This is a genomic window from Virgibacillus ainsalahensis, assembly GCF_055380755.1.
In genome coordinates, this window is sequence record NZ_AP043943.1 from 2595211 (window position 1) to 2652881 (window position 57671).

55 protein-coding genes and 2 riboswitches (2 of these 57 only partly in view) are annotated in these 57671 nt (G+C 39.3%); of the genes, 20 read left to right on the plus strand and 35 right to left on the minus strand.

Going from position 1 to position 57671, the window contains the following annotated elements; translation table 11 throughout:
* Positions 1-889: the 5' portion of a 4-aminobutyrate--2-oxoglutarate transaminase gene (gabT, locus tag ACZ427_RS12665; RefSeq protein WP_461178915.1), read on the minus strand. Its footprint begins 464 nt before the window's first position; only the first 889 of its 1353 coding nucleotides appear in the window; its start codon is at positions 887-889; its stop codon lies off the left edge, out of view.
* Positions 890-918: 29 nt separating this feature from the next.
* Positions 919-1575, minus strand: a complete 657-nt coding sequence (locus tag ACZ427_RS12670) for a GntR family transcriptional regulator (protein WP_461178916.1) — start codon at positions 1573-1575, stop codon at positions 919-921.
* Between the two features lie 230 nt (positions 1576-1805).
* Here ACZ427_RS12670 and ACZ427_RS12675 point away from each other — a divergent pair, with 230 nt between their 5' ends.
* Complete coding sequence (locus tag ACZ427_RS12675; protein WP_461178917.1) at positions 1806-2783, plus strand: 2-hydroxyacid dehydrogenase; 978 nt, start codon at positions 1806-1808, stop codon at positions 2781-2783.
* A 506-nt stretch (positions 2784-3289) separates the two neighbouring features.
* Entirely contained in the window at positions 3290-4405 is a 1116-nt protein-coding gene (locus ACZ427_RS12680; protein ID WP_461178918.1) for an IS110 family RNA-guided transposase, read from the plus strand.
* A gap of 987 nt (positions 4406-5392) precedes the next feature.
* Here the strand turns inward: ACZ427_RS12680 and ACZ427_RS12685 are convergent.
* Together ACZ427_RS12685 and larE are read right to left on the minus strand one after the other, a co-directional pair.
* Positions 5393-6580 carry a M24 family metallopeptidase gene (locus tag ACZ427_RS12685; protein ID WP_461178919.1) on the minus strand — a complete coding sequence of 396 codons (1188 nt, stop codon included), beginning with the start codon at positions 6578-6580 and terminating at the stop codon, positions 5393-5395.
* A 394-nt stretch (positions 6581-6974) separates the two neighbouring features.
* The gene (gene larE / locus ACZ427_RS12690) at positions 6975-7811 is read right to left on the minus strand and encodes an ATP-dependent sacrificial sulfur transferase LarE (RefSeq protein WP_461178920.1); all 837 of its coding nucleotides are present in this window, start codon (positions 7809-7811) and stop codon (positions 6975-6977) included.
* 261 nt (positions 7812-8072) lie between these two features.
* A riboswitch (SAM riboswitch) is annotated at positions 8073-8172 on the plus strand.
* Positions 8173-8352: 180 nt separating this feature from the next.
* Here larE and ACZ427_RS12695 point away from each other — a divergent pair.
* Positions 8353-9489 carry a methionine biosynthesis PLP-dependent protein gene (locus ACZ427_RS12695; RefSeq protein ID WP_461178921.1) on the plus strand — a complete coding sequence of 379 codons (1137 nt, stop codon included), beginning with the start codon at positions 8353-8355 and terminating at the stop codon, positions 9487-9489.
* Positions 9470-10666, plus strand: a complete 1197-nt coding sequence (gene metC / locus ACZ427_RS12700; protein WP_461178922.1) for a cystathionine beta-lyase — start codon at positions 9470-9472, stop codon at positions 10664-10666. Before ACZ427_RS12695 ends, metC begins: the two co-directional genes overlap by 20 nt.
* A 169-nt stretch (positions 10667-10835) precedes the next feature.
* Here metC and ACZ427_RS12705 read toward each other — a convergent pair whose 3' ends face one another.
* Together ACZ427_RS12705 and menC are read right to left on the minus strand one after the other, a co-directional pair.
* Positions 10836-11549 carry a CBS domain-containing protein gene (locus tag ACZ427_RS12705; protein ID WP_461178923.1) on the minus strand — a complete coding sequence of 238 codons (714 nt, stop codon included), beginning with the start codon at positions 11547-11549 and terminating at the stop codon, positions 10836-10838.
* A 112-nt stretch (positions 11550-11661) separates the two neighbouring features.
* The gene (gene menC / locus ACZ427_RS12710; protein ID WP_461178924.1) at positions 11662-12777 is read right to left on the minus strand and encodes an o-succinylbenzoate synthase; all 1116 of its coding nucleotides are present in this window, start codon (positions 12775-12777) and stop codon (positions 11662-11664) included.
* 223 nt (positions 12778-13000) lie between these two features.
* Between menC and ACZ427_RS12715 the strand changes: the two genes are divergently transcribed.
* Together ACZ427_RS12715 and ACZ427_RS12720 are read left to right on the plus strand one after the other, a co-directional pair.
* The gene (locus ACZ427_RS12715; RefSeq protein ID WP_461178925.1) at positions 13001-13432 is read left to right on the plus strand and encodes a general stress protein; all 432 of its coding nucleotides are present in this window, start codon (positions 13001-13003) and stop codon (positions 13430-13432) included.
* A 295-nt stretch (positions 13433-13727) separates the two neighbouring features.
* Positions 13728-14492 (plus strand): NRDE family protein, encoded by a 765-nt coding sequence (locus ACZ427_RS12720; protein WP_461178926.1) that lies wholly within the window; start codon positions 13728-13730, stop codon positions 14490-14492.
* 175 nt (positions 14493-14667) lie between these two features.
* Here the strand turns inward: ACZ427_RS12720 and ACZ427_RS12725 are convergent, their stop codons facing one another.
* From ACZ427_RS12725 to ACZ427_RS12735, 3 genes are all read right to left on the minus strand, one after another.
* Positions 14668-15915, minus strand: a complete 1248-nt coding sequence (locus tag ACZ427_RS12725) for a glutamate-5-semialdehyde dehydrogenase (RefSeq protein WP_461178963.1) — start codon at positions 15913-15915, stop codon at positions 14668-14670.
* Between the two features lie 32 nt (positions 15916-15947).
* Positions 15948-17045 (minus strand): glutamate 5-kinase, encoded by a 1098-nt coding sequence (gene proB, locus ACZ427_RS12730; RefSeq protein WP_461178927.1) that lies wholly within the window; start codon positions 17043-17045, stop codon positions 15948-15950.
* A 716-nt stretch (positions 17046-17761) separates the two neighbouring features.
* Positions 17762-19207, minus strand: coding sequence for a carbon starvation CstA family protein (locus ACZ427_RS12735; RefSeq protein WP_461178928.1), 1446 nt, complete (start codon positions 19205-19207; stop codon positions 17762-17764).
* Between the two features lie 456 nt (positions 19208-19663).
* Here ACZ427_RS12735 and serA point away from each other — a divergent pair, with 456 nt between their 5' ends.
* Positions 19664-21250, plus strand: a complete 1587-nt coding sequence (gene serA, locus ACZ427_RS12740) for a phosphoglycerate dehydrogenase (protein WP_461178929.1) — start codon at positions 19664-19666, stop codon at positions 21248-21250.
* Positions 21251-21308: 58 nt separating this feature from the next.
* Here serA and ACZ427_RS12745 read toward each other — a convergent pair whose 3' ends face one another.
* Entirely contained in the window at positions 21309-22097 is a 789-nt protein-coding gene (locus ACZ427_RS12745) for an HAD family hydrolase (RefSeq protein WP_461178930.1), read from the minus strand.
* Positions 22098-22242: 145 nt separating this feature from the next.
* Here ACZ427_RS12745 and ACZ427_RS12750 point away from each other — a divergent pair, with 145 nt between their 5' ends.
* Positions 22243-23337 (plus strand): branched-chain amino acid aminotransferase, encoded by a 1095-nt coding sequence (locus ACZ427_RS12750; RefSeq protein ID WP_461178931.1) that lies wholly within the window; start codon positions 22243-22245, stop codon positions 23335-23337.
* A gap of 75 nt (positions 23338-23412) precedes the next feature.
* On the opposite strand, the gene ACZ427_RS12755 is transcribed toward ACZ427_RS12750, so the two are convergent.
* The gene (locus ACZ427_RS12755) at positions 23413-23802 is read right to left on the minus strand and encodes a hypothetical protein (protein ID WP_464883440.1); all 390 of its coding nucleotides are present in this window, start codon (positions 23800-23802) and stop codon (positions 23413-23415) included.
* A gap of 220 nt (positions 23803-24022) precedes the next feature.
* On the minus strand, positions 24023-25213 hold the full coding sequence (locus ACZ427_RS12760) for a DHH family phosphoesterase (protein ID WP_461178933.1): 1191 nt from the start codon (positions 25211-25213) through the stop codon (positions 24023-24025).
* Positions 25214-25362: 149 nt separating this feature from the next.
* On the opposite strand from ACZ427_RS12760, the gene ACZ427_RS12765 reads away from it, so the two are divergent.
* On the plus strand, positions 25363-25488 hold the full coding sequence (locus ACZ427_RS12765) for a YjcZ family sporulation protein (RefSeq protein WP_461178934.1): 126 nt from the start codon (positions 25363-25365) through the stop codon (positions 25486-25488).
* Between the two features lie 128 nt (positions 25489-25616).
* Here ACZ427_RS12765 and ACZ427_RS12770 read toward each other — a convergent pair whose 3' ends face one another.
* From ACZ427_RS12770 to ACZ427_RS12780, 3 genes are all read right to left on the minus strand, one after another.
* Positions 25617-26282 (minus strand): Dph6-related ATP pyrophosphatase, encoded by a 666-nt coding sequence (locus ACZ427_RS12770; RefSeq protein ID WP_461178935.1) that lies wholly within the window; start codon positions 26280-26282, stop codon positions 25617-25619.
* Between the two features lie 195 nt (positions 26283-26477).
* Complete coding sequence (locus ACZ427_RS12775; protein ID WP_461178936.1) at positions 26478-27461, minus strand: ring-cleaving dioxygenase; 984 nt, start codon at positions 27459-27461, stop codon at positions 26478-26480.
* A 188-nt stretch (positions 27462-27649) separates the two neighbouring features.
* A complete protein-coding gene (locus ACZ427_RS12780; RefSeq protein WP_461178937.1) occupies positions 27650-27817 on the minus strand; it encodes a hypothetical protein in 168 nt (55 codons plus the stop codon).
* A 248-nt stretch (positions 27818-28065) separates the two neighbouring features.
* On the opposite strand from ACZ427_RS12780, the gene ACZ427_RS12785 reads away from it, so the two are divergent.
* Complete coding sequence (locus ACZ427_RS12785; RefSeq protein WP_461178938.1) at positions 28066-28449, plus strand: hypothetical protein; 384 nt, start codon at positions 28066-28068, stop codon at positions 28447-28449.
* Positions 28450-28579: 130 nt separating this feature from the next.
* On the opposite strand, the gene ACZ427_RS12790 is transcribed toward ACZ427_RS12785, so the two are convergent.
* Positions 28580-29101, minus strand: a complete 522-nt coding sequence (locus tag ACZ427_RS12790; RefSeq protein ID WP_461178939.1) for a nitroreductase family protein — start codon at positions 29099-29101, stop codon at positions 28580-28582.
* 240 nt (positions 29102-29341) lie between these two features.
* On the opposite strand from ACZ427_RS12790, the gene ACZ427_RS12795 reads away from it, so the two are divergent.
* Positions 29342-30370: a TDT family transporter gene (locus tag ACZ427_RS12795; RefSeq protein ID WP_461178940.1), complete on the plus strand. Its 1029-nt coding sequence runs from the start codon at positions 29342-29344 to the stop codon at positions 30368-30370.
* 153 nt (positions 30371-30523) lie between these two features.
* Here the strand turns inward: ACZ427_RS12795 and ACZ427_RS12800 are convergent, their stop codons facing one another.
* Positions 30524-32044, minus strand: a complete 1521-nt coding sequence (locus ACZ427_RS12800; protein WP_461178941.1) for a 3D domain-containing protein — start codon at positions 32042-32044, stop codon at positions 30524-30526.
* Between the two features lie 383 nt (positions 32045-32427).
* Between ACZ427_RS12800 and ACZ427_RS12805 the strand changes: the two genes are divergently transcribed.
* The gene (locus ACZ427_RS12805; protein WP_461178942.1) at positions 32428-32595 is read left to right on the plus strand and encodes a hypothetical protein; all 168 of its coding nucleotides are present in this window, start codon (positions 32428-32430) and stop codon (positions 32593-32595) included.
* Positions 32596-32868: 273 nt separating this feature from the next.
* Here the strand turns inward: ACZ427_RS12805 and ACZ427_RS12810 are convergent, their stop codons facing one another.
* The 5 genes from ACZ427_RS12810 to ACZ427_RS12830 form a co-directional block, all read right to left on the minus strand.
* The gene (locus tag ACZ427_RS12810; RefSeq protein ID WP_461178943.1) at positions 32869-33543 is read right to left on the minus strand and encodes a DUF1129 family protein; all 675 of its coding nucleotides are present in this window, start codon (positions 33541-33543) and stop codon (positions 32869-32871) included.
* Between the two features lies 1 nt (position 33544).
* Positions 33545-33868 carry a PadR family transcriptional regulator gene (locus ACZ427_RS12815; RefSeq protein WP_461178964.1) on the minus strand — a complete coding sequence of 108 codons (324 nt, stop codon included), beginning with the start codon at positions 33866-33868 and terminating at the stop codon, positions 33545-33547.
* Between the two features lie 169 nt (positions 33869-34037).
* A complete protein-coding gene (locus tag ACZ427_RS12820; RefSeq protein ID WP_461178944.1) occupies positions 34038-34856 on the minus strand; it encodes a DUF6612 family protein in 819 nt (272 codons plus the stop codon).
* Positions 34857-35104: 248 nt separating this feature from the next.
* On the minus strand, positions 35105-35410 hold the full coding sequence (locus tag ACZ427_RS12825; RefSeq protein WP_461178945.1) for a hypothetical protein: 306 nt from the start codon (positions 35408-35410) through the stop codon (positions 35105-35107).
* Positions 35411-35442: 32 nt separating this feature from the next.
* Positions 35443-36198: an AAA family ATPase gene (locus ACZ427_RS12830; RefSeq protein WP_461178946.1), complete on the minus strand. Its 756-nt coding sequence runs from the start codon at positions 36196-36198 to the stop codon at positions 35443-35445.
* A 253-nt stretch (positions 36199-36451) separates the two neighbouring features.
* Here ACZ427_RS12830 and ACZ427_RS12835 point away from each other — a divergent pair, with 253 nt between their 5' ends.
* Positions 36452-37078, plus strand: coding sequence for a metal-dependent hydrolase (locus tag ACZ427_RS12835; RefSeq protein ID WP_461178947.1), 627 nt, complete (start codon positions 36452-36454; stop codon positions 37076-37078).
* 92 nt (positions 37079-37170) lie between these two features.
* On the opposite strand, the gene ACZ427_RS12840 is transcribed toward ACZ427_RS12835, so the two are convergent.
* From ACZ427_RS12840 to ACZ427_RS12850, 3 genes are all read right to left on the minus strand, one after another.
* Positions 37171-37944: a TatD family hydrolase gene (locus ACZ427_RS12840; protein WP_461178948.1), complete on the minus strand. Its 774-nt coding sequence runs from the start codon at positions 37942-37944 to the stop codon at positions 37171-37173.
* 44 nt (positions 37945-37988) lie between these two features.
* Positions 37989-38588, minus strand: a complete 600-nt coding sequence (locus ACZ427_RS12845; RefSeq protein ID WP_461178949.1) for a uridine kinase family protein — start codon at positions 38586-38588, stop codon at positions 37989-37991.
* A gap of 283 nt (positions 38589-38871) precedes the next feature.
* A complete protein-coding gene (locus ACZ427_RS12850; protein WP_461178950.1) occupies positions 38872-39072 on the minus strand; it encodes a hypothetical protein in 201 nt (66 codons plus the stop codon).
* Between the two features lie 252 nt (positions 39073-39324).
* Between ACZ427_RS12850 and ACZ427_RS12855 the strand changes: the two genes are divergently transcribed.
* A complete protein-coding gene (locus ACZ427_RS12855; protein WP_461178951.1) occupies positions 39325-40311 on the plus strand; it encodes a TIGR00341 family protein in 987 nt (328 codons plus the stop codon).
* A gap of 39 nt (positions 40312-40350) precedes the next feature.
* Here ACZ427_RS12855 and ACZ427_RS12860 read toward each other — a convergent pair whose 3' ends face one another.
* Positions 40351-40719 carry a thiol-disulfide oxidoreductase DCC family protein gene (locus ACZ427_RS12860; RefSeq protein ID WP_461178952.1) on the minus strand — a complete coding sequence of 123 codons (369 nt, stop codon included), beginning with the start codon at positions 40717-40719 and terminating at the stop codon, positions 40351-40353.
* Positions 40720-40737: 18 nt separating this feature from the next.
* Between ACZ427_RS12860 and ACZ427_RS12865 the strand changes: the two genes are divergently transcribed.
* Positions 40738-40914, plus strand: a complete 177-nt coding sequence (locus tag ACZ427_RS12865; RefSeq protein WP_464883441.1) for a hypothetical protein — start codon at positions 40738-40740, stop codon at positions 40912-40914.
* Between the two features lie 23 nt (positions 40915-40937).
* On the opposite strand, the gene ACZ427_RS12870 is transcribed toward ACZ427_RS12865, so the two are convergent.
* Positions 40938-42209, minus strand: a complete 1272-nt coding sequence (locus ACZ427_RS12870) for a D-serine ammonia-lyase (protein ID WP_464883442.1) — start codon at positions 42207-42209, stop codon at positions 40938-40940.
* Positions 42210-42695: 486 nt separating this feature from the next.
* Between ACZ427_RS12870 and ACZ427_RS12875 the strand changes: the two genes are divergently transcribed.
* From ACZ427_RS12875 to ACZ427_RS12885, 3 genes are all read left to right on the plus strand, one after another.
* Entirely contained in the window at positions 42696-43139 is a 444-nt protein-coding gene (locus ACZ427_RS12875; RefSeq protein ID WP_461178954.1) for a YndM family protein, read from the plus strand.
* 380 nt (positions 43140-43519) lie between these two features.
* Positions 43520-44788 (plus strand): alcohol acetyltransferase, encoded by a 1269-nt coding sequence (locus ACZ427_RS12880; RefSeq protein WP_461178955.1) that lies wholly within the window; start codon positions 43520-43522, stop codon positions 44786-44788.
* Between the two features lies 1 nt (position 44789).
* The gene (locus ACZ427_RS12885; RefSeq protein ID WP_461178956.1) at positions 44790-45503 is read left to right on the plus strand and encodes a DUF6320 domain-containing protein; all 714 of its coding nucleotides are present in this window, start codon (positions 44790-44792) and stop codon (positions 45501-45503) included.
* A 1231-nt stretch (positions 45504-46734) separates the two neighbouring features.
* On the opposite strand, the gene ACZ427_RS12890 is transcribed toward ACZ427_RS12885, so the two are convergent.
* The gene (locus tag ACZ427_RS12890; protein ID WP_461178958.1) at positions 46735-47187 is read right to left on the minus strand and encodes a nucleoside deaminase; all 453 of its coding nucleotides are present in this window, start codon (positions 47185-47187) and stop codon (positions 46735-46737) included.
* A 303-nt stretch (positions 47188-47490) separates the two neighbouring features.
* The gene (locus ACZ427_RS12895; RefSeq protein WP_464883430.1) at positions 47491-48606 is read right to left on the minus strand and encodes an IS4 family transposase; all 1116 of its coding nucleotides are present in this window, start codon (positions 48604-48606) and stop codon (positions 47491-47493) included.
* A 198-nt stretch (positions 48607-48804) separates the two neighbouring features.
* Between ACZ427_RS12895 and pdxK the strand changes: the two genes are divergently transcribed.
* Positions 48805-49617, plus strand: coding sequence for a pyridoxine/pyridoxal/pyridoxamine kinase (pdxK, locus tag ACZ427_RS12900; RefSeq protein WP_461179012.1), 813 nt, complete (start codon positions 48805-48807; stop codon positions 49615-49617).
* 274 nt (positions 49618-49891) lie between these two features.
* Here the strand turns inward: pdxK and ACZ427_RS12905 are convergent, their stop codons facing one another.
* The 6 genes from ACZ427_RS12905 to ACZ427_RS12930 all read right to left on the minus strand — a co-directional run bounded on the left by ACZ427_RS12905 (position 49892) and on the right by ACZ427_RS12930 (position 57157).
* Complete coding sequence (locus ACZ427_RS12905) at positions 49892-51184, minus strand: nucleobase:cation symporter-2 family protein (RefSeq protein WP_461179011.1); 1293 nt, start codon at positions 51182-51184, stop codon at positions 49892-49894.
* A complete protein-coding gene (locus ACZ427_RS12910) occupies positions 51181-51768 on the minus strand; it encodes a xanthine phosphoribosyltransferase (protein ID WP_461179010.1) in 588 nt (195 codons plus the stop codon). The genes ACZ427_RS12905 and ACZ427_RS12910 overlap by 4 nt, the downstream gene beginning before the upstream one ends.
* Positions 51769-51914: 146 nt before the next feature.
* A riboswitch (purine riboswitch) is annotated at positions 51915-52016 on the minus strand.
* 152 nt (positions 52017-52168) lie between these two features.
* Positions 52169-53107: an MBL fold metallo-hydrolase gene (locus ACZ427_RS12915; protein WP_461179009.1), complete on the minus strand. Its 939-nt coding sequence runs from the start codon at positions 53105-53107 to the stop codon at positions 52169-52171.
* Positions 53108-53295: 188 nt separating this feature from the next.
* On the minus strand, positions 53296-54714 hold the full coding sequence (locus ACZ427_RS12920; RefSeq protein WP_461179008.1) for a DHA2 family efflux MFS transporter permease subunit: 1419 nt from the start codon (positions 54712-54714) through the stop codon (positions 53296-53298).
* 374 nt (positions 54715-55088) lie between these two features.
* Positions 55089-55991: an ectoine hydroxylase gene (gene thpD / locus ACZ427_RS12925; RefSeq protein ID WP_461179013.1), complete on the minus strand. Its 903-nt coding sequence runs from the start codon at positions 55989-55991 to the stop codon at positions 55089-55091.
* A 407-nt stretch (positions 55992-56398) separates the two neighbouring features.
* Positions 56399-57157 (minus strand): hypothetical protein, encoded by a 759-nt coding sequence (locus ACZ427_RS12930; protein WP_461179007.1) that lies wholly within the window; start codon positions 57155-57157, stop codon positions 56399-56401.
* A 240-nt stretch (positions 57158-57397) separates the two neighbouring features.
* Between ACZ427_RS12930 and ACZ427_RS12935 the strand changes: the two genes are divergently transcribed.
* Positions 57398-57671, plus strand: the 5' portion of a protein-coding gene (locus tag ACZ427_RS12935) for a YusW family protein (protein ID WP_461179006.1). It continues 284 nt past the right edge of the window; 274 of the gene's 558 nt are visible here — the first part of the coding sequence; its start codon is at positions 57398-57400; the stop codon falls past the right edge of the window.

Below are 57671 nucleotides of genomic sequence, written 5' to 3' on the forward strand. Positions count from 1 at the left end.
TGATTGGTAATCCGGCAGCCATAGATTTGGAAATGGTGATGAGATCAGGTTCAATTCCAAAGTGTTCCATTGCAAAATACTTTCCTGTCCGTCCAAACCCTGTCTGTATTTCATCTGCGATAAACAGCATGCCATACTTTTTACATAATGCATGGACTCCCTGCACAAAGGCCTTATCAGGGATAATGAACCCACTTTCACCTTGCACAGGTTCCATTATCACAGCAGCAACCTGATCCGGAGCAACCTCACTGATGAAAAATCTTTCCAGTTCATTTAATAGAAATTCACTATATTCAGCTTCACTCATGGTCTCAGGCCTGCGATAGTGATAAGGGTAGGCCGCATGGTAAACCTCCGGGGCAAATGGACCATATTCATATTTAAACGGTTTCACTTTTCCTGTTAAAGACATCGTCATAAGTGTGCGCCCATGAAAACCTCCGGAAAATGAAACAATCGCCTGACGCTTTGTATGCTTACGGGCCATTTTCACTGCGTTTTCCACTGCTTCGGCGCCACTGTTTAGAAACATCACTTTTTTATCAAATTTGCCTGGTGCCAGTTCCGCAACTTTTTCCGCCAGTTCAATATACGGGTCATACATCATGACATTGAAGCCCGTATGAATATAGCGATCTATCTGATCATGCAAGGCATCTGTTACTGTCTCGTGACTATGCCCGGCGTTTATTGTACCGATTGCGCCAGCGAAATCGATAAAACTGTTCCCGTCAACATCATGAAGCATGGCTCCTTTTGCTGATTTCACAAATGTCGGAATGCCATAGCTGACTGCATCCGGTACAATATTCTTTCTTCTATCAAGCAGTTCCTTTGCCTTTGGTCCAGGTAATTTTGTTTGTACATTTGCAAACTTTTTATTCATTTTACGCGACCTCCCAATTTTCATGATATTTATGCATTCACACCAAGAAATTTCTCCTCCACATAGGCAATATGGTGTGTAACACGTTCTTTCACGGTTTGGGCATCTTTTGTCATTAAAGCATCGAGTAATTGTTTATGCTCCTCGTAAAACGACTGATAGCTGGAATAATATTTGTCCAGATGCACCAGATAGGCTCTAATTTGTACTTGTATAGAATCATAGATTTTGGTGATTCTTGAATTTCCACAACGGCTGACGATATAGCCATGGAATTGCATATCAAGATCGAACAGTGCATTCCAATTTCCCCTGTTCCCATCCTTCTTCATTTGACTGATTATCCCTTCAAGCTCTTCAAAATCTTTTTCCTCCAGTCCGGGCAATGCATCAATAAAGGCATGTGCCTCAATTAATGTTCGCAATTCAATAATTTCGGCCAGATCTTCTTCAGAAAAGTCAACAACATAAGTTCCTCTACGCGCTTTGCTTATCACCAACCCTTCCTGTTCAAGGGTTTTCAATGCTTCCCGGAGTGTGCTCCGACTTACATCAAACATTTCTGCGAGTTCACTTTCAAGTAACCGCTCGCCAAACTGAACCTCCCTATTCCAGATTCGCTGTTTTAATTGTTCCGCAATCAGCTGACTTAATGGCTTCTGCACAATAGTCCTGTCCTCATTCATGTATTAAGCTCCTTTTCCTATAATGAATTCCACTGTTGCAGTGAAAAATTAAAACCCCAATGATCATTGTCGATTGTCGGCAATTATTTAACCCCATCATAAATCACCTAATTATTTCTGTCAATAAGTATTTTAATAATTTAAAATTATATATTTTTAATGTTGACTTCTTTGTAAATTACGGCTACTTTTGGAGTAGTTACGATGATTAGAAAAGGGGATGATGATAGGTGAAGAAAAAAATCATTGCATATGAACGACTGGAAAAGCCTGTACTCGAGGATTTACAGAAAAATTATGATGTAAATTTTTTTAAAAATATAGACCCAACCAGTGACCCGGAGTTCCTGGATTATTTAAGCGAAACAGAGGGGATTATCGGTTTAGGCCTGGACGTGAATAAAGGATTACTCGAGCGGGCTCCACACTTAAAAATTGTAAGTAATGTCTCTGTCGGTTACAACAATATGGATATTGAGCAGCTAAGTAAACGCAACATTATGGCAACCAATACACCGGGAGTGCTAACTGATACGGTTGCTGATGCGATCTTCGGTATTCTTATCTCTACCGCGAGACGAATACCGGAATTGGATCATATGGTAAAAAGCGGGCAATGGATCGAGTCACTGCAACCGGAGCAGTATGGCACGGATGTCCATCACAAGACGCTCGGCATTATTGGCATGGGGACAATCGGTCAGGCGATTGCACAACGCGCTCATTTTGGTTTTGATATGAAAATTTTATATCACACAAGGTCCCGAAAGTACGATGCAGAAAAAAAATATGAGGCAGCATATAGTGACCTTGATGAATTACTTACCAAATCCGACTATGTTTGTCTAATGACACCATTAACTCCAGAAACAGAAGGTCTAATTGGCAAAAGGGAATTCGAGTTAATGAAAAAATCGGCTATTTTTATAAATGGATCCAGAGGAAAAACAGTTGTAGAGCAGGATTTAATTGAAGCACTTAAAAACAAGGAAATCGCAGCAGCTGGCGTGGATGTATTTGAAAAAGAGCCAACTGACACAGATAATCCGCTCCTGAAAATGGATAATGTAGTAACACTCCCGCATATCGGCTCTTCCACACATGAAACCGAACTGAAAATGTCAGCACTTGCCGCAGAAAACATGAAAGCAGGGTTAGATGGTAAACAACCGCCAAATTTAATTAACCCCGATGTTTTTCGGAAATAGAAAATTTGGCTTATCAAGTTTCTAACAGTAAACCATCGTTTTATTTATGTAGCAGAAATTTTTTCATTTTTAAATAAGGCAGCTGTTAAAGGCTGCCTTTTACTTGGCAGTTAAGAAACCACCATGGCGGCGTATAACATGCCACACCATCTATGATGAAAACAGCTAATTTAACCAGAAGGCTGGTCTCTAAACTGCGATTACTCGCCCCATCAAAAGATCTGGGACTGCTTTTGACACAAAAGATATAAAAGACGACGTAACTTGAAATTATGGTTGGTGCTTGTACCCGCTACGGAAAATACACTACGCTTTCCGCGGGCTCGCGCTGAGCCTCCTCGCTCGCAAAGAACGCTCGCTGTGGGGTCTCAGGCGTCTTCGCTTTCCCGCTGGAGTTATCATGAACGAAACTAGCCCCTTGATCGTAATATCGTAGGTTAATTCGGGTATAGTGCAGTAAAGTACAAAACCCAAATCAGAGCTATAATACGAAAGGAGCTAGTATGATGAATTATAACACAAAGTATGTAGGTTTAGATGTATCAAAGGAAAAAATTGCTGTGGCTGTTGCGGAAGAAGGGCGTTCAAAGGCAAGGTATATTGGAATGATCCCTTATACAGTTGAGGCAATCAGGAAATTAATAAAAAAATTAGGGGAACCGGAACAACTTCAATTTTGTTATGAGGCTGGACCAACTGGGTATGGACTTTATCGTCTCCTGAAGAGTATGGATATTGTATGTGAAGTGGTAGCACCGTCGTTAATCCCTCAGAAACCTGGTAATCGTGTTAAGACTGACAAGCGCGATGCCTTGAACCTAGCAACGCTTTATCGTTCGGGAGAGTTAACATCTATCTATATACCAACAGAAGATGATGAGGCTTTGCGCGACTTAGTTCGAGCACGTGAAGATGTAAAGGAAGATGAATTAAGAGCCAAACAAAGACTGACCAAATTTCTTCTTAGAAAAGAGATTAGACCACCTAAAGGTACTAAAAAATGGACGGTAAAGTATTGGGATTGGCTTGATCAAGTAACATTTAAACGATCTGCTTCGATGGTGACCTATCAAGAATATTTACAGCAGTTAAAGGAATGTCAGCAACGATTGAAAGTGTTGGAACAGGAAATTAAAGAACAAGCCAACGAAGGCGTCCATGCCCCAATGATTCAAAAACTCATGACTTTACGAGGCGTGGCAGTCATTACAGCTACTAGTTTGGTTGCGGAAATCATGTCATTTGCACGGTTTCAAACGCCTAACCAATTTATGGCCTACAATGGACTGGTCCCAAGTGAAAGTTCCAGCGGTGACTTACGCAGATTAGGTAATATCACCAAGACAGGGAATCGACATGTACGGAAATTATTAATAGAGGCTGCATGGAGCTATCGGTACCGGCCTGCCGTAAAGGGTGAGCTAAAAAAGAGACAAAAAGGACAGCCAACGAATATCTTGAGTATTTCGTGGAAAGCACAAAACCGCCTGCACAAAAAATATTTCCGTCTATTAGGACGTGGGAAGGAAAGCGGAAAAGCGATTACGGCCGTTGCAAGAGAACTGGCAGGATTCATTTGGGCCATAGCCAATGAACCGGATACTGAATCTCAAGCGCATTAAGTTAGTATAAAACCAAACGATTCGAAAGCAAGCTGCAGGATGAAAGAAAAAGGAAAGGAATATAGGGCTTGGAGGCAAAGATAAAAACCGTAAAGGATAATGCACGACGGAGACTTGTGCTAGCCAACCATTGGTGAACGCACGCCAGGAGTTCGTGACAGATCCTTAGACGGAAAGATAAAATGTGAGAACCCACGGATATCAGTCTCTTAACCGGAGCAGAGATTTTTGCCTTCATGCCGTGTATTTCTCTCCTTGATAATTTAAGAAGAAAGGAGAAACTTCCATTCTTCTTAGTTTTGCATAAGTATCTCCTATATCTAATGGCTCGTCAAGGAGAGCACTTGACAATCCATTAGATATAGGAGGAGAGGTTGGCAAGCTAAGAAGATGATGATAGTTTGTACATTTTTGTTTATGGAATATTATTTACTGAACAAGGGCCAAATTTAGACCCTTCGATTAAGGTTGCCCAAAAAAGTACATTCAAATATTTGGTGGGTGAGGCCTTGACAGTTTCGTTCATATCAGTCTCCGTGTATTTCCTTCGCTGGATTGTGCACTGCAACTTATCGTATTTATTATTTGATTTAAGTCACGTAATAGCCATGCACTCTTAAGATAGTTGATTGGAGCGGAGGACTGTTGACTCCTGCGGGAAAAGCAACAGCTGAAGATCCCGCAGGAAGTGGTTTTGCTTCCGAGGAAGCTGAAGCGTTGCCCGCGGAAAGCAACGGTCCGCAGCGGAAATCAACATAGCAGTTACTTCATCTTTTATATCAACTGCGACGTTAAAGAGTACGAAAAGAGCCAAGCAGAAAAAGCATAGGCTTGTTTCATAGTGGTTACATTGAATAGTCTTTCCCGTTCGAATAACAGTTGTTTTCATACAAAAGTATAATACTTTCTTACTGCATAATTGCGAACTTTAGCCTTTCGCCACAAGGACATGGCGAAAGGCCAGGTTTTCTAATATCAAAAACACAATCAAGCTAACCGGATATCCGGTTTGGCATAAAGTTCCCGTGGGAAATCAGCAAATACCTCACAACCATTTTCCGTTACACGGAATGATTCACTAATCTCCATCCCCACATGACCAAGGTCAATGGTTGGAATCATATGAAAAGTCATATTCGGTTCAAGTATTGTACGATCACCAGGACGCAGACTTGCTGTATGCTCTCCCCAATCCGGTGGATAATTCAATCCCATGGAATAACCAATACGTGACTCTTTTTTAATCCCGCTTTTTTCAATGGACCTCCGCCAAGCAAGCTCAACTTCTTCACATGTAACTCCTGGTTTAACGACATCTAATGCCCTATTAACCCCTTCAACGACAACTTCGCCCAGACGCTGCATCTCTTCCGTAGGCATCCCAACTACAACCGTTCGCGCCAAGGGAGAATGATAACGCTTATAGCAGCCGGCCAATTCGATGATAACAGGGTCCCCTTCCTGAAAAACCTCGTCTGTCCAGGTCAAATGACATGCAGAGGTTTTTTCACCTGTCGGCAGCAATGGAACAATGGATGGATAATCCCCTCCGTAATCCTCTGTTCCACTTATTTGAGCATAGGATATACCTGCAGCCACATCACATTGTCTGACACCTTTATTCAGCATCTCGTAGGCTGTCTGCATTGCTTTTTCAGAAATTTTGGCAGCTTGTTTAATATAGTTAATTTCCCGGTCAGATTTGATGAGGCGTATCCAGTTGACTAAATTTGTTCCATCCCTGAATGTAGCATTCGGTAATTCCTTCGTTAACCGAATATAGCATTGGGCAGTAAAATAATAAGCATCAAGTTCCATTGCAATCGTCTGCTTATCCCGTTTTTTCTTCTTTAAAAAATCGGAGACAAAGTCCATTGGATGCCTAATCTGTGATTGAACGTAGTGGTCTGCATATGGGAGAATATGGTTTTCATCCAGCCAGGTTGTATGCCTGGCAGCGCTTGCATCTAATCCACGTCCAATCCAGTATGGTTGGTCTTCATCTATCAAAACGACAAGCAACTGATGAACATAAAAAGACCAGGCATCATAGCCGCTTATATAATTCATATTTGCCGGATCTGTTACTAATAGGACTTCAATCCCTTCAGTCGCCATTCGCTGCTTTGTTTTTGCCAATCTTTCTTGAAACTCTAAGACAGGAAATGTTAACACAGCTATCCACCCTTTCGCAGAAAAAATTTTAAAAACCGCGAAAACACACAGTAGTAATCAGCAATACATATAATATCACTACTTTATTTTATGCAAAAACTCAAAATAAAGGTACAATTATTTTGCCGATTGTCGACAATGTTTTAATTTAATCATAATTCAATAATATTTGATTGTCAATGAATTTTTAGAATTTTAACCCAACTCTTTCCTTACACTTCTAATTATGCTGTTAATGTCAAGATTCCCCTATTTACCTGTTAGAAAACATGGCTGGTTTTCAAAAATATTGGCAGTATATCTTAGCGTACTTATACAATAGAAAGGGTTATATTTCTCTATCCACGAAAAAAGAGTCCTCCAGTATTTTATCACTGAAGGACTCTTTACATGCTTAGCTTATTTTAGTTTGTAATGAATCCTGTGGCAATACTTCGTTCATACTTCCTGTACGATACCCGCGAAGATCCATGGATACATAAGCGAAGCCAAGTGATTGAAGTTTCAATTGTACTTCTTCACTGTGCTCCATTAATTTTGTAATTTCTTCAGGAGTGACCTCAATACGTGCTACATCGCCATGGTGACGTACTCGTACGATATCAAACCCTAACTTTGTGATGAATTTCTCTGCCTGATCGACTTGTTCAATCTTCTGTTTATCCAATTTTGTACCATATGGAATTCTGGATGCCAGGCTGCAGGAAGCTGGTTTATTCCAAACAGGGATATCAAGTGCTTTGGTGAGTTCACGAACTTCTTGTTTGAAAAGCTTGGCTTCCTGAAGTACACTGCGTGCGCCTGCTTCCGTTCTTGCTTTTAAACCTGGACGGAAATCCGCCATGTCATCCATAATCATTCCATCAAGCACGTAGTCATAATTCATTTCTTTCGCTAAATTATTTAAATGGGAATAAAGCAGTTTTTTACTGTAATACCAGGAATCTGGCGTATTTGCTGCAACTCCTGCATCTTCCAGCTCTTTAATTTCTGTTTGATGCACGTTTACTCCCATTTTTTCGGCAAGTTCTACGGCGCCTTCGAACTCTTCTTCACGAAATAATTCTGATTTAACAACAACAGCCAGAACGTTGGAAGCCCCTAATTCCTGTTGTGCTCTTTTCAATACTAACGTGCTGTCTACACCACCGGAAAAAGCTACAATAACACGGTTCATTCCAGAAAGAATTTCACCCAGATGACGATTTTTTTCCGTAGTTGTCTGATTCATGTTTTTCGCCTCACTCTTTTATATTTCCCCTAAAGGGATAAAAATAGATTCTCATTCATTGATGGTTTCATAAAAATTCTTCTATAATCAGCTTACTGTCCCATGTTTAACATGTCAACAAAAAGCGTTCTCTTTTACTGTCTATAAGCGGATAATTTATTCCTTACTATTCGATTTAAAGACAATCTTCAAACTTTTTCTTGACATTAATATCTGGCAGGTGTACTCTGTGTATTAATCAATTATAGTGAATAAGTTATTTTCTTATCCAGAGAGGTGGAGGGACTGGCCCTTTGAACCCTCGGCAACAGACTTTACAGTACTGTGCCAATTCCAGGAGCATACTGCTCAAAGATAAGAAGAGATATAAGCCGTGATGCCAAACCTCTTCTTAATCCAGAAGAGGTTTTTCAACTATTAGGGGAGTTTTGAGAACAGCATATACCTTAGATAACCGAAATTTTTATACTTGCTGTCAGGTCTTTCCCGTCTTTCGGGTAAGAGCAAAAAGGTTTAATTTTACAAGGGGGATGAAATCATCATGACAGATCGAAGCATTGAAACAAAATTAGCGCAGTTGGGAAATAAAAGTGATGAATTAACCGGAGCCGTCAATCCTCCCGTTTATTTTTCCACAGCCTATCAGCATCAAGGACTTGGTCAATCAACCGGTTATGATTATACCCGGACTAAAAATCCTACCCGATCTCTTTTAGAAGAAGGTATCGCAGATCTGGAGGCAGGGGATCAAGGTTTTGCCTGCAGCTCAGGAATGTCGGCAATACAACTGGTTCTGTCCCTTTTCCGTTCCGGTGATGAAATCATTGCTCCAGAGGATCTCTATGGTGGAACCTATCGTATCCTGCAGCACTATGAACAAGCCTATGATATCCGGACAATTTATACAGAATTAACGAAAACGACAGAAACCGAAAACTTAATTACTGATAATACAAAAGCGATTTTTATCGAAACGCCTACAAATCCGTTAATGCAGGAGATTGGTATAGAGCAACTTGCAGAACTGGCACACAGACACAACCTTTTATTAATCGTGGACAATACATTTTTAACTCCTTATCTTCAGCAACCATTGGAGTCAGGTGCAGATGTTGTCATACATAGTGCTACAAAATATATCGGAGGTCATAATGATGTGTTAGCCGGTTTAGTAGTAGCAAAAGGAAATGAACTCTGCGAAAAACTATCCATCCTTCATAATACTTCGGGTGCAGTACTTTCCTCACTTGATTCCTGGCTTTTAATCAGAGGTTTGAAAACTCTTGCCTTAAGGATGAATAAACATGAGGAAAACGCCAAAACAATTGCCGCATACCTGCACAAGGAAGAAATTGTTACAGAAGTTTTATATGCTGGCAAAGGCGGTATGCTTTCCTTTAGCCTAAAAGAAAGTCAATGGATTGATCCATTTTTGCAAAATCTGAAGTTAATAACATTTGCGGAAAGTCTTGGAGGAGTGGAAAGCTTCATTACCTATCCTGCTACACAAACACATGCCGAGATTCCAAAAGAAGAACGCGAGCGACGTGGAATCTCTGATCGACTATTGCGTTTTTCGGTAGGTATTGAGCGAGCAGAAGATTTAATAGAAGATTTAAAACATGCATTTTCATTTTTAAGAGAGGGGCAAACTTCCAATGAGTCCATTCAAAAATAAACTGGAAACAAAGCTTGTTCATTCAGCGAAAAACAATAGTCAAAAAGATTATACAGGGTCAGTTAATGTACCGATTTATCAATCATCTACCTATCATCAGAAGAGTTTTGATGCATTTGGCCCCTTCGATTACAGCAGATCAGGAAACCCTACGAGAGAGGCATTGGAAGAAGCAATTGCAGATTTGGAAGGTGGTGCACGTGGATTGGCATTTGCTTCAGGTATGTCAGCCATCTCTTCTGCTTTTATGTTGCTTTCTTCTGGTGATCATGTTGTGATTTCCAAAGACGTATATGGAGGAACTTTTCGCTTCGTAACAGAAGTACTGCCAAAATTTCAAATTGACCACACTTTTGTTAACCTGACCGACTTAGAGGAAACTGCAAAAGCCGTCCAACCGAATACAAAAGTGATCTATATTGAGACGCCATCCAATCCTTGTATGAATATCACAGATATTGCAGGGATTATAAAGATTGCAAAATCAAATAACTGTTTGACATTTATTGATAATACGTTTATGACGCCACTTTATCAAAATCCAATTGATTTAGGAGCGGATGTGGTGCTCCACAGTGCAACAAAGTTCCTTTCCGGGCATAGTGATATCATTGCTGGTCTTGCGGTAACAAGAACGACTGAACTAGGCGACAAGTTGGCATTTATTCAAAATTCCTTTGGCTCTATTCTGGGCGCCCAGGATTCTTATCAGCTGATTCAAGGTATTAAGACATTGGGTGCACGTCTTAACCAGTCATCCAATTCCGCTGGGATATTGGCTTCTTATTTAAAGGAGCAGACCATCGTGGAAGAAGTGTATTATCCTGGCTTAACTTCACATCCTGGGCACGATATTCACCGCCATCAGTCAAGCGGTGACGGGGCTGTGCTTTCTTTCCGGTTGCCTGATAAAGCAGCAGCAAAAGCCTTTGTAGAAAATGTCCGCATCCCGGTGTTTGCAGTAAGCTTAGGAGCGGTAGAATCCATCCTTTCTTATCCAGCGACAATGTCACATGCTGCGATGCCAAAGGAAGAAAGAGAAAAACGGGGAATTACAGATGGTGTATTACGATTCTCTGTAGGCCTGGAAAATATTGATGATTTAATCCAGGATTTTGACCAGGCACTAGAAGCTGTTAAACAACAAGCCACTGAAAAAACAGTTAACCTTAATTAAAGACTGTCTAACTCAACTTTCGAGGCTGAAAACAGCAGGTGTGATTAAAGATGCCTGCCATCCATTACTGTAGTTCCTTTTTGATTAGTCCTTCATCATATTGTATGAAGGGCTTTATGTGCGACGAGTAATTGCATAAAGAACGAACAGCATTTCCATGCTGTTCGCTCTAATTATTGGATTCATAGGGTATTTCCAAAATATCAAAAGCAGTGATAATACCTATCAAGCGCTCCGTTGAATACTCACTTTTTGTTATGAGCAATGCTTCCAGACGTCGTCCTTCGCCAATCTGTTTCCTAAAAAGTTCGACCGCTTCAAAGACAGATATTTCCCCACTGATAAATTTATAATTATCTTTTCCTTCGTATTTCAGGATTTCTGCCAATTCTGTTTCCATTGAAGGCAGTGAGCCATTGCTTGTATTATTGGCTAGCCACCTTGAAATACCTTTCTGTGTAATTAAGCCTTTAAACGCTTTTCCATTAAATATAGGAAATTTCGAAAAGGAATGCGTACGGATAACTTTTAGCATATCTGCCAGCAAATCATTTTCCTGAAAAGTGAATACTTTGCGACTAAATGAATGAATTACCTTCCTGGGTTCAGTCAGTTCCCTCTCGATTTCTTCCATTTTAGTGATAACAGAATCATGTGGTTCCGCAATAGCATAAGCCATGTCTATTTTATTATGTACAATTGCGTTTCGAAGTTCGGCAAATTCCAATAAATCATCACGGTACCTTTTTATAATGGCATTTGAATCTTGCAGGATAATTACTGATTTTTTAAAGCCAAAATCTTTCCGTTGGGTCATTAAAGCTTTTAATTCTTTTTCAATTCGATTAAACGAGGTTAAAAATTTTTCCGAGTTCTTGTACATGGTAGCGTCTCCTGTGCATTATTAAGTGTTATCTATATTTTAACAGAGTATGTCTGATTTGTTCTATACCAATGACAAGTAGTAATTAAAACTGTCACTCTTGTGCAGTAGTTCAAAACGAAAATGTTTCCTGTTCAATCGTGTATGCCTCCAGCATCTCTTGATCCATGTCATAGCCAATGCCAGGTTTATCCGGAACTTCTATTACACCATTTTTCACAATAACTTCAGGTTTAATAATATCCTGTTCCCAATACCTTGAAGAACCAGCTGTATCTCCTGGTAAAACAAATTGAGGTAATGTTGTAAGTGCAATATTGTGAGCCCGTCCCACACCGGATTCCAGCATCCCGCCACACCATACCTTCATACCATGTTCTTGACAGTAATCATGAATTCTTCTCGCTTCAGTCAGCCCACCGACACGGCCAATCTTTATATTAATAATTTTACAGCTCCCCAGCTGATGCGCTTTTTTGGCATCTTCAAGGGAATGGATACTTTCATCCAGACATATTGGTGTGTTCATCACAGCCTGCAGCTTGGCATGATCGACAATATCATCATGTGAGAGGGGCTGTTCAATCATTGTAAGGTCGAGATCATCCAATTGCTGCAAATGCGCAACATCTTTTAGTGTGTAGGCTGAATTAGCATCTGCCATAATTGGCGTATCCGGAAAGTGTTTACGGACCTTCCTTAACACTTCAATATCTGAACCCGGTTTGATTTTTAGTTTGATCCGCTTATATCCTTCCTGAACATATTGTCCCACTGCTTGGATTAAAGCCTCTGTGCTCGGCTGAATACCGATACTGATGCCGACATCAATTTCCTGTTTTTTTCCGCCAAGTGCCTCTGCCAAAGTAATTTTCTCCCTCTTTGCATAAAGGTCCCAAATAGCGCCTTCCAGTGCTGATTTCGCCATATTATTTCGTTTTATCGGTCTAAAAAGTTCCGAAACCTGATTCGGATGCTTTATTTCATTATCCTGTAAAATCGGAATCAAAAAATCTTTCATGACGTGCAGATTCGTCTTTACCGTTTCTTCAGTGTACCACGGAGTTATGAATGCTACAGACTCACCATACCCAATACGACCATCTGTGTCCATTGTTTCTGTTATATAAAACTCCTTATCCTGAATGGTTCCAAAACTGGTCATAAAAGGGTTTTTCAGCCGCATCTTTAACTTCCGCAGTTTTATTTGCTTTATTGGAATAGTCATACAAAAACCTCCTTCACCTTATTATCGCTTAATACTCAAAAAACTTGTCTTCTTCATTATCTTAACACGGATAATATCTGTCCACTGGCAACCATCAGAGGATTGTGTATGTTTTTCAATGGCGAATAATAGTAGAGAAAGTGAACTTCCTTTGGATTGTTTTAATACAAACACACTGGGGAATAGAACTATATGAAAAATTTCATTCAAGGAGGTTTTACAAATGGGACAAGAAGTTTTCGGACCTTTTTCGGCAAGAGATGAAGCGGTTAATCTCGTGAACAGTCTTGAATTGAAAGGATATAGCGCACAAAACATTACAGTATTTACACACCGAAATGACACCAGCGACATGAAAAAACATACAGACGTAAATGTGGAAAGCAATGTAACGGAAGAAAAGCGCGAGGAGTCATTTACAGATAAAGTAAAAAAAATATTTTTTAATGACAATACGGAAGATACGGATTCGGATATTTATGATAAATTAATGGACTTAGGTATGTCAGACCAACAAGCAAGTAAATACATTGAAGAAATTGAATCAGGGAAAATACTGGTTATCGCGGATGATACACTGAAAATGGGACATGACCCAACCAGTACCAGTGATACGGGTGTGCTTGAAGAAGCAGCAATACAGCGGAATAAATAACCGTATGAAAGCGAGCAGAAGACGAATCTCCTCAACAGGGAAGCTCCTGAACTGTTCGCTTTTATCTACTATAAAACTGTTTCACGGATAAACCGCTCTAGTTCTTCTCCGACAGACAATTTCTCCATTGAAATTGTTAAACCCATATTGATCCTACCAACCACACATTCGCTCTATTTGTTACCAGTTCTCCTATGAATTGAATCACATTAGAAAAATTCCCTCCACAATTCATTAATTTTGAAAAACATTCCAACAAACACGTATAATGAATCGAAAAGGAGTCAATTAAGCGATGTGTTTAATCAATTTTCAAATCAATAGTCATCCGAATTATAAATTTATTGTCGCAGCAAATCGGGATGAATTTTACGAGCGTCCCACCGCACCGGCAGCGTTTTGGGAAGACCATCCAACAATCCTGGCCGGCCGTGATTTAATGCAGATGGGAACATGGTTGGGCATTACAAAGCAAGGACGCTTTGCAGCACTCACCAATTATCGTGACCCTAAGCATATGAAAACAGGCAATCTTTCACGTGGGGAGATTGTCAAAAACTATTTAGCCAACGATATTTCTCCAGAGGGTTTCCTTGAAAATCTACGAAAAAATCAAGCAAATTACGTCGGGTTTAACATAATTGCTGGCAACCCGGATCAGTTATTCCATTATCATAATGTAAAAAATCAAATTTCGGAAATTCCTGCAGGCACACATGGGCTCAGCAATGATTCACTTAACACGCCATGGCCCAAAGTAGTAAAAGGAAAGCGAAATTTACAAGAATACGTGATGAAACATGAAAAACTTGACATAGATAAATTATTTGAGATTGTTTCCGATGCAGAAGAAGCACAAGATGAAGATCTGCCCGAAACAGGGGTCGATCTGGATCTTGAGCGGAAACTGTCCCCACTGTTCATAAAAACTCCGGGTTACGGGACACGCTCTTCAACTGTGTTGCTCGTGGATAGGTCCAATAATGTTACCTTTGTGGAACGCAGTTATGAGAAAGGAGAGTTTACCGGGGAAAACCGCTTTGAATTCCAAATTAAATAAAGACAAATAGAAAAATATACATCCATCTATTTGCCAAAAACACAAAGAGAACCAGAATCATATAAACTGGTTCTCTTTTTTTAGCGGTTAAGAAAGCATAAAATTTCCTTACCTCATAAGTGCGGACTTTGGCCTTTCGCTACAAAGGTTTGACGAAAAGCCAAGTTTTCTAGCATTATTGACGTGCCTGCCCGTTGCCTTTAACAACAAACTTACTAGAAGTTAACGCAGGCAAGCCCATTGGGCCTCTTGCATGAAGCTTTTGTGTACTGATACCGATTTCCGCACCATAGCCAAATTCAGAGCCATCCGTGAACCGGGTAGAAGCATTATGGTAAACTGCTGCTGCATCCACGCTTTGCAGAAACATAGCTGCATGTTTTTCATCTTCCGTCAAAATCGCTTCGGAGTGTTTCGTGCCATACGTATTAATATGATCAATGGCTTCTTCTGTACTGGCAACCAGTTTAACACTTGCCGTCAAACCAAGATATTCGGTATGCCAATCTTCTTCTGATGCCAACTTTGCCTGTTGAAATGTATTACAAACTGTAGCATCTGCATAAATCTCAACACCCTGTTCGGCAAGTTTTCCCAGTAATTCCACTCCATGCGCTTCAAACCATTTTTTATGAATCAAAACGGATTCAATCGCATTACAGACAGATGGGCGTTGTAATTTCGCATTCAAAACTAGTTCTTCTGCCATTTCCTGTTCGGCAGTCTCATCTACAAAAATGTGACAGTTACCTGCACCAGTTTCAATAACTGGAACCGTTGATTCCCGAACAACTGTATCAATCAGATTCTTCCCGCCCCGAGGGATCAATACATCCAAACATTCATTCAATTGAAAAAGTTCTTTTGCTGTTTCTCTGTTCGTGTCCTCAATTAACTGGACAGCACCGGCTGGCAGTGAGCTTTTTTCCAATGCCTGGTGAATCGACTTTATCAGTGCGATATTGGAAGACTTTGCCGAAGAACTGCCCCGTAATACGACTGCATTTCCTGTTTTCAAGGAAAGTGTAGCCGCATCTATGGTTACATTTGGTCTTGCCTCATAAATCATACCAATAACACCTATCGGAACGCGCTTTTTCTCAATAAATAAGCCATTTTCTTTTTCAATAGTTTCCAAGGTTTCTCCTATCGGATCCTCAGCTTTTACCAAAAGCTGAATCGCATCTGCCATCCCTTTAATTCTCTCTTCATTCAACAAAATCCGATCAAGCACAGAATCAGAAATCCCCTTTTCTTTTCCCTGCTCAATGTCTTTACTGTTTTCGCTTAGGATATGTTTTTGATCAGCTACTAATTGCTCTGCAATCAGACGTAATGCCTCATTTTTTTCCTCTGTTGTTACTGCCATCATTGTATAACTGGCTGTTTTTGCTGCTTTCCCTTTACTTTCTACTTCTGAAATAACCTTTACCATCTCGAATCCTCTCCTTCATTTTAGGCTTTTACCCAACCTTCCCGATGGATAACTTCGACGGAGGACAAGACACTGCCTGTCTCGTGCTCCTCCCGTTTTTCAATTGCCTTCTTTAATTCGTCAGATGAACAACTTATTTCTCCTTTACCTACCAACCCACTCATGCCATATACATTTACAACATCTCCTTGTTGAAATGTTCCTTTCACTTTAAACACACCTGCAGGTAAGAGGTTTTTTCCATTATACAGAATAGCTTCCTCTGCACCTTGGTCCACATAGATATTACCATTGGTTTTCGAATGGAGGGCAATCCATTGTTTTCGAATATTAACCGGTTGAAGGGCATGATTCGATATATATGTCCCGTCTCCCATCCCATGATGGACATCCAATAATTTGTTTTCACCTTGACCACAGCCGATGAAAACAGAAACCCCAAGGGATACAGCCGTTTTTGCTGCGAGAAGCTTTGATTTCATTCCCCCGGTCCCTACAGATGAACCATTTGTATCCGCACCATCTATCATCCGATCTGTAATATTCTCCAGAAAATCATATTTTTTTGCAGATGGATTTGTTCTCGGATTGCCGTCATACAAACCGTTGATATCTGTTAAAATAATCAGTCTATCCGCATGGACAAAGCCACTTACTAGGGCAGATAGCATATCATTATCTCCAAATGTCAGTTCATCAACCGATACCGTATCATTCTCGTTAATAATTGGTATAATGCCCCGCTTAAGCAATTCTGTGATGGTTGCAATGGCATTCGTATAGCGGTCTCTATTCGAAAAGTCATGGCGTGTTAATAATAACTGAGCCGAAGTCAGATTAAACTTACTGAGTTTTTCATTATAAGTTTGAACCAGCAGACTCTGTCCTACAGCGGCTGCAGCTTGCCTTCCTTTAAGCTCCACAGGTTTTGTAGCATATCCTAATCTCGCAAATCCGGCAGCAACTGCACCGGAAGACACTAAGATCACTTCATGTTTCGCCGCCCGAAGCGCAGCAAGTGCATGAATATGATCATCCAGCTTCACCTCATCAATTTCACCCTTTTCATTTGTTAAGGAACTGCTGCCTATCTTCACAACGATTCTCTTTTTCTTCATTATGCAAAACTCCTGTTAGATTATTTAATAGTTTATGATTTCTCCCAAAATACCCTGCTAATATAAAAAAAGCCCAATCATCCTTTATAAAAAAGGACGAAAGGCTATGCTTCCGCGGTACCACCGTTTTTTGGATGCAACCAGACACACCCCACTTACTTCGATAACGCTGAAAGGGCGCCCTCTAATCGGAAGGGGACTCGGGAGACAGGTTCGGTATGTTGTTTGTGACAGGACCTTCCAGCTGTAAATCCCGCTCTCTTTCACAACATTTCACACGTACTATTTCTCCGTTAACGTTCCATTTGTAATTGATTCTATTATGCAAAGAAAAGCTCTAAATGTCAATAGCTAAATTTATATTTATAAATAATTATTTATATTTATGCATTTAATTGTATTTTTATTGTATTATAAAATCGGTTAAGTTCTTATCTTTACAAAAGTCTATTTTCGAAAAGATTTGGGACTGCGGTTACTCGTCCCATCGAAAAAAATTGGGACTGCGATTACCCGCCCCACCGTAAAGACTTGGGACTGCGTTTTCTCAAGGAGGCTGACGTGCCAGCGGAAATCAACATAGTAGTTATGTCGCAGTTTATTTAGACAGTGAGAAGTAGTGAACAACAAAGATATGTAGAGCGCCTTATAAAAAGTGCCTTTTATAAAGAACCCCTTTTTTCTAAAAGAAGAGGTTCGGAAACAGATATGTTAACTTATCCAGCTTTTTCATCAGAAACTGGATATTTTTCCACGGACTTTTGTTTAATAAGCTGTCTTATAAACCAGGATGCAACCGCAATCCAAATAATAGATCCAAGAATCATAGAAACGCCGTAATCTATATTAAAACCTTCTGGTGCATAAAAGACATACGTACTAACAACTGCTGTCATAAAAAGAGCCGGGATACTGCAGATCCAATGGAATTTATAATTCTTCAACAAATACATCGCACCTGTCCAAAGCATTACTGTCGCAACAACCTGATTGGACCAGCCGACATAGCGCCAGAGAAAATTATAGTCAATCATGGAAAGAAACAGTGCTGGTAAAGCCACGGGAATGATAAGCAAGGCCAGCGTACCTTTCTTTTTCAAATCTTTTTTCGTTATTTCACCTAATAGTTCGGTAAGCATCATTCTGGAGGAACGTAATGCCGTATCCCCTGTTGTTATTGGAAGGATAACAATTCCCAAGATTGCTAGAATACCACCGAATACACCAAGTGTCGAAATACTGATTTCATTTACAACTCCAGCAGGCCCACCTGCATCCAGTGCTGTCTGAAGACCTCCAGTACCTCCAAAAAAGGTCATTCCTGCTGCGGCCCAGATTAATGCAATGACACCTTCCCCAATCATTGCACCATAAAACACTTTTCTTCCTTCACTTTCTTTTTTTAGTGTACGGGCAATGATCGGGCTTTGTGTACTATGAAAGCCGGAAATCGCTCCACAAGAAATGGTAACCATAAGCAGCGGCCATATCGGCATATCCCCAGGATGCAGGTTCTGCATTGTTAAATTTGGTATCGGATTATCGAAAAAGAACATCCCTATTCCAATAGAGACTGCCATAAAAATTAGAATTGCACCAAAAACCGGATAGACTTTTCCTATAATTCTGTTCACTGGTAGTACTGCTGCAAGTAATAAATAACCAAAAACCAGCAGTAAACACCCCATGAAGCTAAGTGGTGTAATGGAAGAAACCAACTGTGCCGGTGCGGCAGTGAATGCGGCAGCTACAAGTATCATTAAACAAATAGATAGGACGGTCGTGAGGAATTTTGCGTATTTTCCCAGATATTTTCCCACAAGTGATGGAAATTGTGCGCCTCCATGACGAAGTGACAGCATTCCGGAAAAGTAATCGTGTACCGCGCCTGCAAAAATGCAGCCGATAACAATCCATATGAAAGCAACAGGGCCGTACAGTGCACCCAGTACTGCACCAAATATCGGTCCGGTCCCAGCGATATTTAATAACTGGATCAAACTTCCCTTCCACCATTTCATTGGTATATAGTCCAAGCCATCCTGTTTGGTATATGCAGGTGTCTTCTCATCGTCATTGATGCCAAAAATACGTTCTACCACCTTACCGTATATGACATATCCTGCGATTAACAGCAGAATGGAAAGTATAAATGTGATCATCGCTGAAGCCCCCTTTAATCGCTTATATTTAATATGCAATATATTACACTAGTATATCGACAAAAAGCAACCTTTTCCGTGAAATTTTTGTATAATTCTTAATAAAACGTTTTCATGGGGTTGTCTATTGGTCTCCCTGAAATGAAAAACTAATTTTCCTTCGTGCCGTATATTGACAATACAAATAGTTCTGCTATGCTGAAAAATATTTAATGATTTATTATATAATGAGTTCGGAGAGGAGAGAGAATGCAATTAGATAAGCAAATACATAAACCTCCCGAAACATGTTGATTCAGTCAATGACTTGGTAAAGGGGTAAAAACCAAAGAATCAGCGTTTGCAAGAGTAACTTATCGCCAGTTCATTAGTAGTAAGCTTTAGAAGCACTTAAGCTGTTCATCAGTGATAGGAGTAACGAAGGAAAAAAATTAGGATAACAGGAGGTACAACAACATGACATTTAATATATTAGTTGCTGACCCGCTCAGTGAAGATGGTATTCAACCTCTAAGAGATACTGAAAATATGAATATAGAGATTGATACAGGGTTGACTCCAGAAGAATTGCAGGAAAAAATCCCGGCATTTGACGCCTTACTTGTACGAAGCCAGACCAAGGTCACGCGAGAAATTATCAACCATGCCAAAAAACTGAAAATCATCGCCCGTGCTGGAGTTGGTGTTGACAACATCGATCTCGAAGCCGCCACCGAAAATGGAATTATTGTTGTAAATGCACCAAACGGAAATACTAATTCAGCGGCTGAGCATACAATGGCAATGATTATGTCCCTGTCCCGTAATATTCCCCAGGCTTACAATGCCCTTAAAAATCATCAATGGGACCGCAAAAAATATGTGGGTGTGGAATTAAAAAATAAAACACTCGGAATTATCGGGTTAGGCCGAATCGGCGCAGAGGTCGCTTATCGTGCCAAAGGACAACGCATGAATGTCGTGGCATATGATCCGTTCTTCACCGAAGAAAAAGCAGAAAAAATGGGAATCGGCTATGGAACATTGGAAGACGTCCTGCAGCAAGCAGACTTCATTACCGTCCATACACCATTACTGAAAGAGACGAAACATATGCTGAATGCTGATGCCTTCGCATTGATGAAAGACGGTGTGCAGATTGTCAATTGTGCCCGTGGCGGAATTATCGATGAGGACGCTTTATATAATGCGATTGTTTCTGGAAAAGTTGCTGGAGCCGCAATGGATGTTTTTGAAGAGGAACCATTCCTTGACAACAAACTGCTTGAGCTGCCTCAAGTCATTGCAACACCACATTTGGGGGCAAGTACCGTGGAAGCACAGGAAACTGTTGCTGTGGATGTCAGTCATGATGTTGTCAGCTTTTTAACGGAAGACACGGTTAAAAATCCGGTAAACCTTCCTTCATTACCTAGAGAAATTTTGAATGAAATTGAACCATATTTTAATTTAGCCGAAACACTGGGAGAATTCCTGATTGAATTGACCCAGGATGTTGCAGAGGAAATAAACATCTCCTACGCCGGTGATTTGTATGATATGGAAGTAACTCCATTAACCAGAAATACAGTTAAAGGATTTCTGAAGCGCCATCTCGGAAGCCACGTAAACGACGTAAACGCCCTTTATCTTGCTGAAAGAAAAGGAATCACTATTCATGAAAACAAAACAACATCAACGAAAGGATTTACGAATCTACTGAGTGTCGAGGTGAAAACAAAATCAGGCAGCCGCACCGTGTCAGGTACATTATTAAATGGACTCGGCCCACGAATTGTAAAAGTGGATGAATACAGCGTCGACCTTACACCAAAAGGACATATTGTCGTCATTCAACACAAGGACCAGCCAGGTGTAATCGGAAAAATGGGATCTCTTTTATCCAACCACAACATCAATATTGCAACAATGCAGGTGGATCGTTCAGATGTTGGTGGGAATGCAATTATGATGCTTACTGTTGACAAACATATGGATGAAGACGAAATGGAAGCACTAAAATCATTGGAAGAAATCCATGAAGTAACAGCGATTGATCTATAAAAATAACAAGATCAATGAATGAAACGAGGCTGACCCCAAGCAAAGGTCAGCCTCGTTTTCATTTCTGATTCAATTTTTCCAAAAGCGGTATTAATGCTCCCAGATCAGGAATCTCATAGGTTGGTTTCACTTCATTAGCTTCTTTCTTCTTTCGATTTATCCAGATAGATGAGATCCCTGCCCTTGAAGCACCGAGTATATCTGTCAGAAGGTTATCCCCAATCATGAGGACCTCCTCTTTTTGAACAGAAAGCAGTTTTAATGCGTGTTCAAAAATTTCCGGCGCAGGTTTTCCCTTTCCAAAAGCACCCGACACAACGATATGATCAAAATATGGCACCAGCTCTGGGGTGATATCAAGCTTCGTCTGCTGCAAATCAGGAGAACCATTAGTGAGCAGCAACAACTGATACTTCCCTTTCAGTTGATCAAGCAAACGAAAGGTATCTTCATAAACAAACGCCTTTTCTTTTCGTATTCTTGGAAATGCCTCCGCCAACTCATGGCCGAATGCCGGATCATCAATTCCACATTCTTTTAATGCAGAGGTCCAAGCATCTTTTCGATAAGTGGGAGCTATTTCTTTAAGTTTATGAAAGTCCTCTCCTTCATCCGGGAAATTCCCCCATAATCCTTCAAATGGATTAATGCCAATCATACGAGTAAAATCGTATGTCTCATAGGAAGCATACAGGTTACGTGCGTGCTCACGAACTTTCTCCTCCAGCATATCCGGGTTAATCCCATATTTCTTTTCAGCAATGTCGCAGGTTGCCTTAAAGGTTTCTTCCACACTTTTTTCATCCCATAACAGGGTGTCATCCAAATCAAACATCAATGCTTTCATTTTTTTCCTCTTTTCCATAGGCTGTTTACTGTTACAATACTATAACTTTTCAATAAAATAAATAAAAAACTGAATATTTAGGGTTGATTTTATAATGAAAATAGCTTATTATAAACATTAAATTTCACAACAAGGGGATAGTGACATGGAAGAATGGACAGTAAAAGTAGAACATTGTGGTATGAAGAAAGATAAACCGAATACGGATCAATTGGAATTTGGAACAATTTTTACTGACCATATGTTTGTAATGGATTTTTCAACACCTTTAGGATGGCATGATGCGCGGATTGTACCGTACCAACCGCTGACAATTGACCCATCCGCCATGACATTTCATTATGGTCAGTCTGTGTTTGAAGGCATGAAAGCCTATTACACAAAAGATGGAGACATCCAACTATTTCGGCCGGAGAAAAACCTGAAACGTATGAACCACTCGAATGACCGTCTTTGCATACCACCAATCGATGAAGAATTCGTTCTACAGGCAATTAAACAACTTGTTTATTTGGATAAGGATTGGATTCCAACAGCGGAAGGAACCTCTCTGTATCTTCGACCATTCATTATTTCAACGGAACCCTTTCTCGGTGTTGCACCATCACACCACTACAAATTGATTGTCATCCTTTCGCCAGTCGGCGCTTATTATAAAGAAGGCATCAACCCTGTAAAAATTGCAGTAGAAGACCAATATATCCGTGCAGTAAAGGGCGGTACCGGTGAAGCAAAAACAGGCGGCAACTATGCTTCAAGCTTGAAAGCTCAGGAAATTGCAAGTGAACAAGGTTATGCCCAGGTTCTATGGCTTGATGGTGTCGAAAAGAAATATATTGAAGAAGTTGGCAGCATGAATGTTTTCTTTAAAATCAACGGCGAAGTTGTTACACCTGCTTTGAATGGAAGCATTTTGAGTGGTATAACACGTGATTCAACGATTCAATTACTCAAGCATTGGGATGTTCCGGTTGTCGAACGGAAAATTTCCATGGAAGAAGTCTACAATGCCCATATGGAAGGTGAACTGGAAGAAGCATTTGGAACTGGGACCGCTGCAGTCATCTCACCAATTGGCGAATTGGCCTGGGGCGATAAGCATCTTCATATTAACAATGGGGAAATTGGTGAAACTGCCAAGCAATTGTATGATACCATGTCCGGAATTCAATACGGCAATGTGAAAGACCCATTTGGCTGGATCGTAAAAGTAGGAGAAGCAAGTGCTGTTGAGCAATAATAGTTTATCCTTCATTATATTATGATAGATTTCCCCTTTGCCTTGGGAGGCTTGGGGGATTTTTTTATGTTTAATCTATCTTCTAAACGCCTTTATCCCCAAATAAATAACTCCAATCACAACAGCAAAAGCCATAAAAAATACAAGAAATCCCCATAATCCTGCTGCAGCATCAGCAAATTCCATATTGCCGCGATTTGTAATGCCCTGTTGTAATTCAATTGCAAATACTAACACAATCATCATGGTAATTGTATAGATAAATGCAAAAATTCCTGTACTCCATTTCATCTTTTCCACGATTTTGAAACAAACATAAACAAAGAAAAAGATTGCGATACCAATAAATCCAAATACCCAGAAATGCAGTTCTTTATCAGTCAAATGCACCCCTGCTGTATCAACCAATAAATCATGTATTGTATTTACGATTTCTGCTAAAATCAGGATAATTTCTCTCATCATTACCTCCGTTAAGCTATTAATCTTCTAATTAAAAGATACCTTATTATTGCTGAATAGTACATACTTTTAATGAATGAGAAATGATTCTTTTCACCTGTGACTACACATCTCCTATTCAGCCATGAACATCCTGACAAAAAAGAAAGCCCTGTATCTCACATGATTTTCACACTCGGATACAAGGCTAATTTTGGCAAAGGACTCATAGCTTGGCCAACGCTTATTTACTTCGTTTTATATTTTTCAATTCGTCTATTAAATAATCCACAAAAAAATCGTCTCTTACAAGCCAAGCTGCATATTTACGTTTCAGGAAACGTTCAGCCTCATCAAAACTTGTAAAAGTCTCTTTCAATTTTGAATTATTTTTTTCTACCATCCATTCATGAGTACTTTTCTGGTATAGAAGTAAGAATCCTTCCCTTTGTCCTTTATACAGCGAACCAAATGCAGATTGCTTTAGGTTATAGCGATTTCGTTTCGCATCCTCCGGCAATGGTTCCAGGTTAAATGTGTTGGTCACAAACTGTTTAAAAGCTTCATCGGTCATTGAGCAACCAGATGCTTTGGCGTGACCACCTCCGCCAAAATGACCCGCAATCTCGGATACATCGATATGATCATGAATTGTCCTGAATCCTAATCGTTTGCCACCAATATTTAAAATTGCAATATAATCAAGGTGCGGATATTCTTTCCCCAACTCATTGCCAAGCTCTGAATGGTAGGATTCTGCATAAACGATACCTGCACAATAACCGTTAATTTCAGCCTGGACCAGTTGTCGCCGTTTTCTGCGAATATAACGTTCGATTTTGCCATCTTCCATATTTAGTATTTTCTTTTCGAACTCATCAAAATAGAAATGATCACTTGTGTTCAGGCGTTCGATTATTTTTTCTTCAAATTCCTCAATCGAAACTAAAAAAAAGAGCGCATTCAATCTGCGGGCTGCTTGATTGTCATTCTTCTCCCAGTCCCATGTATCATATTGTCTAACAAGCTCTACAAATTCAGCAGTAACGTCTGAAGCTTCTATATGCTGATGTTTGATTAGATATTCGTAAAATAAGGAAGTTGCCGAATTTAATCTTTCTTTATCATCTTCAACGGCAACGTAAGCCCAGGGATACTCGTTAAAAGCTAGAGCCGTCTTATGGTGGTCTAGTAGTTGTACATTTCCTCCATCCTTGTAAAATGCATCTATTCTTTTTTCATTTTCTTTGTTTACAGACAGATCTGTGATAAACAAGGACATATCCTTGTTATCATTGTCTAAAAACCATTCAACTTGTGTATTGAGACCTGACAGTGAGTTGTAACGGACACTCACCTGCTTTCCAAAAGCGAGTTTCGCTAAAATACCGCATCCAACTCCATCCAAATCGTTATGTGACAACAATTTATACATATTCTTCACCTCAGCATGTAGTATGGGTGAAAAAGTGAATATTATTGATAAACTTCACATGTTTTCGCTACTCCCAATAAAAGCCCTTACGTATTTAATTAACCAGCATACTATAAGAGTAACCTTAATGAAAAAGGAGGTTTATTTCTATGGGTTATGGTAATGGTGCCGGAAACGGTGGATTTGCGTTAATTGTTGTTCTCTTTATCCTGCTTATTATTGTCGGAGCTCGCGGGTTTGGCTATGGTGGCGGATACGGAGGCGGTGGTTATTAATCAATAACCACGATTGCCACGGATAAAATGCCTAAGTAAATAGCGATTATCCAAAAGGCCTCCCCTGGATGATCGCTATTTTTTAATGAAAGCTTGTAAATATTACGGAATATAAATACACTAATTGACTATCGCTTGGACAACTCCACATGTGCAAAGCGACCTCCCAAGGTTTCAAACCGAGATCCTGTCTTTACGGCAACTGGATGATTATAAATCGGACCATCAAAAACAAATGTATGGAATTCTCCATTTTCTCCACATGGATCAGTGCCTTTTGGAAGGGTTCTAATAAATGTTTCATCAAAAGGATGGCCTGCCATTTCACCTGGGAGTTTGGAAGTGTCAACCGTTGTCACGACAGCTTGAAACCCTTCTGAAATAAAATCCTCCGCAACCTTTAATGTATCTTTTCTCCATAAAGGATAAACAGCTTGCATTCCTACCTTTGCAAGTTGCTGGTCCCTGTACGCTTTAATATCTTCAAGAAATAGATCTGCATGGGCAATGTTTTGAATATCCATGCTTTTAAAATACTCCATCTGTTCTCCGAGTGCCTGCTCATAAACGTCGTTTGATGCATTAGCAGGCAGTTTCACCTCATATAAGGGCAACCCCAGAGCATTAGCCTGTTCGTAAATAAACGTTGTCTTCACCTCATGCATCGGCAAACGTCCGCTTTCCTCCGAAGTGGTGGATAATAAACCTTTCACCTGAAACGTATTGTTCTTTAGTAATTCATAAGCTGCAAAAGCACTGTCTTTTCCTCCACTCCAGGATACAATAACATTCATTCTACATCTCCACCAATAATCAACCTCATCCAAAACCTCTCCCTTATCACCACTTGTTTTCTTATAACTGTAATTCTATTTTTAATGCCAATTCCCTTCTTTTTTGAATTTTTCTGTTTAAACAGTGAAACATTATTTTTTCCTTAACCCGAAAAGGCGCACTCTTTTCAGGAATGCGCCTACTAAAAATTTCACTTACTCATATTCTTTTTCAATATTTTTGGTACTTCTTTCTGTATCTATCGGTCGTACCATTTTTTCGATTTCTTCACGCTGTGGTTCAAGAAACGGCGGGAGGGATAACTTTTCCCCAAGGGTTTCATATGGTTCATCGCCCATAAATCCGGGTCCGTCTGTTGCAAACTCAAACAGAATCTGTGGAGCAACATTTGTGTATAAAGATTCAAAGAAATGACGGTCTACATAACCGGACGTTCGGAATCCAAAGTTAGCCATCCGGCCTATCCACTCTTCCAGCACAGAACGGTCTTCCACACGGAACGCTGCATGATGGACCGTACCATAGCCTTGACGTGCATTTGGAAGAACTGGATTATACTCCACCACTACCCTTGCACCATTTCCACCTTCACCGACTTCAAATAAATGGAATGCACCATCAGCATCTATTTCCTTGAATAACAAGACTTTCTCCATCATTTCCTTGAAATAATCAAAGTTGGCTACGCGGACAAATATTGGTCCGAGTCCTGTAATGGCATATTCCAAGGGAACGGGACCATCCTGCCATGGTGTACCAGCTGCAACACCTTCATTATTCTCATCCGAAATTAATTGATACTGCTGATCATCAAAATCAACAAAAGAAAGTGCCTTTGTGTTAAATTGCTCTTTAACCCCTGTATGCTTTACTTCAAGTCGGTCAAAACGTTTTACCCAATAATCCAATGCTGCATCACTTGGTACACGAAAGGATGTTTTAAAAATTTCATTTGTCCCATGAGAACCTTTTGGAACGCCCGGGAAGTCAAAGAAAGTCATATCCGTCCCCGGGTTCCCTTTATCATCCGCAAAGAATAGGTGATAGGTTTGAATATCATCCTGGTTTACTGTTTTCTTAACCAAACGCATCCCTAATACATACGTAAAAAATTCATAGTTTTTCTCTGCACTGCTTGTAATTGCTGTTACATGGTGCATCCCTTTAATACCGTTCATTTATTAATTCCTCCATTTTATTATGATTAAATTTATTTATATTTAATTAATGTATATTTAATTCATAATAAATATATCACTGCTGAGGAATATCGTCAAGTAATGGATTTGTATAGATTTGTTCCGATCACAACCTGACAAATATTACTTCTTCCTATAAAAAAATAATCCCCTCAGACGGAAAGGGATTATTTTTGTTCATTGTTCATTTTTGTTGAATTAGTATCTATATCTTGATCAAGGACTCGGTCAATATCCAAATGCGGTTTGCCACGCACTGCTTCATTTGAAAAGTTTTGGAGGCTTTCTTCCTTATTCTCCTGTTTCTTCCTCTTTTTATCTGGATTAGGATTCATTTTATACTTCCCTCCTTAATAGATGTCATCGATTAGACCTGAATCTTTTTTTACGGTGTTGATTTCTAACATACATCTATTATTAAAGTAACCCTTTTCATCGTAATTTAAACAGGGAATTTTTCAGGTTATTCCCAACCTTTCCTTCACGAATCATTCTACAACTTTCATTGTTTATTCCAATCACGAATGGATACACTAATGATCGAGTGTAGGAACATTTAAAAAGTATGAGTAGGCAGGTTTATATGGATAAAAATAATGGTTCTGAAGTTATCAATCCCCTCTTACAAAAACGAATAACAAATGAAGTGGAAGGGATGAAATTCACTAAAAATTTCCGCTCAGCAACTGCAGAGGAATGGTATATTTTCCTTCCTGGTTTTGAAGATAGAAAAACAGGTGGTGCTGCAGGAAAAGTCATCGTTCATTACAATTTGTATGGCAATCGAGAGATATTCATCAATACAACTATTATTTTTGATGATCCGCAATTATGCGATACAACTGCGCATCCCCTTGTATACGCCCTTACAGATGAAATTGTGAACCGTCTGGTAGGATATGCAGATACGTTACTTTCCGTCCATGCTGGAGAAAATTCCTATCAGGCTGAATATGTATCCACTTAAATTGTAATGAAAATGACGAACGCTTTAAACCAATACGTATATCCTAAAACGTACGAAAAGCCTCAATGAAAATTATCTTCTTCATTGAGGCTTCCCTTTTATTGATTCGTTATATTTGATTGATTAAGCATTAATACTTTTCATAACGTACAACATCTTCTCTCGGAACATGCTTCTTTGGTTTCAGTTCCTGATCTGGATAGCCTAATCCCAATCCAGCGACAACGCGGTGTTCCTCTGGTACGCCAAGAAGGTTTCTTGCGTACGTCTCCCGCTCGTTGGATTCTTTTTCACTCTCTGCATTGTAAATCGCACCAAACGCTGAGCCAAGCCCATTTTCAGTAGCTTCCAGCCAAACAAAAGCACAAGCGAATGAACCATCCTGAAGCCAATATTTGCTCACCTCCGGCTTAACAGTGACAACAATAGCCGCCTGCACCTCTTTCATCCATTTCATGTAAGGCGTAGTGTCTGCTAATTGATCCAGTGTCTTACGTTCCTTTACAACAATCAGATTTTTGGACGGCAGATTATTGCCTGTAGGAGCAAAATACCCGGCATCTACTACTTTTTCCAAAACACTTTCCGGTATTGGTTCATCTTTGTATTTTGTTATTTCACGCCGTTCCTGAATTGCTTGAAAAACATCCATCAACATCCCCTCCAATTATGAATTAATTTAATGTTAGCATAATTCCGTGTAATTAACTAGGAATAAAAATTCAAGATAAGATTGCTGTTGAGAATCTTTATATTCCTATAAGAGTTTTTTAGATTACACTGCATCTATTTGAGTATTGTTTAACGGAATAAATGCAGGGCTTTTTTAAATGTGAAATTAGGTATATAATGCTGTAATGTATGCTAAATAGAAAAAAAGGGGGGGATATCTATGATTGATTTAAAAATAATCAATCCTGCTTCAGGTTCCATTATTATGGCACTGGGAATCTTCCTTTATGGAGCCATTGAAGGTTTTCCCTACTTAAATCAAGTTTTCGGAGAGTTATTTACGATTGTTCTTGTGATCATCGGGATGGTGATTTATACAGTACTTACCCGCCAATTTTTCCATAAACACTTTCTTGTTCCATTTTTAAATAATCCAGTCAACTCTTTTGTGATGGGTTCCTGGATTGCCGGAGTCTCGGTTTTATGTAATGTCGTTACTAAATATTTCCCTGAGATAAGCAGAGTAGTTCAAGTCACTGCAATAATAAATACGGTTTTTTGGGTACTTTTTATCCTATATTGTGTATATAATTTTAAGCAGCTATGGAAGCGGCCAAGCAGACACTCGATCCATGGTGTTATTTTACTTTCAACAGTTGCCACACAATCACTTGTTATTGTATGGGTAGAATTATTTCCATTTATTTCTGATATTGTAGTGATTTCCGCTATATCGCTGGGACTTTTATTTTATCTGGGTGGTATACTCCTAATTGGATTTCGTTATATAAGTGAAAAGCAATGGTCACTCTCAGAGGACTGGACGAACACAAATTGTATCATTCACGGCGCCCTATCAATTACGGGGTTAGCCATCGTTGCATCCCAATTAGCTTCTGCCTTATTTATTATGATCTTTTGGTTGATTGTATTTATATTATTGATAATTGTCGAAACTTTAGAGGTTATGAGGGCCATAAAGCGGGTCAGCAAATTAGGCTGGAAGAAGGGAATTCTCACCTACAACATCAGTCAATGGTCACGAAATTTTACCTTTGGTATGTTTTATGCCTTTACGATGATGATGCACGAAAATCCCTATTATATGAACAGTATGTATCATTTTCACGAAGGGTTTTTGACTCTGTGGGCATGGATTGTATTAGTCACTCTCATTGGTGAAATTGGCTTGTGGATTGAATCCAAATGGCATTTTTTTGAAAGAGCTAAGGGGGAAAGCATTGTTTGAGCACATCATATTCCAGAGGGGACTGCTCTTTTTGTTCTACTATTCGATACTTATTCAATAGTAAAGTTTATACCTTGTATCAAAATAAAAGGAAAGCATCCGTGATAAGATGCTTTCCTTTGTCATTCCATCAACCATTTTTTCAAATCCAACTTAGTTTAATACCGTTACATTAACTGTTCTTCTGCCCCAGTTGAATGCTTCGTCCGTCGTTGGAACATGAATATCGATTTTATTTCCTTTGATTGCTCCACCAATATCTCCTGCTACTGCATAACCATAGCCTTCAACATAAACTTCGGAACCAAGTGGAATAACATTAGGATCAACCGCTATTACTTTAGCATTCGGATTTGCATTTAAGTCGATTCCCGTGTAAGTAATTCCAGAGCATCCATAACATCCAGCTGTGTAAGCTGTTGCTTCAACGGATAAGCTTTTAGCTGCTTTTTCTTCCTCTTCTGCTGCTTTTTGCGCTGCTAGACGCTCTTGTTCCTCTTTTTCTGCCTGTTCAGCCGCTAGACGTTCCTGTTCTTCTTTTTCTGCCTGTTCAGCTGCCTGACGTTCCTGTTCTTCTTTTTCTGCCTGCTCAGCTGCTAGACGTTCCTGTTCTTCTTTTTCTGCCTGTTCAGCTGCTAGGCGTTTTTGTTCTTCTTTTTCTGCCTGTTCAGCTGATAGACGTTCCTGTTCCTCTTTTTCTGCCTGTTCAGCTGCTAGACGTTCTTGTTCTTCTTTTTCTGCCTGTTCAGCTGCTAGACGTTCCTGTTCTTCTTTTTCTGCCTGTTCAGCTGATAGACGTTCCTGTTCTTCTTTTTCTGCCTGTTCAGCCGCTAGACGTTCTTGTTCTTCTTTTTCTGCCTGTTCAGCCGCTAGACGTTCTTGTTCCTCTTTTTCTGCCTGTTCAGCTGCTAGACGTTCTTGTTCTTCTTTTTCTGCCTGTTCAGCTGCTAGACGTTCCTGTTCTTCTTTTTCTGCCTGTTCAGCTGCTAGACGTTCTTGTTCTTCTTTTTCTGCCTGCTCAGTTGCTAGACGTTCCTGTTCTTCTTTTTCTGCCTGTTCAGCTGCTAGACGTTCCTGTTCCTCTTTTTCTGCCTGCTCAGCTGCTAGACGTTCCTGTTCTTCTTTTTCTGCCTGTTCAGCCGCCAGACGTTCTTGTTCTTCTTTTTCTGCCTGTTCAGCCGCTAGACGTTCTTGTTCTTCTTTTTCTGCTGCTATACGAGCTGCTTCTTCTTCAGCTATTTGTTCCTCTGTTTTCTCTGTTATTACTACTTTTTTATTGTCTGTTTTTGAGTCTTCATTTAATGAATCATCAGTCTGCCTATTTTCTGTACTTGAGATTGTCAGTTTTTGGCTGATAAAAATGAAATCCGTTTTAAGTTTATTCCACTCTTTCAACTGATTAACAGTGACCCCATTTTCCATGGCTATTTTGAAAAGAGTGTCACCCATTTTCACTGTATGCTCTTTGTGGGCCTGGAGAATTTGTTCAGGAAATATGATGGTAGACTTTAAATCATTCAGTTCAAACAAGTCCTCAACCGTTGTATTATATGTATTTGCGATTCCCCATAACGTGTCACCTTTTTGCACCTTGACCTGCTCAGCTGAAGCGCCTGATAGTGAAGCACCGGCAATAAGGACGCCTGCTGTGACCGTAGCAACCAACTTTTTCATGTGCTATTTCTCCTCCTTCTATTCTATTAAGTAACAATATACCATAACCTTCCAGATAATAGGTTACAAGAATATTACAGAGGTATTACAGGATTCTAGAAAATAGCTTTAAAATAGTAATAGAGCAGGCTATTTCTATTACAGAGACAGGACTTCAGTCATAGTATTTTATCATTCTGTCTTGCGAGATTTGTAATATAATCAAAAAAATTATCCCGGGTTACTTCATAAATTAAATGAACAGACCGTCCGTCTTCTGACAATTCGGTTCTCCCCTGGCTCGGACCATATGCGTGAGGATTTCAAAATGTATTTTACTCGATTGGTAAATAATTATTCTTTGGAAAGACTAAGCACTGAAAACGAAAAATGGAGGGTAACGAATGGATAAAAAACATCGCGAATTCAGAACCGGTCAAGGTGTTCCTGAAACTGGACAATTCATTTGTCAATCAGGGGAACGCGTAACATTAGATAAAAATGAAGAATTCCCGGCTTGTCCAATTACTGGAGATGAAACAACTTGGAAAAATGAGGATGAAGATCAATAAAACAAGGGAATGCTTACTTGGCAGCTAAGAAAATATAGAACCTTCTTACTGCATACGTTTGGACTAAGACTTTTCGCCACAAGCATTTGGCGAAAAGCCTTGTTTTCTAACGAGATAAGTAGGTATATGATTATGTCAGCATATCAATTTCTTGTTAGTAACCCCCACATTCCGGATCCAGGCCTTTTGTTCATTGAACTTACAGCATATACAACACGATGCACCTCGTATATATATCCTCATTCGATTCACTTCAAGGAGATTCCAATCCTTTTATATAGCCTTCCTCATCATATGTGCAGCTAGAAAAAGAACAGCACCAAGTAACAAAACGATATAAAACGGAAACTCTATAACCGGCCCAATATCAGGGGTGACATAGACTACCAACATAAATATTCCAAAAGAAACAACACCATACCCCCATAATAGAAAGAATTCTTTTACCTTATTAATTTTCTTAAAACAAGCCCAACGAAGGTATTGGACAAGAACATATAGAAGCAGAAATGCAATTGGAACTGATAGTAGTACTTTCAAGATTACAGTGCCAACATGATACACTTCTGTTAATGTTTCCATGTCCAACACATAATGATTGAATAGGGCGAAACCCCCGGAGAAGATAGTGCTGGCAGCAAGGAAATACAGGGCTCCCATGATGAAAAATTTCATTCGTTCCTTTGTTACCATTTTTGGAAGCTCTCCAATGATTTCATTCGCATATCTTTTTGGCTCTCTTCCGAATACATCCTCTGCCGTTTTTCCTTCTGCCTGGGATTCCAGTAAATGATCCAGTAACTCGGCAAGTATTTCTTCCATTTCCTGTTCGGCAATATCGTAGGACAGGCGGACATATAACAACATCTCTTCATAATACTCCAGATTTTCTTTTGTTAATTGTTTTCGTTTTATATTATTCGCTTGAATCAGTTCTTTCGCATCCATATTATCCCTCCATATTTAATAGGCGATCTACCGGTGCTTTAATTCCTTCCCAGTTCTTTTTAAAATCCTCCAGCGCTTCCGCTCCTTCATCCGTCAGATAATAATATTTCCGGTTCGGTCCAGTTGAGGATTTTTTCATTTCTCCCCTGATCAACCCTTCCTTTTGCAGCCTCAGCAAAATGGGATAGATAGACCCTTCACTTACCGAAAGTCCATAATCCTGAAGCTTCATCGCTAATTCATAGCCGTAGACAGTCTGACGGGCAATGACGGCAAGAATACATCCTTCCAATATTCCTTTTAACAGTTGACTGCGAATCGACAAATCCATCACCTACCTTGTATTACAATATAGACTATCACAAGTTCTTCTACCTTGCAATACAATATAGTCGTTTTTTTATAACAGCGAACAAAACCTCCAACATGAATTGCTGAGACTCTTGAGACTTCATCATAAAGTAATCAAGGAGAGCTTATGGAAGCCCTCCTATCTAAAATTGACCTACTGCTCCATCTTTCACTTCCTGAGGTAATTGGATTGAATCAATTGTGTTGATATTTTTGTATTCTGCACTAACCTTCTGAATCATCTCCAGTTGTTGTCCCTCTCCATTCACAGTCATCTCAATATCCATATTAAATTTACTCGTCTCGTATGTCTCTTTGTCAAAAAACATTTCATAATGCAGTTTATGGACTTTCACATTATCCACGACTTCACTTGCTTCTTCCCCTAATTCTGCCATCAATTTTGGTGTCATAGATTCATCCATAATAGTGTCCATCAATTCTTTAACCTCCTCACCATCACCATTCATCTTCAGGGTGTATGAGTTTTCTGTCTCTTCCGCTTCCAAATCATCTACAAACTGCTCAAATAGTTTCAATTGCTCGGAAGGATTCCGCTGCTGACGGTTAATAAGCTCTATTGGCATTGAGTTATTCACTTTCATCCAAGACTGTGTTGAAGAATCATATACATATATCTCTTCATCTACCATATACATTTCTGTCTTCATTTCATCCGGTACACCATCCATCATAATGTTCATCGTTCCTTTTTGATGCATAGCAAGCGGGTCCATTGTTACTTCTGCCTCCATATTACTTTCTATTTCCATAGATTCCGCTGCATCAGGCGATCCCATTTGCTGTTTCATATCCATGAGGATTTCCGCACTCTCTATCTTCTGCGCAGCCTCCATTGCCTGGGTATAAACTTCTTCAACATCTGTTCCTGTAGTACTTCCACATGCAGTTAGACTTCCAGCCAGAAATAAAAACACGACTGGAATCATCCATTTCTTCATAAAAGCATCCCTTTCATGTAGGTTGATACTCTTATTTACGCTTTTTCTGTCAAAATAGTTTCACAAATTATATCTTTTTATTTGGATTTTATCAAAAGATCCGGGACTGCGATTACTCGCCCCACCTAAAAGATCTGGGACTGCGATTACTCGTCCCACCTAAAAGATCTGGGACTGCGATTACTCGTCCCACCGAAGAGATCTGGGACTGCGATTACTCGTCCCACCGAAGAGATCTGGGACTGCGATTACTCGTCCCACCTAAAAGATCTGGGACTGCGATTACTCGTCCCACCTAAAAGATCTGTTGCTTTTGACACAAAAACGACAAATTGTGACATTTGCTCCAAATAATTTCTTGCCAGGAAAAAGAATAGAATGGAAAAAAGAATAAATCCAATAATATGTAACCAAAGAAATACAGTATCCAACGTATCCCCATCCCATCCAATTATTCTTTCTACTCGATAGTAATTGAATTGAATTTCGATAAAAATAAAAATCACGAAACCATATATCACACTAATTGCATTTAATTTCGCAAAATAATTCATAGTCCAACCACCTTAAAAACTAAACAATGCTATCACTGAAACAGATGATGCAATAACCTTTCTTTATCCTCAAAAAATTGCTTCATAACCGTATAATGATCTGTATCTTCCAATTTTGTTTCATTCATTCCCTCTTCTGTGAGCTGCATGATTTTTGCATCAGGATATGCCATAATAATTGGGGAGTGTGTGGAAATGATAAACTGTGAACCTTGCTCAACAAGTTCATGAATCCTGGTGAGCAACGATAATTGCCTTAATGGGGACAAGGCCGACTCCGGCTCATCCAAAATATATAAGCCCCCCCCCTGAAAACGATTAAGGAAAGCCGCAAAAAAGGATTCTCCATGTGATTGCTGATGCAGGGACTTTCCACCAAATGAATCGATAATCTTAGATCCAAAAGAAGAGTCGAGATCCAGCTCCTCAACATTTGTAGCCACATTATAAAATGTCTCTGCCCGAAAAAAGAAGCTATCTTTCGGCATATAAACTCCTTTAGCTAATCGCAAATATTGATCCAGATTGGAATGAGAATCGTAGTTGGAAAAATTGAAATTTTTGCTTCCCCCTTCCGGATTAAAGCCAAGGGCGATTGCAATCCCCTCCAGTAACGTTGATTTTCCCATTCCATTCTCGCCTACAATATAGGTAACGTTGGGATGAAATAATAATTTCTCAAATGTCTTCATAATAGGTAAATCGAACGGAAACAACTCATACGAATCTATCTTCTCTAATTTCAGGTGAATACTTTTTAAGTATTGTGTTGCGTGACTTAACTTCATTTGTGGACATCCTATCTTTAAATTCATTTTTAATTCGTCTATGAATGCAAATGCTTCACTTTTTTCACGAGTATAACATATACACGGATAGAATTTTCCACTATTCTGTAGACTACTACCATTTAATTCTATGAACCAGTTTGGACTTCAAAAATATAATTTTCATCTCCCTCTAAACAGAACAGACATTTTGTTGTAAAATAAAACATGGTGTTTACGTAGCACAATAATTTTTATAGAGGTGAAAGTTAAAGTGAATGGAACAGCACATGCAGCAATTGGGGCAGCAACAGGATTTATTATAGCGAACACCTTTCATACCAACCCTCCAACAACACTTCTTTTCGTTGGGTTAGGGGGAGTTTCCGGATTAATACCTGACCTCGATATCGATGGGAAACTTCGCAGCAGAATTACATTCTCTCATAAGGTTATTCAAACAGTTGCACAGTTGATTGGAATTCTGATGATCATTTACAGTTTTTATAAGGGAACACCAACAGAAAAATACCTCGGCATCGGAATTGGTGTGGCGATGATGGTTCTATCCTCGCTACTTAAGCAAAAGCATATGTTAATCATCACAGGAATTGGTGTACTAGCGGGAGGATTCTTCTTGCAGGAAACTTGGTTGAGTCTGCTTGGGATATATATTTTAATCGCGTCGTTCGTTTCACATCGTGGTTATACTCATTCGATCATCGGGGTTGTTTTCTTTGGATTTATCGCTGCCAAACTGGAGATTTCCTTAGGAATCAATGGAGTTTTCTATACTTGTCTTGCCGGGTATATCAGTCATTTAGTTGCAGATAGTAAACTACTGCCGTTCAATAAACGGGGGATTAAATTATTTTTGCCAATCTCTTCAATAGACGTATAGGCAATGGCTTAAGCAGGCTACTGTGGGGCATTCTCCCTAAAGGGCCTGGCCCTCCTAATGGGATGGGCAACCAATTGATTTTCTATTTTCTATTAAAAATAAAAATTTATCGTATTAAGATGAATCCTTTCATATACATCTCTAATATTCATTTGCTTAATTTCAGAAATCCTCCTAATCGTTTGATGTATCATTTTTGGATGTGTCATACAGTTTTGGAAAGGTCCCTCAAACGGCCAAGGTCCATCGGTTTCTACCATCATTTGGGAAATGGGGTAATGTTTGACAAGTTCCTGGATTTTCTTTTTATAAAGAACATCAGGAGTAATGGAGATGAAATAACCATTTTGAATGATACGCTGTACTGTCTTAAAATCCCCTTTAAACCAGTGAAAATGGGCTTTTTTTACTGAGTGTTTTTCCAGTAGTGTACACACTACTGGAGCATCTTCATATACTGCGTGCAGTGCTATTGGCTTATCCAGCTTTTTCGCAACAATGATAAACTCCTCCAGCATTTCGACATAAGGATCCAATGGCATCCCTGGATTTTCTTTTCGTAAATAATATGGGAGACCTACTTCACCTACCGCAACCATTTCTTGTTGATACCGCTCCATAAACTGATGCAGCTTTTTCTTTTCCTCTTCACTGGGCAATGGCTGCTCAGGGTGGAAGCCAAATGCAGTCTTTATACCGGGATTTTCTCGCGCCAATGTCAAATTAGCATGGGCAGATTGTAAATGATTGGATACCGCTACAAGAAACTCTACATCATTTTTCCCCATATCCTGGATAATCCGATTGCGTTCCGCTTCCTGATAGACATCCAAATGAATATGTGCATCGATAATCGGCTTATACATAGGAATTCCTCCAGTTCTAATCAATTTCCCCCAACATTAATCGACTACTTCCACCAATCTGTCGTATCAAATACGAGGTCACTTTTTTCTGGAATCTGTAATTCAGAAAAATAATGCTCTTCCAGTGGAATCCAATCCTTTTTAAATTTTTGGAGCTTCTCTTCTCCATTGCGTTTAACAATCCGCTCCTGCTGAACTTGTTGATCAACTGTCAGGAATATTTTACAGTCATATACATCATTTAACTTTGGATGCATGCTGTAGACTCCTTCGATGATTGATAGATGCTTTAAATCATTATGGATTGGTTCATCAAGTTTATTTACTGAACAATTGTACGGATGATACGTAACCTCCTCTCCATGCGTTAATGGGTGGAGCACTTCATCCATAAACCGTTCCACATGTACGTTTCCTCCAGGCTGAGCCATTCTTTCCTTTGTTTTCATCTCAAAAGGAAGAAAAAAATCATCCATATGAAAAACATTGCAGTCAAATGCGGTCGATAAATATGCGGCAAGTGAACTTTTGCCACTGCTGCACCGTCCGTCAATGGCAACAATCACAGATTCTTTCTTCATCAACTGTTTTTCCACTTCTCTCAATATAGGCAGATATCTTTGATTGGCAAGTTTTTCTTTCATGAATGTTCACTCCCTTAAAATTCTTACTAATGTGCCATCTTTATTTTAATGGTACATTCTTATATTTTATCAAATTATCTTTAAAAATAATAATGGCAAAGAGAACGTAGAAAATGAATTAGGTTTTGCGTTCATGACGATAAACTTGAGGAAGTACACCGCCATGAATACAAACCACCCAATAGATAATGAAAATAATATAACTTAAAAATGGTTCCAATCATCCAAAACCGATGATTGGAACCATTTTTAAGTTATTTTTGGCTAGTTATGTCCCAGCCCCTCACACATAATAATTCTCTTCCTGTGCATATACAATATTACTTTTCTCCAATTTTCTTTCCGCTTTTTCATTTGCTTCTTTTTTTGTTTGGGCCTGAATCACCGTTTTTTTAACCAGCCCCTCTTCCGTCTGATATAAAATACGATAATCGTTAAACATAAAATCTCCTTTAATAAAATTAATCGTTAATACAAAGGTCAACCGTAATATGCGTTGTAGTTATATTTCTTTCTAATTTTTTCATTTTTTATACCAATTAATTGAAATTGTTTTCCATGTTTCATTGCATGATTGAATTTAGATTAACTATTTTTAAATATGCTATGCATTGCTGGCAGTTTTGTTGATGGGCCGGATTTATGTACAGAATAAGAGATAAAAAATTCTCCGTTATGAAACCGGGGAGTGGGTAACAATAAGGTTTAAAAGTGTAGAAAACAGGAGAGATATGCTATGACATTACAGCTGCTTGAAATTTATGCTCCACAGGATTTTTTGGATATTGAGAACATTAAAGATGGATTTCCTGTAGTTTCGTACTGGGTTTCTGAGGAATCAAAAGAGAGGAGACTGACACGAATACTTGTGGAAACAAATGATTCAGAGGAAATCCTGGATTATCTGGAACAGCTTTCTGGCGACAATGATGCTTATCAAGTAATGCTGCTGCCTGTGCGTACTTATTTGCCGCGTAATGAAGAGGAAGATGAACAGAAGAACGAGGAAAAAGACCTGGAACGTGCCAGCAGACATGAATTATATACGGCAGTAGAGAAATCAGGCCAGATGAGTGTCAGCTATATATGGTTTATTATTTTTTCTTCCCTTGTTGCTACGGTTGGCATCATCAAAAGCAGTCCCGCTATCGTCATTGGAGCAATGGTGATTGCACCAATTATCGGGCCGGTAACCGCTGTTTCCTTTGCTTCCATTCTCGGTGATTTCAAGTTAATGCGTTCTTCTATGCTTACCTCCCTGTATGGAATCGGGATTCCCATCGTCATTGCTGCCCTATTTGGTTTTTTCTTTGAACCTCCTGTATACAGTGATGAATTTCTTTCACGTACGGATATTCAACTCATTGACGTGGTGGTAGCTCTCGCTTCAGGTGCTGCTGGTGCTCTTTCCTTTGTTAAAAGAAACGAAGGGGCTCTTGTAGGTGTAATGGTTTCCGTTGCTTTACTCCCGCCAGCCGTCGTATTTGGCATGATACTTGGAACAGGGGAATTGGGAGAAGTAGTTATTCCGTTTATTCTATTAATGGTCAATATCAATTCGATACTACTCTCTGCTGTCGTCGTATTCTGGTTAAGTGGTATTAAACCAGCCAATTGGCAGGACCTGCAAAAGGCACACATCTCACGCAAACTCTCTCTCTTATTCATTTCAATCATTACAATCGTACTGATAACGGCGATTATTTTTATAAACCTTGTGTAAACCGTATAATAAAAAAGCGGGGAGTTTTCTAAAAGTCATTTACGATTTATCATATGGAACTCTCCCAAACCATCGATAACGTCGTTTCGAAATGAACAGATAAGCGGGGGAGCCAATATTTTTTGCAAACGGGAAGTGCATCAATGCAGCCAGCGGAATTGTAACAGGGAGAAGCGAAAAAATCTTACGTACCGTATAGAATCCCGTCAAAACCTTCTTATCCTTGGTATACATATAAATTTCGTCATACATATTTTTATAAGCATTTACCCTTTGCCGCGTTGTTTCACTTATTTCCTGAACAGGATACCAGGCAATTGCTTCCAGCCAATCCAGCTTCTTTAAAAAAGCTTTTACTGTACGGCATAACGGACATTCTGCATCATAAAAAACGATATGCTTCCTCATTCGATCCGGCTCCTTTCATTGGTTATCTTATATCCTTCTGATCAAAGGGCGAAACATCAGATGGAGGATTTAAGGGATAATTGGCCAAATTATTTCGTAGCTGGTGGGATGTTTTGGCATAAATTCTTGTTTCCTCAAAGTGAAAAACCACTTCTCTTACCGGGAGCAAAAGAAGTGGTTGTACGAAAACTATAGCAGTAACATGCTTTTGAGTAACTTCAATACCCAAGCAACTCTTTTCCTTTCCTGTAAAACTGCTCCATTTCCTTTTCAGGTACAAGACCGCCACCAGTAGCCCAGACAATGTGATTTACATTTTCCTGTTTGAACTCTTGTCTTTCTATATAATCCGATTGCAAAACTTCATAAGGACCAATTAACCCTGCTGTAGCAGATGGTTCAAGTTGAATTCCTTCCTTATCGGCAGTTAGAGAGAGTAATTGGAATAAAATGGGGTCTGCCACCGTATAGATGCCACTGACCAGCCGGTCGCTAATCGCTGTAGCGAATTCAGAAGGACGTCCAACAGCAAGGCCGTCCGCTTCTGTCCGATTATCTATTCCGAAATCCTGTACACTGACTTTTTCCATTTCCCCTGTTACCAATCCAATTAATACACTTGGAGAATGGACCGGCTCAACAAAAAAGGAATGTACGTGATCACCGAAAACCTGTTTCAAACCAAATGTTATTCCTCCTGGAGATCCACCAACGCCGCACGGAAGGTAAACAAATAGCGGATGTTCCCTATCTACACGTATTCCTTTTTCATCAAGCTGCTTTTTCAGACGAAGTGCAGCGGTACTATAACCCAAGAATAAAGCTTCAGAGTTTTCATCATCTACAAAGTATCCTTTCGGGTCTGCCATTGTTTTCTCTCTTCCTGAAGCGATTGCTTTACTGAAATCTCCTTCGAATTCATGTACTTGGGCCCCTTTGTCACGGAGTAGATCCTTTTTCCATTGTTTGGCATCACGGGACATATAGACAGAAGTCTTAAAACCCAGTTGTGCGGCCATGATACCAATACTCAGTCCCAGATTTCCTGTGGAACCAACACCAATTGAATGTTGCTGAAAAAGGTTTCTAAAGGTTTCACTTGCAAAAATCTCATAATTGTCGGTGCCAGTGAGTAAACCTGCTTTGCTTGCTAAAGTCTCTGCATAAGAGAGTACCTCAAAGAATCCCCCCCTTGCTTTGATGGACCCGGCAATTGGCAAGCTGTTATCACATTTCAGATAAAGCTTCCCTTTGATTTTAAAATCATACATATTCCCAAGTGACTCTTTTATTTCTGCAATTTCTTTCAAAGGTGACTCTATAATTCCATTTGCCTCTCTTGTTTGGGGGAATTCCTTTTGTAAGAAAGGAGCAAAACGCTGCCATAATTGCTCGGCTTTATGAATACTTTGCAAGTTCAGTGATGTTGCAGTAAGCTTTTCCACCGGCTCTAAGTTAGGGTTTAACCACAGGACCGGATTCATTTCCATTAGCTCAGACAGTATTGGAAGCTTTTTTTCATATGTTTCTATCTTTTCTTTGGAAAAAATTATGATCGTCCTCCTACCTCGGATATGTCATTTCTTAACTATATTATACCCAATTATCACGCAATCGATGAACTTAACCAATAGAATTTAGGTTTGGGCGTTATCTTTCTTTCATGGTATGGCAATGTTTGATGATATTCAAGCGATACCTCACTTGATTCGGTCGATGGCTGCTGGTCTGAAGGTGATGTTTCATTAGACTCGTGCGATATTCCCTGACCTGAAGGGTATTGACCAATTAATTCAGGCGATTTCCGATGACTTTTGGGTGATACTACTCCACATGATTGAAGTGATATTACATGCTTATCCAAGCATACTCCACATGATCCAGAAACCCGCTATCATAATGCTCATTTACGGTGGTATATCCTGTTAAAAAGTTCAAATACTAAATATAGATATAAATAGAAGGGATTTGAAATAATGAGACATATAAAAGCATTAGCCATTAAATTTTTAATTACTGCGACTGTTCTCTTTTCCATACTCGGCATTTTTGAAGCAGCAAGTATCCCGGACATTTTATGGATGAGTTTACTTATCACAGGAGCAGCATATCTAATCGGTGACTTACTTATACTCCCCCGGTTTGGAATAACAATTGCATCTATTGCCGACTTCGGTCTTGCTGCAGTTTCCGTTTGGCTGCTTAGTCTGTTTTTCATTGAACAAAGCTTTCCAGTTCTGACAGTAGCTCTTTTTATAGGTTTCTTTATGGCAATCAGCGAATCATTGTTCCATATTTATATGCTCGAAAAAATCTTACCGGAAGACAGAAAGCAGGGTGGTTTTGATTTTTCAAAAAATCATTTACAAACGGAAATAGCAAAAGAAAAGGATATTCATGATATAAAAAAGAAGAAATAATGAAACGAGGTAAGCCTCTCATTTATTCCACAGAATTTTTGAGAGGCTTTATTGAACAAAAGCTTAGGACGCCTTGATTAACCTAAGGCAGGAGGAAATTCTACTAAAAGCGCCACATCCGTGTCAACGTCGAACTGACCCACGTCCTGTGAGGCCAAGCAAAAAAACTACAATAAGGACCTTGTTCAACGACCTTATTTCTGTATAAATTATAAAATTCCTTCCAAAAATTGTAACGGCCGTCGAAAAAAAATAAGGCAATCATGTGAACAGCCAAATTTAGGATCTCTGGATTTCTCAAGGGCGACTGTCATTCTACGATATGATACAATTTGAAAACACACCTGGATTAGCTTATTCACGTAAAGGAGATGAAATGGATGAAGGAAGGAAAGTTATGGTATCGGCTTGATAATGCGGGAAAATTATATTCATCCATTATATCTTCCAGAGCGACGACACTTTTCAGGGTATCTGTGACGCTCACATCCCAGGTTGATTCCAGACTTCTCCAAGCAGCCCTTGAAACAACATTAGAGCGCTTTCCTTTTTACAAAGTTCAATTAAAGCAAGGTTTCTTCTGGTACTACTTTGAAGGAACCAGCCAGATTCCACAAGTCGAAGAGGAAATGTATTATCCATGCATGAGTCTGTCCATCAAAAAACGTGGATCATTTCCGTTCAGGGTATTATATTTCAGAAAACGAATTGCCGTGGAATTATCCCATAGTATTACTGACGGTACAGGTGCACTTAAATTTTTGCGTGAACTCATTCTAAACTATCTTCATCTAAAGGAGTCAGTGCCGTTAAATACTGAAACAATCAACCAGGAGCAGCTGCAGACAGAGACGGAAAATGCGTTTCGGAAGTACTATGAAAAAAATATTCCTTCCTTAAAGTCCAGGGGAAGGAAATCTTTCAAGCTTCCCATCAGTCTTGATAAAAAAGGGCATTATCATATTGTTACTGGGATTATCCATGTGGAGGCACTCAAACAGAAAGCAAAGGAATATGATGTTTCAATTACCATATTGCTTACTGCCATTTATATGGAAAGTCTGTTAACCATTCAAAAACAGACCGTTCGCCGTAAACATCCCATCGTCATTAATGTTCCCGTAAATATGCGCTCTTTTTTTGAAAGTGGAACAATGCGTAATTTCTTCGTGAGTATTACCCCATCCATTGACGGAAGACTCGGCGAATATGAATTTGAAGAAATTATAAAAGAAGTAAAGATTGAGTTTGACCGGTTACTTACACCAAAAAAGTTAAAGCAGTATATAAAAAGAAGTGTCATCGGTGAAAAATCATTGGGCTTACGCCTAATGCCCTCTCCGGTGAAGGATATGGTTGCTCCATCGATCTATTCTTTTTTTGGTGAAGGACAATACACAAGTGGGCTGTCCAACCTCGGTATTATGCAGGTGCCACGCGGAATAGAGCGGTTTATTGAAAGATTTGAGTGTTATCCTCCTCCAAGTATCGGTAATAAAGTGAAAGCAATGATGATGAGCTATAAGGAACATATGTACATTTCTTTTGGAAATTTATCCAAAGACCGAATGTTGGAGCGCGAATTTTTCCGCAGGATTCGTGAATTTGGGATTGGCGTAACCATAGAAACAAATGATGAGGAGAATTAACATGGCCTATTGTCCAAAGTGTGGTGTGGCAGTTAAAAAAGATAACCGGCCTTGTCCGCTATGCAGTTTTCCCATACCAAAAGTGAATGAAGCAAAAGAAGCTGACATGCGCAAATTTCCGAAAGCAGCCAATCCATACCCAGCCCACATGCGAAGGGTCCTGAACCGCATTTTTGTTTTTGTCTCCTTATTGGTATTTGTTGCCATCAGTATCATGTTCTATGTAAATTATGAATTGGATGAAGCTTTCACATGGTCGAGATACAGTAATTTAAGCGTACTTGCTGGCTGGAGTATTTTATATTTTTCCTTCGGTTATGTCCAGAACTATTATAAAATAATCATCGGTATTGCAATGATTACACTCGTACTATTATTCGGATTAGACATTTTCCATGAAGGGCTTGACTGGTTTGTGCCATTGGCATTTCCAATCGTTGTCGGTACAGCTGTCATCGGTGTTTGCTACTGGAGTGTTATAAGAGCCTTATCTGTAAGGGGGTTCAATGTTATTGGCTTTTTCTTTATTGCAGTTGCTCTACTTTTGATGTGGATAAACTTCTTCATTAACAACCATAATAATGAACCCGACCTGCTAAGCTGGTCCATCATCACTGCACTCCAACTCTTACCATTGGCATTAATTCTGCTGTATGTCAAATATGGTCTGCCGGAACGTATGAAACAGAAAATTGCCAGGAAATTTCATTTGTAAAGATACTGTTCCTTTTTAACAGGACAGTATCTTTACTTAAAAAGTTTAATAAATTAGCTTTTCGCCAACCTTTTACGATGAGGACTCCTAATTGCGCTTAGCTTTCTTAACCTCCATTAAAAAAGCTGATTCTTGATAAGGGAAGTGGTTCACTTACTTACCCTGGAGAAACTATCAAATATTTGATAGTTTAACTAAAAAACCAAATCATTTAATAACTGCTTCTAAGTGATGAACGACTGAACATAGAGAAAGTGCCGTCATTCCGTCACTCAACGAGGGGATGAACGACCGAACATAGAGAAAATGCCGTCATTCGGTCACTCATCGGGAGGATGAAAGACAGAACGCAGAGGAAATGCCGTCATTCTGTCACTCATCTAGGGGATGAACGACTGAACACAGTAGAAGTACTGTCATTCGGTCACTCAACGAGGGGATGAAAGACTGAACACAGTGGAAGTGCCGTCATTCCGTCACTCAACGAGGGGATGAACGACAGAACTCAGTGGAAGCGCCATCATTCTGTCACTCAACGAGGGGATGAACGACTGAACTCAGGGGAAGTGCCGTCATTCGGTCACTCATCTAGGGGATGAAAGACAGAATGCAGAGGAAGAACCTTCATTCGGTCACTCATCGGGAGGATGAAAGACAGAACGCAGAGGAAATGCCGTCATTCTGTCACTCATCTAGGGGATGAGCGACAGAACGCAAAGGAAGCGCCGTCATTCGGTCACTCATCTAGGGGATGAACGACTGAACGCAGTAGAAGTGCCGTCATTCGGTCACTCATCGGGAGGATGAAAGACAGAATGCAAGGGCAGAACCGTCATTCGGTCACTCAACGAGGGGATGAAAGACAGAATGCAAGGGCAGAACCGTCATTCGGTCACTCAACGAGGGGATGAACGACTGAACACAGAGGATGAGCCATCATTCGGTCACAATAGATTAGTATTCTTCATCGCTCTGTAACAATTAGACTTCAATTTAGCAATAAAAATAACATACAAATAGGAACCCTACTAACTGATAATAGCAGTATGTTAATTTATGCTTAATGATTGTATATCAACGAAAAATAGCATATCAATCACTCTGCGATTTGGTATGCTAATTAATTTTATATTTGCATTCAATACGAATGTAATGGAAAACACACTTAGCATCGTATTCGAACTAAGTGTGTTTTGATTTTTTAATGATATATCGTTGTAGTTTAGAATTTTTATAACCGTTCTTTCCAAAGCCGTATAGGGTTTTCTTGTTCGTTATCCAATGGTACTTGTATCATCGGAAGCTCTCTTTCCTCTTTTGGCCTTTGCAGGTCTTCATATATTACCTTGGCCTTTCCTAATCCAGCCTGGCCAGCCTCCTCCAGTGATGCACAATAAAAAACCTTTTCAATCCCCGCAAAGTGCATCGCCGTCAAGCACATGGGACAGGGCTCTCCACTTGCATACATGACAAAACCTGAGAGTTCATTCGTTTTTAACTCCTTCTGCGCTCTTCGTATAGCCAATAGCTCTGCATGTCCGCTAATATCATATGTTTTGTGCAGCTCATTCACGCCTTCACTTACAATATAACCATCTCTGGTTAGTACCGCGCCATACGGCTGTCCACCATCACGAACATTTTCTACAGCTAATTGCACTGCCCGTTTCATGAAGTTATCCATTACAAAACCTCCCATTACTAATGTGTGATATTAATAGTTTAAGGCATATCAATGACTGCGACAAATAATCACTCATTTTCCAAGAACAGTTTTCCCGGACGAAAATTGAGTCATGTCATTTACACAACTGAAAATTTTTTCTTTTATTTATACGAATACACTAGCGTTGCATAAATATAGTTGTAATTTTCAGTTATATGTTTTTTTCTAACAGAGCCAAAAAACTAAATACCCAACTAAAGGTGGCCCATCCATTTTTTAAAAATTTACAATTAGGCTAAAGTGACAGCGATGTTTTCTTTATTAAGAAGCACCCTTCCCTTCAATTTTCAAAACCCAGATATAAGCTGGTTTCCATAAGGATGCTTTTAGAAAACGGCTGATTTGTAAAATCGTTCGTTTACTTTTCGTATTGGTTTGAGCAAGTACATTTAAACAATAAACAATAAGTGCGATAAACACTTGATTGTGAATCGCGGCTTCACTTTGACCGTAGAACTTTTTGATATTTAGGTGCTGTTTAATCCATTTGAAAAACAGTTCGATTGTCCAGCGTGATTTGTACATTTCCGAGATTTCCTCTGCGCTCAAATCAAAACGGTTTGTAAATAATTGGAGTACATTTCCTTTTGAATCTTCAACATTTAGAAGGCGAAAGTAATTCTCAGTACGATTTTGTGTCGTACCAATTAACACCATTTGATCCGATAAAACAGCTGAACCATCCGGTAGTTTAAAGTCGTCAACTACCCGTATCACAGCATTTTTTCGAAGCCTAGTAAGGAAAAAGTAACCATCATATGTCATCTGATCGAAGCGCTCATAATCCAAATAGCCTCGGTCAAAAACATACATGCATTCTTTATCATCGACCAGAACTTCAAGCTGATTACGATCATGTTCTTTTGCGTTCGTTAAAACAACTTTTTCCGGATACGATATCCCATTTTCCATAAATACAAGGCGAAGATGTAGCTTTACACCAGCTTTTGTTTTCCGGAATTCAGCCCACCTATGGTTCGTTAAATTAAGTGGAAGCGTGCTTGAATCAATGATTTTCAGTGGCATTGCAAGCTTGGAATAATGCGTTTTCTCATGAATTTGCGTCACTAAATCAAGAAAAATTCGTTGAAATAGATCTGGATTGATACCATTTAACCGACGCGAAAGCTGAGAAACACTGATAGAATCAAGGTCGATTTCCTTCTGAAGCTGATCGTCGAAAAGAGAATCGGTTAATGCGTGTAAACTTTCGACCTCTTGTAGCTGAGAAAAAAGTAGTAATTTTAGAAATGACTCTGTCGTTAATTTTTTTGTATAGTAATCTAATTTCATCGTTTTCACATTTTCTTCAACTAATTGAATATTAATTGGTGAAAACCATTGCCCAAACGAGGTTTTTCGTGTAATCTTATCCATGAGTTTTGTCCTTTATTAGTGGATTTGGACGGGTTACCACCTGACTATATCCATTATAAAGGACTTTTTCTTTGCACAACAGTAAATTAGTGAATATTATGAGTCTTTTTAATTTTTGTTTTAAATTAATGCAACGCTAGTGATACGAATAATATTATATCCTATAAGAGTTATAGGAATTTAAGGAGGAGACTATAGATGTCAATGAAAAAAACATTAACACTTGCAGGTTCGGATTCCAGTGGTGGAGCAGGTATACAGGCAGATCTTAAAACATTTCAGGAACACGGTGTGTATGGCATGAACGCACTCACTTCCATTGTTTCTATGAACCCGAAGAACTGGAGTCATGATGTTTCTGCCATCAACGTGGATATTGTTGAAAAACAATTGGATACAATTTTATCTGTCGGCGTCGATGCAATGAAGTCAGGGATGCTCGGATCCGTAGATATCATTGAACTAGGTGCAAAGAAAATCGCCGAATATAAGATAGACAAGTACGTGCTTGACCCTGTCATGGTTTGTAAAGGTGAAGATGAAGTACTGCAGCCGGAAAACACAGATGCAATGCGGGAATCACTTCTTCCCCATGCATTGATTATAACACCCAATTTATTTGAAGCTGGACAGCTGGCACAAACAGGCCCGATTAAAACGATTGATGGCATGAAAGAAGCTGCAGTAAAAATTCATGAACTTGGTGCAAAAAATGTCGTCATCAAAGGCGGAAAGGCACTTGATCATGATAAAGCTGTCGACCTTTTCTATGATGGAGCAGAATTTACGCTTCTTGAAGAAGATAGGGTTAATACAACTTACAACCATGGAGCAGGATGTACATTTGCAGCCGCTGTTACAGCAAACCTGGCAAATGGAAAATCTGTTAAAGATGCGGTTAAAGCCGCAAAAGCATTTGTCACTGCGGCCATTGCTAATGGTTGGAAGCTGAATGAATTCGTTGGCCCTGTGATGCATGGCGCATATAATTTAAATGACGATAGTAAATAATTGATGATCCAGAACCTTGGAATATAGTGTTCCAAGGCTCTTTTTTGGACAGAGGTTCAAGGTGTTAAACTGCCTTGCTTGGAGTTCAGCGCTTGCGGCCGAGGGTTCCGCGTTCGTGGCCTAAGGTTCAGCGCTCAAGCCCTGAAGTTCCGCGCTTGCTCCAAAAAGTCCTGCGTCCGTTAGTCCCATATTCGTGCGCTGAAGTTCCACAATAACGATGAGATAGAAAAAAGCAATCGCCTATGATTAGCCAGCGATTGCTTCATTTATAAGATCATGCACTCTCCTCTTTCCAAACAGTTGCCCTTTTCTTCGCGTTAGAGGGCGTCATATTAAATACAATATTTAATACAATCGCCGTCACACTGCCTGCAACGATCCCATTACTTGTCAAAATTTGAACACTTGATGGTAACTGTGCAAACAATTCCGGTACAACCGTCACTCCAAGTCCCATTCCTACAGAACATGCAACAATCATCGAGTTCTCTGGAGAATCGGATATGACATTACTCAACATTTTAATTCCTTGAGCAATTACCATTCCGAACATTGCCACCATAGCACCGCCTAGCACCGCAGACGGGATAATCGTTGTCAACGCAGCAATTTTAGGAACAAAACCTAATGTAACCAGCATTATACCGGTAACCAGGATTACTTTAATTGATTTAACACCTGTCATTTGTATTAAACCAACGTTTTGAGAGAAAGCGGTATATGGAAATGCGTTGAAAATCCCGCCAAGTAAAATGGCAAGTCCTTCAGCCCGATATCCTTTAGAAAGATCCTTCTCTTTTAATTTCCTTTCCGTAATATCGCCAAGCGCAAAATAAACACCAGTTGATTCAACAAGTGACACCATTGCCACCAAAATCATTGTCAGTATGGCTGAGAATTCAAATGTCGGTGTGCCAAAGTAAAATGGCTGAATCATATGGAAGAAAGAGGCCTCGGTTACAGCTGCAAAACTCACCTTTCCCATAAATGCTGCTGCAACAGTACCCACTGCTAAACCAAGTAAGATGGAGATGGATCGTATGAATCCTTTCGTGAAACGATACATCAGAATAATAAATAATAGCGTACCAAAAGCCAGAGAAATATTTGAAAGGGAACCGAAATCACTTGCTCCTTCTCCCCCTCCCATATTATTGATGGCTACAGGAATTAAGGTAATACCGATAATCGTTACAACCGTGCCAGTTACAACCGGTGGAAAAAAACGTACCAATTTTCCAAAATAACGACTAATTACAACCACAAACAAACCAGAAACAATAATAGAACCGTAAATTGCTGAAATCCCGTACTGTCCACCAATTGCAATCATCGGACCTACCGCTGTAAAGGTACAGCCTAGAACAACTGGAAGACCAATTCCAAAAAATCGATTATTCACTACCTGTAAAATTGTCGCGACACCGCACATTAAAATATCAACCGCAACAAGATAGGTCAGCTGTTGGGAAGTTAATCCTAAAGCTTCACCAACGATAAGTGGAACCAATATAGCACCTGCATACATTGCCAGAAGATGTTGAATACCTAATGTTGCTGTTTTCATACTCTTGTATCCTCCCCTTTAAATGTAATTTTCCCATCTGTTAATGAAGCAATTCTTGCCAGGGATTCAACACGAAGGCCTTTTTCTCTGAGTTGACTTCCACCATCCTGAAAGCCTTTTTCGATAACAATCCCAAGACCCGCAATTGTGGCGCCTGCCTGTTTCACAATATCTATTAACCCAAGTGCCGCTTGTCCATTAGCAAGAAAGTCGTCAAGAACAAGAACAACGTCATTATTTGAAATATAATCCTTGGAAACAGAAATTTCATTTGTTTCTTTTTTCGTAAAGGAATGAACCTCAGCTGAATAAAGATGGTCAATTAATGTGAGAGATTTTCGCTTTCTAGCAAAAATAACCCGCACACCCAATTGCAATCCTGTCATCATGGCTGGTGCAATGCCGGAAGATTCCAGGGTTAAAATCTTCGTCACTCCAGCATCCTTAAAACGGGCTGCAAATTCATCTCCAATCTGTTGCATAAATTCAGGATCGATTTGATGATTCAAAAACGCATCGACCTTTAGGACAGAATCGGATAATATGTTTCCTTCTTTTAAAATCTTTTCGTGTAATAATTTCATTTCTCTATTTCTCCTTCCAACCTGCAAAAAATAAAAAAGCCCGAAAAACCAGCTTTCCCCCAACCATGAGGAAAGCAATGTTTTTCGAGCTTCTGATAAATTCGAAATGAAACGAAGAGATTACACCATTAGAATAGACGTAATCAAATCGTACAGCTGCTTTTCATAGTCGGTTCATTTACGGTAAACCGGTAGAAACTTGCAGGCCATATTCCTGCGATTATATGAAAATATGTTATTAGAATGTTACAAGTATAGCATGTGATTTTTTAAAGACAACCCCATAAGAAAATGAAAAAATATTCGCAAACTTGCTAACTATGAAGCTTTTTAGTGTGCAGAAGAAATTTCCTACTTTCCTTCCCTGACTGAACAGGAAGGACTATAGATAATCATTCCATCAACTGGCAATTTTTGCTTTGAAAGTTACTACCCCATTTACTTTTTCTCGCTCCACTTTTCCAAGAGACTCTAAATAAATGAACCTGGTAAGCGTGGCCATAAATTGACTTAAAAACAGGTAATCATGAAGGTTTCCGTAGGTTTCCTTACATACCTGATTCACTGTTTTAGGTGCATGTTTTACAGATTCTAAAGCTTCCTTCAGACGCTTGTCATGTCTTATTTTTGTTTCATTTACCCTTTCGTGGAAGTTATCGATTATTTCACCATGACCAGGCAGACCAATTGCTGTAGGATACCGTTTTATGAACGTCATTGATTCATAATAGTCATGCAATGGATTTTCCTCTTTACCAAACCATAATCCAATAACTGGAGAAATCTTCTTCAGTATATGATCACCCACAATCATCAACTGTTTTTCCTTATGATAAAAACAAAATTGATCTGGTGCGTGACCCGGTGTCCAAATCGCTTCATATTTTTCATCCCCGAGATGAATCTCTTCATTTTTTTCAAAAAATCCATCCGGTTCAAAATCGTAAATGAACGAATCATCCTGCATCTGTTCGCCGATTTCAGGCCCACCGTGTTTAGTAACCAGGCTATTCAATTGCTCTTTGACATTTGATTCTCTGAATTTCTTCATCTCTTTATAGCCAAGATCTGATATAAAAACAGGAACACCAACATGTTGCTGGAACCACTTTGCAAGACCGATATGATCTTGATGCGCATGTGTTATTACTACTTTCTCCACAACAATTCCAGATGCCAAAACACGCTCCCAAGTATCTATAGCTTCTTTGGAGTAGAGTCCTGTATCTACCACCGTATAGCCTTTTTCTCCTTTGATCAGATAGCAATTCACTTCATCCATCCCTCCTGGTAAATGGACGATTAATTTATGTATGTTTTCGGTAATTTTTTCTAACATGTGACTTTCCTCATTTCAAAAATCCCCTAACTTCATTATGTTCGAACAAAATAATTTCTATCATTTATTTTACCGTTAGTTATTTTATTTGCAATTGTTCTGCACCTGCCCATGTTTCGCAGGTGCAGAAAATAAAGCGAACAGCTGTAGCTGGTCGCTTTATTTCATGATCTCCATATAAGTAATAATTATCCAGTTTTACTTATCCCAGGACGGGAATTTTTGATGAAAAAGGCTAATACAAGTGCAATGACCGCCGAAATACCTGCAACGATAAAGGATACATTCACACCATGTATCTCTCCTTCTACACCTTGATTTGGTAATGCTCCTGTGGTCATGACTGTTACAAGTAAGGCTGTGCCTACTGCACCTGCCACCTGACGCATTGTGTTGTTCATCGCTGTACCATGTGGTATTAAATGTTCCGGTAACTGATTTAGTCCTGCTGTCGTTACCGGCATCATCACCATGGAAACCCCAAACATCCTGATAGCATTAACAGCAGCTATATAGGTAAACGTTGTCTGGGTCGACAGATTAGCAAACATGAATGTTGTAATAACTAAAATAGTTAAACCAATTATAGACAGCCATCTCGCACCAAATTTATCAAACAGTCTTCCGGTAATTGGACTCATAAGCCCCATTAAAAGCGCACCAGGAAACAGTGCCAATCCAGATTCAAATGCTGAAAAACCTAGCATATTCTGCATGAATAATGGTAAAACAACCGCTGCTCCAATCATAGCAACAAATACTACCATTCCCAGAGCTGTCGTCAATGTAAATATTTTATATTTGAATATCCTGAATTCAAGAATTGGTTTTTCCAATTTCAACTGCCTTATTATAAACAGGGTAAGCGTAACCGCACCGACAAGCATGGAAATAACAACACTTCCACTGCTCCAGCCACTGTTACCTGCAGTACTGAATCCATATAACAGACCACCAAATCCTAACGTGGAAAGGATAATCGATAAGATATCAACCCGTGGAAAGGTCTGCTTTGTAACATTTTTGAGAATGAAATAAGCAAGAATAATATCAATTATAACAATTGGAAGCACCACATAAAATAAGCTTCTCCATGGGAATTGTTCCACCATCCAGCCGGATAAAGATGGACCAATTGCTGGAGCAAAGGCAATAACCAAGCCAAACATTCCCATCGCAGTCCCACGCTTTTCAATAGGAAAAATAAGAAACATGATGGTTTGCATCAAAGGCATGATAATCCCTGCACCTGCTGCCTGGAGAACTCTTCCTGCCATTAATGTGAAAAAGTCCGGTGCGATGGCACAAATCAATGTACCTAAAGCGAACGTTCCCATCGCCGTAAGAAATAATCCTCTTGTCGTAAAACGTTCAATTAGAAATGCAGTAACTGGAATCATAATCCCGTTAACAAGCATGAAAATAGACTGCAGCCATTGGGCCGTGTTCGCATCCAAATTCAAATCACGCATAATATGCGGTAATGCAGTACCTAAAAGTGTTTGATTCAAAATAGCAACGAATGCTCCTGAAATCAATACGATCATAAGTGGTACTCTTTTGATGGATGGATCTCCTGATCGTGGCGGTGTCTGATTATCAACCATATTCTTCCTTCTTTCTTTATTAATTCACTTGTTGTTCTCTGCATTCAAATGTAAGTTTATAAATTCTAAAAGCATTATGCATGAGTATTAATATCCTAACACAACAACAATATGTAAAGAAAAGAAAAGCATCTTCTACCAATCAACCCTCAAATTTTTTTCATAAAGAGAGGCTGTCCCAATATTCTTGAGACAGCCGAGAGTATGCCAGTAATTTTGTACTTGAGGTGAACTTCCTATTTTTTATTTTATTTGCATGTGGTTACCGCCAAAGACATAACGTCCTTGAAAAAGTAAAACGCTTTTTCTTGTATGATATTTCTCAGAAGAAGCTTCCTCTTGCAGTACCTTTCCCCTCATCGATTGAGGATTTTTTATCTGGCACCACTAAAGGATAGGGCCTTATCTCTAACAGCAATGTATTCTGGCCGTTCATTCCCGCCTGAATACGGATCTACTAAGCGGTTTTCCACGCTATTATATACCATGAACAAATTATTACGCGGATATGGTGTCATATTACTGGTTGAACCATGCATGGTGTTAGACTCAAATATCGTGATAGAGCCCGCCTTTCCAGTTGGTACAGAAATACCGCCACCTTTTTCGGTAAGCCATCGAAGACTGTCATTATCCGGTACACCAAGCTTTTGTTTCTGTAATGATTCTTTATAGTTATTATCGGGCGTTTCCCCTATACAACTGACATAATAGTTTTGAGACCCAGGTATAAGCATCAAAGGTCCGTTGAAAGTATAATTGTCTGATAAGGCAATAGAAACACTGACTGCCCTCATCCGCGGCATGCCATCTTCCACATGCCATGTTTCAAAATCAGAATGCCAATCAAATTCCTTCCCTTTGAATCCCGGTTTATAATTAATTCGGGATTGATGTATATATACATCACTACCAAGCAGATGATTAACAATATCAAGGATACGCTGATCATTCGCTACTTTTTGAAAATAATTGTCATCTTTATGGACATGGAAAATGGACCGAATGTCCTCGCTTTCCGGTTCACGGATTACTTTGTCAGAGTCCACATTTCTATTTGTGTCCTGTAACTCAAAAATAGCCTTCTGCATATCCGCCACTTCTTCCTCAGAGAAGAGGTTCTCAATTTGCATAAAGCCATTTTTTTCAAATCCATCTAGTTGTTCTTTTGAAATAGGTGCCTGATCATCCTTTGACCTGTCCGTGTGAATGACAGGGTCCTGTCGCTCCAAAATCTTCGGTGTGTCATTTTCTCTTGAAGGATAAAGATCTTTCATCATTTTATACACTCCTAATCAAAAATTTTCACTCTTCAGATCGAAACATATTATATCTTTTTACTGGCAGATAATAGGAAATCCCCTCACATAACGACATACTACCACTTTTAATTAAATTGTAAACACCTAATATAGGAAAGTTTTAAAATAATAGGAAATCTTATCGGATTACGTCAGCGGTTCTTTAAAAAAATTGTCAAATAAAAAAGGCTTCTGCTCCCGTGGGCAGAGGCCTTTTGCATGTTTTAATCCTTCAAGTTACATCGCATTTTATCCGTTTTTGTCAAAAGCAAGATATCTTTTTGGCGGGAAGCGTAACTGCAGTCCTAAAGTTTTAAAAAAGCCAATGTATATGATCCTTCAGGCTACTCAACTATCGACAATTACTTATCTCATTATTTTCTTCAGTGATACCTATCCTTTTTTTCCTCAAATGGATATAACTTCAGCTCTTTTGCTTCTTCCGCGTGATTGGTAATGATTTCGTCCAGTAATTGCCCTGCTTCTTTACCTTTTGCATCGATTCCCACGTTTTCTGCGGTTTGGTTTATTTTTGCATCGCGAATGTCCTCCGTCAGGGTATGGCTATTTTTACCGTCCGTTTCAACTCCTAATTCAGCAGCTTCTTCCTTCAGTGAAATTTCCATTACTTCTATTCTTATCTGTTCCAAGTCCTTTCCTTCTGTTTCGATTCCTAATTTATCAGCTCTATGGTTGATAATAGTTTCTTGAACTTCCTTCGCTAAACTGACAGTATCTTTGCCATTCGTTTCCAGACCGAGTTCTTCGGCCTTTTTCGTAACCTTTGCATGATGTACTTCATCTTTTATTTTCTCTATATCTTTTCCTTTTGTTTCAATCTCAAGCTCTTTGGCAGCCTTCATAATAGTTGCTTCAAAAATTTCCTTTGCCAGCGCAGCCATGTCTTTATCCTTTGTTTCAATACCCAGTTCCTCTGCTCTTAGCTTCATTAATGCCTCATTGTGATGAAAGGTATCTACTTGTTTAGCCGGATGTTCATCCTCCTTCTTCCATATCCTTCCATCATCATGACCTATTGATGCTATTGCTCCCTGTGCTCCCAAGCCTAATGTGAGCACAAAAATCAATATAATAAAGAAACCTCTTTTCATATTCATTACCCATTCCTTTCTGATGACCATATTTTTATAATCATAGCTTTCCCGGAATACAGTGAAAAATGAGTGAAATCTTTAAATGGTCCTTAGAAAACTTGGCTTATATCACGAGTGCTTACGTCTGAATTCATATAATAAATAAGCTTTCTTTTTTTAAAACTGCCAATAATACCTGTCTTGCCCAGACTTTGTCGAATTAATGTTTAACTTTCTTGTTTACAGGTAATAAATGGAATAAATATGAATAGGGTGGAGTGATCACAAATGAAAAAAATACTTAAAGGCTTGGGAACTATCATGATTCTCTCTTTCGTTCTAGCGGCATGCGGTGACAGTGATGAGGTACAAGATCCACCAACAGGGGATTCCTCCAGCGAAAACCAGCAGGAAACAGATGAAAATAATAATACAGGCATGGATAATAATGCTGAGGACGGTTCTGATAATACGGAATCAGGAACGAATGGTGAAACCGATGCAAATACAGACAACACCACTGCTGAGAACCCATATAATTTTAAAGAATTTAATGTAGAAG

Bases quoted from the DNA above. Each gene is read 5' to 3' on its own strand.
- ACZ427_RS12670 (WP_461178916.1), bottom strand. From the start codon at position 1,575: ATGAATGAGGACAGGACTATTGTGCAGAAGCCATTAAGTCAGCTGATT.
- ACZ427_RS12680 (WP_461178918.1), top strand. From the start codon at position 3,290: ATGAATTATAACACAAAGTATGTAGGTTTAGATGTATCAAAGGAAAAA.
- larE (WP_461178920.1), bottom strand. From the start codon at position 7,811: ATGAATCAGACAACTACGGAAAAAAATCGTCATCTGGGTGAAATTCTT.
- ACZ427_RS12695 (WP_461178921.1), top strand. From the start codon at position 8,353: ATGACAGATCGAAGCATTGAAACAAAATTAGCGCAGTTGGGAAATAAA.
- metC (WP_461178922.1), top strand. From the start codon at position 9,470: ATGAGTCCATTCAAAAATAAACTGGAAACAAAGCTTGTTCATTCAGCG.
- ACZ427_RS12705 (WP_461178923.1), bottom strand. From the start codon at position 11,549: ATGTACAAGAACTCGGAAAAATTTTTAACCTCGTTTAATCGAATTGAA.
- menC (WP_461178924.1), bottom strand. From the start codon at position 12,777: ATGACTATTCCAATAAAGCAAATAAAACTGCGGAAGTTAAAGATGCGG.
- ACZ427_RS12715 (WP_461178925.1), top strand. From the start codon at position 13,001: ATGGGACAAGAAGTTTTCGGACCTTTTTCGGCAAGAGATGAAGCGGTT.
- ACZ427_RS12720 (WP_461178926.1), top strand. From the start codon at position 13,728: ATGTGTTTAATCAATTTTCAAATCAATAGTCATCCGAATTATAAATTT.
- proB (WP_461178927.1), bottom strand. From the start codon at position 17,045: ATGAAGAAAAAGAGAATCGTTGTGAAGATAGGCAGCAGTTCCTTAACA.
- ACZ427_RS12735 (WP_461178928.1), bottom strand. From the start codon at position 19,207: ATGATCACATTTATACTTTCCATTCTGCTGTTAATCGCAGGATATGTC.
- serA (WP_461178929.1), top strand. From the start codon at position 19,664: ATGACATTTAATATATTAGTTGCTGACCCGCTCAGTGAAGATGGTATT.
- ACZ427_RS12745 (WP_461178930.1), bottom strand. From the start codon at position 22,097: ATGAAAGCATTGATGTTTGATTTGGATGACACCCTGTTATGGGATGAA.
- ACZ427_RS12750 (WP_461178931.1), top strand. From the start codon at position 22,243: ATGGAAGAATGGACAGTAAAAGTAGAACATTGTGGTATGAAGAAAGAT.
- ACZ427_RS12755 (WP_464883440.1), bottom strand. From the start codon at position 23,802: ATGATGAGAGAAATTATCCTGATTTTAGCAGAAATCGTAAATACAATA.
- ACZ427_RS12760 (WP_461178933.1), bottom strand. From the start codon at position 25,213: ATGTATAAATTGTTGTCACATAACGATTTGGATGGAGTTGGATGCGGT.
- ACZ427_RS12765 (WP_461178934.1), top strand. From the start codon at position 25,363: ATGGGTTATGGTAATGGTGCCGGAAACGGTGGATTTGCGTTAATTGTT.
- ACZ427_RS12770 (WP_461178935.1), bottom strand. From the start codon at position 26,282: ATGAATGTTATTGTATCCTGGAGTGGAGGAAAAGACAGTGCTTTTGCA.
- ACZ427_RS12775 (WP_461178936.1), bottom strand. From the start codon at position 27,461: ATGAACGGTATTAAAGGGATGCACCATGTAACAGCAATTACAAGCAGT.
- ACZ427_RS12780 (WP_461178937.1), bottom strand. From the start codon at position 27,817: ATGAATCCTAATCCAGATAAAAAGAGGAAGAAACAGGAGAATAAGGAA.
- ACZ427_RS12785 (WP_461178938.1), top strand. From the start codon at position 28,066: ATGGATAAAAATAATGGTTCTGAAGTTATCAATCCCCTCTTACAAAAA.
- ACZ427_RS12790 (WP_461178939.1), bottom strand. From the start codon at position 29,101: ATGGATGTTTTTCAAGCAATTCAGGAACGGCGTGAAATAACAAAATAC.
- ACZ427_RS12795 (WP_461178940.1), top strand. From the start codon at position 29,342: ATGATTGATTTAAAAATAATCAATCCTGCTTCAGGTTCCATTATTATG.
- ACZ427_RS12800 (WP_461178941.1), bottom strand. From the start codon at position 32,044: ATGAAAAAGTTGGTTGCTACGGTCACAGCAGGCGTCCTTATTGCCGGT.
- ACZ427_RS12805 (WP_461178942.1), top strand. From the start codon at position 32,428: ATGGATAAAAAACATCGCGAATTCAGAACCGGTCAAGGTGTTCCTGAA.
- ACZ427_RS12810 (WP_461178943.1), bottom strand. From the start codon at position 33,543: ATGGATGCGAAAGAACTGATTCAAGCGAATAATATAAAACGAAAACAA.
- ACZ427_RS12820 (WP_461178944.1), bottom strand. From the start codon at position 34,856: ATGAAGAAATGGATGATTCCAGTCGTGTTTTTATTTCTGGCTGGAAGT.
- ACZ427_RS12825 (WP_461178945.1), bottom strand. From the start codon at position 35,410: ATGAATTATTTTGCGAAATTAAATGCAATTAGTGTGATATATGGTTTC.
- ACZ427_RS12830 (WP_461178946.1), bottom strand. From the start codon at position 36,198: ATGAAGTTAAGTCACGCAACACAATACTTAAAAAGTATTCACCTGAAA.
- ACZ427_RS12840 (WP_461178948.1), bottom strand. From the start codon at position 37,944: ATGTATAAGCCGATTATCGATGCACATATTCATTTGGATGTCTATCAG.
- ACZ427_RS12845 (WP_461178949.1), bottom strand. From the start codon at position 38,588: ATGAAAGAAAAACTTGCCAATCAAAGATATCTGCCTATATTGAGAGAA.
- ACZ427_RS12855 (WP_461178951.1), top strand. From the start codon at position 39,325: ATGACATTACAGCTGCTTGAAATTTATGCTCCACAGGATTTTTTGGAT.
- ACZ427_RS12860 (WP_461178952.1), bottom strand. From the start codon at position 40,719: ATGAGGAAGCATATCGTTTTTTATGATGCAGAATGTCCGTTATGCCGT.
- ACZ427_RS12870 (WP_464883442.1), bottom strand. From the start codon at position 42,209: ATGGAAATGAATCCGGTCCTGTGGTTAAACCCTAACTTAGAGCCGGTG.
- ACZ427_RS12875 (WP_461178954.1), top strand. From the start codon at position 42,696: ATGAGACATATAAAAGCATTAGCCATTAAATTTTTAATTACTGCGACT.
- ACZ427_RS12880 (WP_461178955.1), top strand. From the start codon at position 43,520: ATGAAGGAAGGAAAGTTATGGTATCGGCTTGATAATGCGGGAAAATTA.
- ACZ427_RS12885 (WP_461178956.1), top strand. From the start codon at position 44,790: ATGGCCTATTGTCCAAAGTGTGGTGTGGCAGTTAAAAAAGATAACCGG.
- ACZ427_RS12890 (WP_461178958.1), bottom strand. From the start codon at position 47,187: ATGGATAACTTCATGAAACGGGCAGTGCAATTAGCTGTAGAAAATGTT.
- ACZ427_RS12895 (WP_464883430.1), bottom strand. From the start codon at position 48,606: ATGGATAAGATTACACGAAAAACCTCGTTTGGGCAATGGTTTTCACCA.
- pdxK (WP_461179012.1), top strand. From the start codon at position 48,805: ATGTCAATGAAAAAAACATTAACACTTGCAGGTTCGGATTCCAGTGGT.
- ACZ427_RS12905 (WP_461179011.1), bottom strand. From the start codon at position 51,184: ATGAAAACAGCAACATTAGGTATTCAACATCTTCTGGCAATGTATGCA.
- ACZ427_RS12910 (WP_461179010.1), bottom strand. From the start codon at position 51,768: ATGAAATTATTACACGAAAAGATTTTAAAAGAAGGAAACATATTATCC.
- ACZ427_RS12915 (WP_461179009.1), bottom strand. From the start codon at position 53,107: ATGTTAGAAAAAATTACCGAAAACATACATAAATTAATCGTCCATTTA.
- ACZ427_RS12920 (WP_461179008.1), bottom strand. From the start codon at position 54,714: ATGGTTGATAATCAGACACCGCCACGATCAGGAGATCCATCCATCAAA.
- thpD (WP_461179013.1), bottom strand. From the start codon at position 55,991: ATGAAAGATCTTTATCCTTCAAGAGAAAATGACACACCGAAGATTTTG.
- ACZ427_RS12930 (WP_461179007.1), bottom strand. From the start codon at position 57,157: ATGGTCATCAGAAAGGAATGGGTAATGAATATGAAAAGAGGTTTCTTT.